The sequence below is a fragment of the Salinisphaera sp. C84B14 genome, assembly GCF_040361435.1.
In the GTDB taxonomy this organism is placed as follows: Bacteria; Pseudomonadota; Gammaproteobacteria; order Nevskiales; family Salinisphaeraceae; genus Salinisphaera.
In genome coordinates this window covers 230,686-273,949 of sequence record NZ_APNL01000003.1, presented here as the reverse complement: position 1 = coordinate 273,949, position 43,264 = coordinate 230,686, and the positions used below count along the sequence as shown (strand labels likewise).

Here is a 43,264-nt window from a genome sequence, read left to right as displayed (position 1 = left end):
TACCGGCAATGCCCCGGCGTGGTTCGCAAGCCAGGTCGGCTGACATGCCCACCACGCGGCGCTATCGGGTCTCATTACCCAGGCCCTATCCACCATCGGGTAGGGGACCGGCGGTTATAACTATCTCGTCTTCGCTGCCGCCCGCCGCAGCTGCGCGTTCAGCTGTCCACTACCGAATACGCGACCTCGCTCGCACTCGGTCATCTAAAACACCAGACCGAAACCCAGCGCGGCGCCGACCGCGGCCACCGCGCCGAGGCGACCATCCAGGCCTACGGCAGCGTCCGTGCCGGACAGGGCATGTTAATCACCACTGAAGGCGGCGCGAAATAGGTGTGCGGCGAGACAAGCGTCGACGGTCAAGGTATTGAATCGTCCGGTGTTCCGGCAGAACCTGCTCAAGGCTATTTTTATCGCGCCCATAAAAAAGCCCCCTAGGGTAAGGGGGCAAGGTGCGAGAAAGGCCGTTAGGCCTTTCGGAGGAGATTCGGTTTCAGCGTGTTTGCTGATGTTGCGTTGCAGTATACCCGCTCTACGACTTTAGTCAAGTATCCGTTCTGGAAAAAATCTGGTTCGGTTTCTATCGGTCCGATTGCTTTTCCTGATCGCTGTTATCGGCATCCGTGCCAGTTACTTGCGGCTGTTCGCCGTCCTTTTCCTTGCGCTTGAGGTTGGCCAGGAATTCGCGCCGTACGGTTCGCCAGATCGGGACCTGATACTGCGAGAGCTCGCGCAGGGCGGCGAGTGGATTGTTAACGTCCAGCAATCGTGCCACACGGTGTTTGAACTGCTGTTGCTGCTCGCTGAAGAACTCCAGCGACAGTTCCAGATAGGAACTCACGGTGCTCTGCATGGAGTCGCCGTAGAAGCGGATGATGTTGCGCAGCACTTCGGTCCGAAAAATCGGATCGCCGCCTTCTTCCTGCTCGCTGATGACCTGGAGGAGGATGCTGCGGGTGATGTCGTCGCCGCTGCGCTTGTCGATGACGGTGAAGTGTTCGCCCCGAATCACCAGCTGGCGAATATTCTCCAGAGTAATGTAGCGGCTGACTTCCGTATCGTAGAGTCGTCGGTTCGGATACTTCTTGATGATGCGCGTATTGTCACTCATCCCGTGCCCCGTCATACAAAGAAATAGCGCAGCGCGCAGCTTGCTGCATCGCGGCAATACGATTGTGCCAGATCGGCGCGTGCAAACGTAGGGCGTTGAGTCGGCGGCAATAAAAACGCCCGCACGGGGCGGGCGTTTCGGGCCGGTGCGACGGGTGTGTCAGCGGCCGAGCTGGCGCTCGCGGATTTCGTCGAGGCTCTTGCAGTCCACGCACAGGGTCGCGGTCGGCCGGGCTTCCAGGCGCCGGATACCGATTTCCGTACCGCAGGTATCGCAGAAACCGTATTCATCCCGATCGACGCGGGAGATGCCCTGGTCGATCTTGCGAATGAGCTTGCGCTCGCGGTCGCGGGTACGAAGTTCAAGGCTGAACTCCGATTCCTGGCTCGCACGATCGGTCGGGTCGGGGAAGTTCGCCGCCTCGTCCTTCATGTGATGCATGGTGCGATCGACTTCTTCCATGAGCTCCCGTTTCCAGTTCATCAGGATTCGGCGGAAGTGATCGCGCTGCGCCTCATTCATATACTCTTCACCCTCTTTCGGGGTGTAAGGCGTAAATTGCTGAGGCGCCTCGAGTTTCGATTCTTTCTGAGTTGCAGGCATGCGGCCCTCGGGTCAGATAACAGCGCGTACGTTTAGCATGCTGGAGTACGGCCGTGCAACGATTTTCTTGAGCGGCGTGCGATCCTGGCACGGTTCTGGCAGACTTGCGCCTCTTGCAAACTCCGGCCGTCTCCGGCTTTTTGTCCATGACGCTTGGCGCGCTGCTATTCGATGTCGACGGCACTCTGGCCGATACCGAACCCGAGGGCCATCTGCCGGCCTACAACCGGGCGTTCAAGGAACACGGTCTGGACTGGCGCTGGACCAAGAAGCTCTATCGCAAGCTGCTTCTGATTTCCGGCGGCCGCGAACGCATCAATCACTACCTCGACAGTTACGAGCCCGAACTGGGCCCGAACGACGAGCGCGTGCGCGAGGACCGCGACAACTGGGTCGCGGAGCTGCACCAGAGCAAGTCGCGCTATTTTCGCGACCGCTTGCGCAAGGGGCGGGTGCCGCTTCGGGCTGGCGTGGAACGCCTGATTCGCGAAGCGGGCGAATCGGGTCTGCGTATCGCGATCGTGACCAATGCCACCCGAGCGACACTCGAGCCGTTCCTGGCCTATGCGCTGGGCGACGAGCTGTTGGCGTATATCGAACTGACCGTATGCGGTGACGAGGTGGACAATAAAAAGCCCGCGCCCGACGTTTACCGTATGGCCTGTGAGCGCCTGGGTTGTGCGCCGGCCGAGTGTATTGCCATCGAGGACTCGAATGCGGGCGTAAGGGCGGCCCATGGCGCGCACGTGCCCGCGTTGGTCACCGTGAATGCCGATACCCGCGATCAGGTGTTCGACAGCGCCGCGGCGGTGCTGGATTCGCTGGGCGAACCGGATCTGCCGGTGACCATTCTCAAATCCCCCGGCTTTGATTTCGACTACGTCAATCTGGACGTGCTGCGGCGCATCAACGGCGAAGCGGCGCCGGCGTCTGCCGATTAATCGCCGCGTTTGACTGGGGCGGTACCGCTGCTCGGGTGACACTCCAGATACAGCAGCGTGGCGCCGACCACGGCGGCCGGCATCACCACGAGATTGGCCAGCGGCAGCGCGGTCATTAACGTCACCAGGCTGCCAAAGCCCAGGTGGCGCCAGCGCCGCGCGCGCATGCGCAGGATCTTGTCGTCGAAACGCAGCCCACGGTTGGCCATGGGCTGGTCGAGATACTCGAACGACAGCATGAAGGCACCGAACACGAACCACATCGGCGCGATGGCCAGATTCGCCCCCGGTATGAAGAACAGGGCAAGGCTCACGATGCCCAGCATCAGCGCGCGGCCCAGATAATAGCGTAGCCGCCGCAGCTCGCCGAACAGGCCGTCGGCCATTTCGCCGGCCAGGCTCATACCCGATTCGGGCGCCTGGCCAGTCACCAGCTTTTCCACCTGGGCCGATAGCAGGCCGTTGAAGGGGCTGGCAATCAGATTGGCGAGCAGGGTGAAGATATAGCAGAACGCCAGCGTTGCCAGCAGCACGCCGATCCACCACAGCAGGGTCTCCAGCCACGCGAGCCAGTCCGGCAGGCCGGATAGCCAGGCATGCAGCCAGCTGTCGAGCTGCCAGCCGAGCAACGAAACCAGGCCGGCGATGAGCACGATATTGATGAGGATAGGAATCACGACGTAGCGGCGCAGCGACGGCTCGCCCAGCATGCGAAACCCTCGCAGCAGATAGGACGGGCCGGCGCTGAATTCGGTAATCGGATTCATCGTACGTTCGGGTAGCTCGACTAGAATTTGGGCAATTCGACGCGCGCCGGCGTCCACTCGGACGGTCGCGCGGCTTCGAAGCATGAGTGTAGAACAACCCAGGGAAGAACCCATGAACAACCCGAGCTTGCGATGGTTTGCCGTGCTGCTGTGCTGTATGACGCTGGCGCTGAGCGCCTGCTCCCAGGACGACAGCGATCAGGCCCAGGCCCAGCTCGAACAGGCGAACGCCGAACTCGAGGCAGCCCAGGCGAAGGTCGACGCCGCCGAAAAGGCCCAGGCCGAAGCGAAGGCGCGCGAAGATAAAGCGGCGGCGGAAAAAGAGGTCGCCGAAGCCAAGACCGAAAAACGCGAAGCCGCAGAGCGCCAGACGCAGGCGGCCAAGAAGTCGGATAGCGCCACCCAGCAGGCCCGTGCCGAGGCCCGCGAAGAGGCCAAGAGCAACGAGCAGCCGGTCTGCGGTGATTGCGGCACGGTCAGCTCGATCACGCCGGTCACCACCAACGGCGACCCGAGCCTGATTGGCAGCGTCGCCGGTGGCGTGGCCGGCGCCGTGGTCGGCAGCCAGATCGGCAGCGGCTCGGGCAAGACCATTGCCCAGGTCGCGGGCACCCTCGGCGGCGTGTTCGCGGGTCGCGAAGTGGAAAAGCGCATCAAGCGCAAGACCATCTACCAGGTGGCCGTGGCCATGGACGCCGGCGGCTCACGCACCGTGAGCGTGGATACGGCGGATAGCATCAGCCCCGGAACCCGCGTACGCGTTCAGGGCAACAGCCTGATTTTGATGCGCTAGACCTGTCGCCTCTCCCGGTGCCGCGAGGTGTGGCACCGGCAGGGCGTCGATCGCTTCAGGGCAGATGCACCGGCGTGCCGGGGTGCCAGTTGTCGGCCCGGTGATCGACGATCACGCTGGTATCGATACCGCCACGCATCCAGAATTCGGCGTGCAGGCGCATGAATCGCGGCTGGGTCGCGGCTACCAGGTCTTCCAGAATCTGGTTGGTCACGGCCTCGTGAAAGGCGCCTTCGTCGCGGTAAGACCACACATAGAGCTTGAGCGATTTCAGCTCCACGCAGCTCGCCTCCGGCACATACTCCAGATACAGCGTCGCAAAGTCGGGCTGGCCGGTCTTAGGACACAGGCAGGTGAACTCCGGAATACGCATACGAATGGTGTAATCGCGCTCCGGGCTCGGGTTGGGAAAGGTTTCGAGATCGCGGCTCGGTTGGGTCGACATCGGTTCTCCGTCGTGCGCGCTTTGGTCGCTAACAAGTGGGCTAAGGAAGCTCTGTACAACCTGTCGCGGTCGCGCCGGCGTGCTTTGCGCGCGATTGGCAAGGAAGTGAGAGCGTAGCGTGCTTGGTGCACGGTAGCGAACACTGACGCCGATCAAGCGTGCGCAAAGCCGGCGGCCCGCAGAGGTTCGGCCTCACAGACGCCGCGGCTGCGTTGCCAGGCTTGACCTGCCAATCAGGCAGGCGCTGCGCCTGGACGCCTTGCCGCACCGTCTGTGAGGACTCGAACGCGACCCGCGAGAGGTTATGCAGCGCTTCCCTAGGTTACACTAGCGGGCTTTGCGTTCGCCCACCCAGCCGGAGGCAGATTTGCGCCGCCGTATTTCACAACGCGACGAGATCGTACGTCGACGCGACCGGTGCGCGAGCGGGGCAGTGCGCCCATGCGTCTGACCTCAATCCGGCTGGCGGGTTTCAAGTCGTTCGTCGACCCGGCAACGCTGGCGCTGACCTCCAACCTTACCGGCGTGGTCGGGCCCAACGGTTGCGGCAAGTCCAACGTTATCGATGCCGTGCGCTGGGTCACCGGCGAATCGAGCGCGCGCCAGCTGCGCGGCGAAGCGCTGGAAGACGTCATCTTCAACGGCTCCAAGGCGCGCAAGCCGGTCGGTCGGGCCTCGGTCGAGCTCAAGTTCGACAACAGCGACGCCACGCTGACCGGCCAGTACGGCGCCTTCAGTGAAATCTCGGTCAAGCGTGAGCTCACCCGCGACGGCGGCTCGCGCTACTACATCAACGGCACGAAGTCGCGGCGGCGCGACGTCATCGACCTGTTTCTGGGCACCGGCCTGGGCGGGCGCAGCAACTATGCGGTAATCGAGCAGGGCGCGGTCAATCGCCTGATCGAAGCCAAACCAGAAGACATGCGCCAGGTGCTCGAAGAAGCCGCCGGCATCTCAAAATACAAGGAACGCCGGCGCGAGACCGAAAACCGCATGCGCCACACGCGCGAAAACCTCGACCGGCTCAACGACCTCATCGGTGAAGTCACCCAGCGGCTGGGCGTGCTCAAACGCCAGGCCGCCAACGCCGAGAAATACAAGCAGTTCAAGGCCGAGGAACGCCAGCTGCGAGCCCAGCTGCTGGCGCTACGCTGGGCCGCCGAAAACGAAAAGGTCGAGGCTGCCGAAGCGCGCCTGCGCGAAAGCGAGAACGTCCTGCGCGATGCCATTTCCGCGCAGCGCAATGCCCAGCAGGCGCGTGAAGCCGAAGCCGCGGGCCAGCAGAAGGCCATGAGCGAGGTGCAGACCCAGCAGGCGGCCTTCTACGATGCGCAGGCTCGGGCATCACGTATTGCCCAGGCCCTGGCCCATGCCAAGGAAATGCGCGAACTGCGCCAGCGCGAGCGCGATGAACTGGTCGAACGCCGCGACGCGCTGGCCAAGCGGGTTGCCGACGACGAACACGCGGCCCAGCAGACGGCCGAGGCCGCCGAGGCCATCGCCCGCGAACGCACGGATGCGCAACAGGCGCTGGAAAACGCCGGCAAGACGCTGCAGAAAGACGAGCAGGCCGCGCGCGAGGCAGAGGCGGCCTGGGACGCCCATAACAGCGCCGAACATAATCCCGTTCAGCAACTGGATGCCGAACGCCGCCGGGCACGCTATGCCGAAGAGCGGGCCCAGCAGTTGGGCAACCGACGCGACAAACGCCGTGCCGAGCGCGAAAAACTCGATGAAGAACAGGTCGGCGATCTGCAGGCCGGCGCGCGGGATATCGAAGCCCGGGCCGCGCGCCTGGCCGAAGATGAATGCGCGGCCGCCGAACAGGCCGAAGCCGACGAAGCCCTGCGGGTGGCCATCAACGACGCCGAGCGCGATGTCGAGACCCGCCGCACCCAGCTCGGCGAAACGCGGGCCCGCCTGGCCTCGGAGCGCCAGCTCCAGCAGTCCGTGCTGCGCGAAGACGACACGGCGTTGGCCGAATGGCTGGCCGACCATGCCCAGACCCAGGCGGCGGGCGTTGCACGCCGCGTGAAGGTACGCAAGGCCTGGCAGACGGCCGCCGAAGCCGTGCTGGGCCCGTGGCTGCGCGGCTTCGTGGTCGAACAGCTGCCCCAGCTCAGCGGCGATTGGCCCAACGAATCGCTGACCCTGGTGGAAGCCGGCGCGGCGGCGACGGCCGGGCCAGTGGAAGGGCCCGCCGATACGCCCAGCCTGGCCGACGGTATTGAAGCGCCCGCAGTCATCGCGGCGCTGGCCGCCCGGGTATTCGTGGTCGAGGATCTTGCCAGCGCGCTCGCGCGGCGCACGGAGTTGGCCGAAGATCAGCGCTTCGTCACCCTCGACGGCTGCTGTATCGGGCCGAACAGTCTGGTGACCCCGGCCGCCGGCTCGGCCGAGCAGGGCGTGCTTGAGCGCGAACAGCGTATCGAAAGCCTCGCCGAGCAGATCGACAGCGAACAGGCCGAGCTGGCCAGCCGCCAGGCCACGCTCGATGAACAGCGCCAGCAGCGCGACCAGCGCCGCGAACAAAAACGGGCGCTCGATCAGCGCATCGCCCAGGCCCAGCGCGAACTCGAAGCCGCACGCGCCGAACAACAGGGCCGGGAAATTCGCGCCGAGCAGCTTACCCGCCGGCGCAACGAGCTGGACACGGAACTCGCCGACCTGGACAAGCAGATCGCCGAGGCCGAGGGCGAGGCCGAGCGGCTGAACGGCCAGGTCGCCGCGCTGGAGGAAAAGGCCGAAGCCTTCACCGAGGCGCGGCGCCAGGCGCAGTCGGAACTTGCCGAAAGCCGCAGCGCGCGCGACGCTGCCCGCAAGGCCCATGCCGAGGCCGAACGGGCGCTGCGCGAAATCGAAACGCGTAGCGAACAGAACCGCAGCCGGGCGCAGTCGATCGAACAGCGGCTGGCCGATACGCGTACCGCCCATGCCGACGTCGAGGCGCGTCTGGCCGGTTTCGATGACCAGGCCGCCGACGCCGTCGACGAGGCCGCGCCCGCAGCGGACGAGAGCGAACACGAGCAGGCGCTGGAGGCCCAACACCGCGCCGAGCGCGAGCTGCGCGCAGCGCGCGAAGCGCTCAAGGCGAGCGAAAAGGCGCTGCAAGACGTCTCGCAACAGCTCATGCAGGCCGAGCAGGGTGTGGATACGGCCCGCGAAGGCCTGCAACAGGCCAAGATCGATGTCGAAACCACCGGCGTGCGCCGTGCCGGCATCGCCGAACAGATCGAAGAACTCGGCGAAACGCCGACAGCGCTGGTGGCCGGCCTCGAAGAGGGCGCGACCATCGAAAGCTGCACGTCGGCCATCGACACGCTCGAACGCAAGATCCAGCGCCTGGGCGCGATCAACCTCGCCGCGATCGAGGAATACGACGCCGAGGCCGAGCGCGAGCGCTATCTGGGCGAGCAGCACGCCGATCTGGCCGAAGCGCTGGAAACCCTGGAAAGCGCGATCGCGCGTATCGACCGCGAAACCCGGGCGCGCTTCAAGGCCACCTACGAACAGGTCAACGCGCGGTTTGCGGACATGTTCCCGGAATTGTTCGGCGGCGGCGAAGCCGCGCTCGAGCTCACCGAGGACGACTGGCTTTCCACCGGCATCCGCGTGATGGCGCGTCCGCCGGGCAAACGTAACGCCTCGATTCAAATGTTGTCGGGCGGAGAGAAGGCGTTGACCGCGGTTGCGCTATTATTCGCCCTGTTCGAACTCAACCCGGCACCGTTTTGTATGCTGGATGAAATCGATGCACCGCTCGACGACGCCAACGTGTCGCGTTTTTGCGAACTCGTACGGCGGATGTCGGCCCAGGTTCAGTTCATCGTGATTACGCACAACAAGCTGACGATGTCGCTCGCCGAGCAACTGCACGGCGTGACCATGGCCGAGCCCGGGGTGTCCCGGCTGGTCAGCGTCGATATCGATCAAGCCCTCGACATGGCCGGCTGAGCCGGCGCCACGCAACTTATCGACTAAAGCGCCTATGTCTATCGTGCAATGGCTTCTTCTCATTCTCTTGATCGCCGTGGTCGGCGGTGCCTATTGGTACATGCGACGTCAGGCGGGCGACGATCCCTGGCGGGGTATGGACGACACGCCGCGGGGCGCCGGCGAAGACAGTCCGGACACAGGCGAGCATGGCGAATCCCTGGGCGGCGATTCCTACGTGGTGGGCGTGCGGACGCTGTCGAAAAACACCCCGGCCAGTCGGCGCGCCGCCGGCAAGGTAGACGCTCCGCTTGACGAGCATGAATACGAAACCGGCGGTGGGCAGGGCGTGGAAGCCTCCTGGACGGCCTACAAGAAACGCGGCGCCGAACCCAAGCCTCTGCCGGAAGAACAGGACGCCGTCGCAGCCGGGGCAGACAAGCAAGCCCAGGCCGCGCCCGGCGGCGGCGAGCGGGTCGAGAACATGCGCGCGCCGAGCGCGCCGCCCGGCGCCGAGCGTGAAGTGTTCCTGTTGCATGTGGCCGCGCCCGCAGGGCGCATGTTCGACGGTCCGGACGTGCATGTGGCCCTGCAGTCGCAGGATCTGAAGTTCGGCATCAACGATCAGTTCCATCGCGTGACCGAAACCCACGGCATTCCGGAATCGGTGTTCGCGGTGGCCAACATGGTCAAACCGGGCACGCTCGATCCGGTCGACCAGGATCATCTGCATACGCCCGGTCTGGTGTTGTACACGGTGGTGCCGGGGCCGATTCAAGGCGGCGCCGCCCTGCGCGACATGATGGAAACCGCCAACGGACTGGCCCAGGCCCTGGGCGGCGAAGTGCTCGACGACAAGCGCGCACTGCTCAAGGCCCAGACCGCCCAGTACATGCTGGATAAGGTCGCCGATCTCGACCGGCGCGCGAAGATCGCCAAGCGCCGGTAGTGGCGGCAAGCAGCGCGACAAGACAAAGGGCGGCGCAGCTCGCCGAACAGCTGCGCGAACACAGCCGGGCGTATTACGTAGACGACGATCCAACGATCTCGGACGCCGAATACGACCGGCTGTTTCGTGAGCTGCAGGATCTCGAGGCCGAGCACCCGGAACTGATCACCTCGGATTCGCCTACCCAGCGGGTAGGCGCGCCGCCGTCGGACAAGTTCGAGTCGGTCGATCACGCCACGCCCATGCTGTCGCTGGGCAACTGCTTCGACGACGACGAGCTGGCGGAATTCGATCGCCGCGCGCGCGAGGCCGTCGATGGCGGCGCGCTGGCCTACTGCGCCGAGCCCAAGTTCGACGGCACCGCGCTCAACCTGCGCTACGAAAACGGCGTACTGGTACGGGCGACCACGCGCGGTGACGGCATCACCGGCGAAGACATCACCCCCAACGCCCGTACCATTCGTAATCTGCCGCTGCGTCTTGCCGGTGAAGACGTGCCCGACTTCATCGAAATTCGCGGCGAAGTGGTGCTGGCGCGCTCGCGCTTTAATGCGCTCAACGAGCGGCTGGAAAGCGAAGGTCAGAAAGCCTTCGTCAACCCGCGCAATGCCGCCTCCGGCAGCCTGCGCCAGCTGGATTCGACGATTACCGCGCGCCGGCCGCTGGCGTTCATGGGCTATGGCATCGGCCGCGTCGATGGCATCACATTGCCCGCCAGCCTGTACGAACAGCTCCAACAGCTGCAGGCCTGGGGCTTTCAGATCAGCGAGCACGTCGACCGCGTACAGGGGTTGGACGGCTGCAAGGCTTACTACGAGGCGATGGCCGAGCGGCGCGCGAATCTGGATATCGAAATCGACGGCTGCGTATTCAAGGTCGATGATGCCGCCGTGCGCGACGAACTGGGCTTCGTCGCCCGCGCGCCGCGCTGGGCGATTGCGCGCAAGTTCCCGGCCGAAGAAACCACCACGCTTTTGAACGCGGTGGAGTTTCAGGTCGGGCGCACCGGCGCGCTCACGCCCGTGGCCAAGCTCGAACCGGTCTTCGTGGGCGGGGTGACCGTTTCCAACGCCACCCTGCACAACATGGACGAAATCGCCCGCAAGGACGTGCGCGTGGGCGATACCGTGGTCGTACGCCGGGCCGGGGACGTCATACCCGAGGTCAAGGAAGTCGCGCGCCGGGGCGAAAATTCGACGGCGATCGAATTACCGGCTGAATGCCCGGTATGCGGTTCGGCGGTCGAGCGTGTCGAAGGCGAGGCAGTGGCGCGCTGTACCGGCGGGCTGGTCTGTGCCGCGCAGCGCCGCGAAGCGCTCAAGCACTTTGCCTCGCGCCGCGCGCTGGATATCGAAGGCCTGGGCGATCGCCAGATCGAAGCCTTCGTGGACGAAGGCCTGCTCGAATCGCCGGCCGATATCTTTGCCCTGCACGAACATCGCGATGCGCTCGTCGAACGCGAAGGCTACGGCGCGAAGTCGGTCGCCAATCTCTTGGCCTCGATCGAGGCCAGCAAACAGACGACGCTGGAGCGCTTCGTCTTCGCGCTGGGCATTCGCGAAGTGGGCGAAACGATGGCCCGCGATCTGGCCCGGCATTTCGGCACGCTGGATGCGCTGCGCGACGAGGCCAAGGCCTATCTCGAACGGGTCGCGCACGCCGAACAGACGCATCCGGACAATCGCGCCGCGCGCGATCGCATGCTCAGCGCGGAAGGCCTGCAGGCGGTGCCCGGCGTGGGTGCGCGGGTGGCGCACTGTATTGCGGATTTTTTCAGCGAGCAGCGCAATCTCGACGTCATCGATGCGCTCATTGCCGCCGGCGTTGCCTGGGAAACGGTCGATACCGACGACACCCCGCAGCCGCTGGCCGGCCAGACCTTCGTGCTCACCGGCAGCATGGACAGCCTGACCCGCGACGAGGCCAAGGCGCGTATCGAAGCCCGCGGCGGGCGGGTCACCTCCAGCGTCTCCAAGAAAACGGATTATGTGGTGGCCGGCGACAGCCCCGGCAGCAAGCGCGACAAGGCCGAAAAACTCGGCGTCACCCTGCTCGACGAAGCCGGGTTTCTGGCGCTGCTCGACGAGGCCGGTTCGTAACAACCCGCGTCCGGGCGATTTTTACACCGTGCGCAAAAGGAATATCCCGATGGCGAAGTCAGTTCTGAAAGCTGCTGGCCCCGTGGCCATGATGGTCGCGTTGTCCGGCTGCACGACGTTGTTTGTAACCCCGAGCGACAGCCAGTGCGCAAGCGATCTGGCCGAAGTCGAGCGCGCTGCGGCGGCCGCGCGTAAGGCACTGGCCCAAGGCGTGGATGCCGAACAACGCCAGCCCATGCTCGATCTGTTGGTGGATGCTGCCGACCAGGCCCGCGCAAGCTGCGGCTACGAAAAGCCGGACACGCCGTCCTCAAGTCGGGCGCGCCAGCCGAAGGCCGGCTAGGGCCGGTCTATCTAACCGGGCGCGGTTCGCGTTCGAGTGCTCGAATTCGTTGTGACAAGGCGCGCGAGAGCGCAGCGCCTGCCGGCTTGGCAGGTCAGGGCCGGCAAGACGGCTCGTGCTGTATTCGAGGCCGAGGCTGTGACGAATCGCGGCTTGACGAACCGCGCATTGCGCGCCTGGCCGGCGCCGAGGCATCGCTTGCCTGCGACAGGCAGGCGACGCCTGTCGTTTCGTGCCCGCCATGCGTGACGCACGTCGGCACGACCACGGCGTCTTGTACAGAGGTTGCCCTCGTTGTCATCTGTAAACGCTTGTACACGAACACGCCAGCGCTTACGCTTGGCCGCCGTTTATTTGTTCACACAGGTAGAGTCTCGTGGCGCTTAGCTGGCTTGAAGTCACCACCGATGAAGTACAGTCCAAACTCGGCGCGAACGAGCGTCTGGCCGAACGTCGGGCCACGATCGAAAAGCAGGTGCGCGAGACGCTCGAGTCCCTGGTCGAACCCGCGTTTCGAAAAGCCGCCGAGGCCGACGGCTGGGAATACTTCGAACAGGCGCATACGGAATGGTCGGTCGTGCGTTGCGGTATTCATGGCCCCGGCGATGTCGAGCGCGACCCGACGGTGGCGTTTCGTATTGCCGAGTTCGATGCCTATCAGCCGCTGGTGATTCTGCGCCGCAAGCCTGAAGGCGCGGCTGCCCAACCCAGCTCCGAAATCGTCAAGCTCGACAAGCTCGACGCCGAGACGCTGCAGCGCTTTCTTGCCGACAGCTGATCTGCGCGCGGGCCGCACATCGGCGGCCCGCGTCTTGCTATAGCTCGTAGGCCAGTCCGGTATAGAAAGTACGATCCGGGGCGGGCTCGTAGTAACGCCCGCCGAAGGCATTGATACGAATGTTGTCGAAATAGACTTCGTCGAACAGGTTGTCGATGCCGAAGTAAACGGTCAGCTTGTCGTCGCCGGCCTCGATGGTCTTGCCGATACGGCCGTTGAAGATCCATGCGTGGTCGATCTTGGCGGTATTGGCGTTGTCGGCATAGAACGAGCCGGCATAGCGCATGTCGAGCGTGGCATAGCCCACATCCGCGTCGCGCCAGGCCAGCTCCGCGAACAGGCGTTCCTCCGGTAGGCCGGGCAGGGCGTTGCCGGCATAGTCGTTGCCGCTGTCGTCGACGAAGTCGCGATATTCGTAGTCGGCCAGGGTGTAGGCCGCCATGGCCGAGAGTTCGTCGTTGAAGGCGTACTCGAGCTTGGCCTCCAGCCCCTTGCGGCGCGACTTGCCGGAGTTTTCGTAGAAGTCGCGCCGGCCGTCGTCGTTGAACACTACCAGCTCGTCGCGTACGTCGATCCAGAAGGCGCTGATCTGATAACGGGCGCGGCTGCCGAACTCGCCCTTGGCGCCGATTTCGTACTGGGTGGCTTTCTGCGGATCCAGGTCGCTGTTGAAGCCGCCGTTGCCAGCCGGATCGGCGAATTCGGTAAAGGTGGGGGATTCGAAGGCATTGGCCACGTTGGCGTATACCCGCTGGCGCTCGGCCCAGGCATAGCTCAGGCCGGCGTTGGCGGAGACTTCGTGATAGGTGCGCGAGCCGGAGTCGTCGGGGTCGGTTGCGGTGATGAAGGCGTCGTCGATATCGAAATCGAGATAGTCGTAGCGCAGGCCGGTGGTCAGCTCCAGATCCCGGGTCAGCGAGAACACGTTCTGGGCAAACACGCCGATGCTGGTGGCCTGCTGATCTTCTTCCAGGCCGAGCGCGCCCTTGTTGCCGGCGATGTTGTCGTAGCGGGTCCGCGCATCCTGCTGAATCTGGGCATCGATGCCCGCCACGAGCTGGTTGTCGTGGCCGAATAGCGTGTCGAAGCGCGTGCTCTGCAGGCCACCGCCGAAGAAGTCGCGGTCGTAGGCCACCACGCCCGCATCCTCGAAGGGCAGATACTGGATGAAGTCGCGGTTGCTGTAGAACAGGTTCGCCGAATAGCTCTGGTTCTCGGCGAGCTGGTCTTCGTACACCAGGCCCACGGTCTGCTGCGAGGCCGACTGGCGGGCATCGAATGCGAGGTTGGCGTCGCGTGCCGCGCGCCGGTCGGCTCGGGCCTGTTCCAGGGTTACGCCGCCGGGGTCGAGCGTGTCCGGCGCATCGAGCACGCGCGTGACCAGCCGCAGCGTGCCGGTGGCGCCCACGCGGCGTTCGAGCTTGCCGGTGAGCTGCTGTTTCTTGACCTCGCTATGGGCGCGATAGCCGTCGATATCGAGCTGGGAGGCGGTCAGCGCATAGCCCCAGTCGCCGCGCTCGTGGGCGGTGGCGGCTTCGATCCGCCGATAGCCGTGGCCACCCACGGTCAGTTCGCCGCGATCGATTGGCCCGCTGGCCGGCGTGGTGGTGATATCGACCACGCCGCCGGTGGCGTTGCCGTAAAGCGCGGAAAACGGGCCGCGGATCACTTCAAGACGCTCCACCGCGCCGAGGTCGATGGTGTCGGTCTGGGCCTGGCCGTCGGCCAGCGTCTCCGGGATACCGTCCACGAGCACCTTGACCCCGCGCACGCCAAACGCCGAGCGCGCGCCAAAGCCGCGAATGGAAATCCGCAGGTTCTGGGCGAAGTTGCTGCCGTTGTTGGCGTAAACGCCCGGCGTGCGGTTGAGTGCGGAATCCAGCTGCGCCTTGGCCCGACCCTGCTGGATATCGCGGGCTTCGGTTACGTCGACCGCGGCCGGCGAGGTGAGCACCTCGGTGTTCAGCCGCAGGCTTTGCACTTCGATTGGCGCGAGCGATTCGAGGCGGTCGATGTCATCGTCGCCGGCCGGGGCGCCGACCCTGTCCTGGGCATGGGCCGGCAGCCCGAGAGTCAGGGCGACGGCAAGCGCCACCGTGCGGTGCCGGTACGGGCGATGGATCATGTTGTGTCCCCTCAAACGCGCTGGCGTTCGTTCTTGTTCTATGTCGAGCGGGCGAGTCGTTCAGCCAGCGCGGCGCGCCGGTTATTCCTCCGGCGCCAGCGCGCGAATCGATACCGCGTGTATATCGGTTTGCATCAACGTGCCGAGCGCTTCGTAGACGAGCTTGTGGCGCTCGATGGGCGACGTGCCGGTGAAGCGGGGCGAGCGGACGGTGACATGGAAATGGCCCAGGCCCGTCTTCGCCCCGGCATGGCCGGCATGCAGGTGGCTGTCGTCACGAATTGCGACTTCCTGCGTGTTCAGGCCCTGTTCGAGCGCTTCGCGAATACGCGGAATACGATCACTCATACGCTCAGTAAACCTTCTTGTACGGATAGACCGTGCTTTCCATGTACACGCCCTCGGCGTTGTACGGATCGACCTTGGCCCAGGCACGGGCATCGTCAAGGCTGTCGAACGCCGCGATGATGATGCTGCCCTGAAAGCCGTCGGTGACCTTGCCATAGGCATCCTCGCGTGGCAGCGGGCCGGCGGTGAGCAGGCGCCCGGCCTGGTCGAGTTCCTCGAGCCGTGCACGGTGTTCGTCGACGGCCTTCTTGCGGCCATCGCTGCTGTCCGCCACATCGAAAGACACGATCGCAAAATAATCCATGGGATTGTCCTGACCAGAGTTTGTAATACCGATAACGCGCAGTGTGCCGCATCTCGGACGCGATCGGCCAAGAACGACGAAAAAACCTGCCGCGCCATCGACGTAGCCGATATAATGCCCGCATGGCCGAAATCGTTCACGTACACGCCGAAACCCCACAGCCACGCCGTATCAGCCAGGTGGCCGATGCCTTGCGCGCAGGCCGGGTGATTGCCTATCCGACGGATTCGTCCTACGGCCTGGCGTGCGCGATGGGTGACAAGAACGCGATCGATCGTATCCGGCAGATGCGTGGCTTCGGGCGCGATCATTTCTTCACGCTCGTGTGTCGGGATCTGTCCGAAATCTCGACCTATGCCAAGGTCGAGAACACCAGCTTTCGCCTGCTCAAGGCGGCGACGCCCGGCGCCTATACCTTCGTTCTGCCCGCATCGAAGGTGGTGCCGAACTGGCTGGCCCATCCCAAGCGCAAGACCATCGGTATTCGCGTGCCCGGGCATCCGGTCGCGCGCGCGATTGCCGAGGCAATGGACGAACCGATCATGTCGGTCACCGCCCAGCGTCCTGACGACGAAATCCCGCTCTCGGAGGCCTTCGACGTACGCGAGGCCTTCGACAAGCAGCTCGATATCATCGTCGACGGCGGCGCGACGGGCGTGGAACCCACTACGGTGGTGGATCTGACCACCGCGGTGCCGCAGATTCTGCGCGCCGGCAAGGGCAGCGCCGAAGCGCTCGGGCTGGACCCGGTCGACGCGTGATCCCTTTGGAGGGGGGGCGGACTTTTTCTGGCCCGCCAATGCACGCGAATGAGCGCAACTAACGCGCTCTTTTAGGTTGGCTTAGGCCGCAGGCCGTAAGCCCACATGGCAATCGCCTCGTGGGCGGTTCGAGGCGCGTTGCCGGTTAACTCGCGGGTTTCGTTCTTCGTTGGATTACGCTTCGCTAATCCAACCTACGCGGCTGTAACGACGCGACATTGGCCGGCTTTGTGACCTGTCTTATTAGGCCCGGGCAACGCCCTGCAAAGCCAGCAAATGTATACTCGCGCCTTTGATTAGTCCGTGTCGACTGAACTGCCAAGAGGCCGCGTGTGAGTTCCGAGATTGCCAAACCCATCGTTCTGTCCGGTATCCAGCCTTCCGGCGAGCTGACGCTCGGTAACTATATCGGCGCACTCAAGCACTGGGTGGCCATGCAGGACAGCCACGACTGCCTGTTCGCGCTGGTCGACATGCATGCAATCACGGTGCGTCAGGACCCGGCCGCGCTGCGCGAGCGCTGCCACGAGTTCCTGTGCCTGTACCTGGCCGCCGGGATCGATCCGGAGCGGGCTACCATGTTCGTGCAGTCGCACGTGCCGGCCCATGCCCAGCTGGCCTGGCTGCTGAACTGTCATACGTCGATGGGCGAACTCAATCGCATGACCCAGTTCAAGGATAAGTCGGCCAAGAACGTCGACAACATCAACGCCGGGCTGTTCGACTACCCCGTGCTGATGGCCGCCGACATTCTGCTTTACCAGACCGATGCCGTGCCGGTGGGCAACGACCAGAAACAGCATCTCGAGCTGGCCCGTAATCTGGCCGAGCGCTTCAACGCGCGCGCCGGCGAAGACCTTTTCACCGTGCCCGAGCCGATCATCCCGGAAGTGGGTGCACGTATCATGAGCCTGGGCGACCCGACCGCGAAGATGTCCAAGTCGGACGATGTCGAGGCCAACGTCATCAAGCTGCTCGACGAACCCAAGCGGGTGATCAAGAAGATCAAGCGGGCGGTCACCGATTCCGACGGCGAGATTCGTTTCGACGAGGCCGAAAAGCCGGGCGTATCGAACCTGTTGTCGATCTATTCGGCTGTGACTGACGAGTCAATCGCCGATCTGGAAAACCGCTATGCGGGCCAGGGCTACGGCGCGCTCAAGGGCGATCTGGCCGATGCGGTGGTGGCCTTTCTGGAACCGCTGCAGCAACGCTATGCCGAATACCGCGACGATACGGCCGGCCTGGATGCGCTGCTTGCCCGGGGCGCCGCGGCGGCGCGCCAGCGTGCCGAGCCGACCCTGGAGCGCGCCTTCGCGCTGACCGGTTTTCTTTCCTCAGCCTAGGCGTATCGCGAGGCTCGAAAAACCGGGTTCGCAAATGCACGCGAATAGGGCGGAACACAGATCGCTCGAAGCACGGGTGATCTGATGTTCACGCCGCATGTTGCACACGGTAGATAATCAACAGCGGCGTGGCTGAATGACGCCACAGAATAGGTAACTGCGGTAAAACGGGCCCATCGCTCGTCGTCATCTGCTTTTTCATCGCGTTCATTCGCGGACGGTTTCTTCTTCCTGAACAACGCTTAAGACAGCCACTTTAAGAGCGAACCTTGACCGAATCGGCAACCGACGACCACCCGCAGCAAGCAGCCGACGCCAAGTCGGCCGCGGCCGTGCGTGTCGGCGGCGAGCCGCTCGAACATGTGCCGGAGGATCTCTATATCCCGCCGGATGCGCTGCGGGTGTTTCTGGAAACCTTCGAAGGCCCGCTCGATCTGCTGCTGTATCTGATCCGCAAGCAGAACCTGGATATCCTGGATATTCCGGTACATACCATCGCCCACCAGTACATGACCTATATCGAGGTCATGCAGGAAATGGCGATCGAGCTGGCCGGCGAGTATCTGCTCATGGCCGCCATGCTCGCCGAGATCAAATCGCGCATGCTCTTGCCCAAGCCCATCGAGGAAGAAGACGAGGGCGAAGACCCGCGTGCGGAACTGGTACGCCGCCTGCAGGAATACGAACAGTTCAAGCAGGCCGCGGAGCAGCTCGACGAGTGGCCGCGCAGCGGGCGCGATATCACCCCCGTACAGCACGGCCCGAAGCGTATTCATATCGAACGCCCGCAGCCGGAAACCGATCTCGGCGCGTTGCTGCATGCCCTGCACGACGTGCTCACCCGCGCCGAGCTGTTCACCGAACACAAGATCGAACGCGAGCCGCTATCGGTACGCGAACACATGAGCCGTATCCTCGAACGCCTGGGCAGCGGCCAGGCCTGTGCCTTCGTCGCCCTGGTGGAAACCAGCGAAGGTCGGCTGGGCGTGGTGGTATCGTTTCTGGCCATTCTCGAACTGGCCCGCGAAGCGCTGATCGCCATCGACCAGGCCGAACCCTATGCGCCGGTTGCGCTGCGCCTGGCCGGCCCGCGCCCCGAATGAACATCGACCAAGAAAAGCCCACGTGAGCCACGACGAACCCACGCCAATCGAAACCCAGCACGACAGCGAGGCGTCGGCGAACGAGCCGGTAATTGCCGATTCCGTGTTGCGCTGTATCGAAGCGCTGCTCATGGCCGCCGACGCGCCGCTGTCCATCGACCAGATCGTGCGTCTCCTGGATACCACGCACGCGCTCGAACGCGCGGATGTACGCGCCGGCATCGAGGCGTTGCAGGCACGCTATGCCGATAGCGCGATGGACCTGGTGGAGGTCGCCAGCGGCTGGCGTTTCCAGGTGGGCGCCGACTATTCGGCGCTGGTGTCGCGGCTCTGGGAAGAGCGCCCGCCGAAACTGTCGCGGGCCATGCTCGAAACGCTGGCGCTGATCTGCTATCGCCAGCCCATCGCCCGCTCGGATATCGAAGCCGTACGCGGGGTGTCGGTATCGTCGAACATCGTCAAGACGCTGCAGGAATTCGGCTGGATCAAGGTGGTGGGCTATCGCGACATGCCGGGCCGACCGGCGTTGTTCGGCACCACGCCGCAGTTTCTGGACGATTTCGGCGTGTCGCGTTTGGCCGATCTGCCCAGCCTGCCGGAGATTCAGGATCTGGATGCGCTCGATGCCGCGCTCGCGCGGCTGCAGGGAAACGAGAACACGTCGGACGAAGCCGGGGACGAGGAATCGTCAGAAGGCGAGGCGCAGGCCGTGGATGCGACCGCCACGCAGTACGACGAAACCGAACCGGATACGGCGGCCGATGATGCAGGTCAAAACGACGAAACGCCGCCTTCGCCACACTAGGGCCCTACACTGGCGTTATTGGCTTGGAATCGCGCGCGGCGCGCCCATTGTCTCGACAGCAACAGCTCGATGTCGCCGTAGCGCGTGCAATCGCCACGGCGGACTGATTCAAGTACGGAAACACTCAGATCATGGCTGCATTGAACTCCGAACGCGTACTCAGCGTGCATCACTGGAACGATTCGCTGTTCAGTTTTACCACCACCCGCGATCGTGCCCTGCGCTTCGAGAACGGCCAGTTCGTGATGATCGGTCTGCAGCAGGAGAAAAAGCCGCTGCTGCGTGCCTACAGCATTGTCTCGCCCAACTACGAAGACCATCTCGAGTTCTTCAGCATCAAGGTGCCGGACGGCCCGCTCACCTCGCAGCTGCAGCACCTGAAAGAGGGCGACGAACTGCTGGTCAGCCGCAAGCCGACGGGCACGCTGCTGATCAGCGATCTGCATCCGGGTCGCAATCTCTATCTGATGTCCACGGGCACGGGCCTGGCGCCGTTTCTGTCGATCGTGCGCGATCCGGCCACCTATGAACGCTTCGATCGCGTCATCGTGCTGCACGGTGTGCGTCACGAGAACGATCTGGCCTATCGGGAGCTGCTCTCCGAGACGTTGCCCAACGACGAGATGCTCGGCGAGATGATTGCCGCCCAGATGCGCTACTACCCGATCGTCAGCCGCGAGCCGTTTGTCCACCAGGGCCGTGTCACCACGCTGCTCGACAACGGCACGGTCAGCGCCGATCTCGGCCTCGAGCCGCTCGCCCCCGAACACGATCGCGTGATGATCTGCGGTAGCCCCGGCATGCTCGCCGACTCTGCCGCACTGCTCGACGCCCGCGGATTCGAAGTCTCTCCGCATATCGGCGCGCCGGGCGACTACGTCATCGAGCGCGCCTTCGTCGAAAAATAGCAGGCATCACGGCGTCGTGTTCTTCTGCAGATAAACGCGGGCGAACGAATTTGATGGAGCGGTGGCCACAGTGTGCGTCGCCGAATCCATCTCGTTTGGTCAAACGTGCCACGGCGCGCCGTATTTGCATTGTTGCCGGCGTCTATCTGCGCGCACCTTCTGAATTCGTGCCAAGTTGCAGTCGTATCGGTCGCAGGCTGTGCCGATCAATCGCCTGGCAACCCGCCAGAACTGCCGATAGCCGGATTGCCGTCGGCGATTACGCCGCAAAGCTTGAACCGGCCGGTTAAACTAGTTCACTCGTTACCGGCGCCTACAGGAAGCCTCATGTCCGAACGTCTACAGAAGCTGCTCGCGAGCGCCGGCTACGGGTCGCGTCGCCAGCTCGAACAGGTCATCGAGGCCGGGCGGATCCGCGTGAACAACAAGGTGGCCACGCTGGGCGACAAGGCCGACGCGCGCGACGAGATCCGCATGGACGGCAAACGCCTGAATCTCGACGAGCGCCTGAATACGCGCACCCGCGTGCTGGCCTACAAGAAACACGTCGATCAGGTGGTCACCCGCAAGGACCCGGAAGGCCGGCCCACCATCTTCAAGAGCCTGCCCAAGATCAAGGCGGGGCGCTGGCTCGCCATTGGCCGTCTCGACGTAAATACCTCCGGGCTGTTGCTGGTGACCACCGACGGCGAACTCAAGCGCCGTCTCGAACATCCCAGCTACGAGATCGTACGCACCTATGCCGTGCGCGTGCGCGGCCAGGTGGACGACGCCATGATCGAACGCCTGCTCGAAGGCGTGGAACTCGACGACGGTGTGGCCCGGTTCGACGCGATTCGCGTCGCCGACGATGCGCACAAGGCCAACCGCTGGTTCGAAGTCACCGTGCGCCAGGGACGTAATCGCGTGGTGCGCCGGCTGTGGGCCTCGCAGGGCGTGACCGTCTCCCGGCTCATGCGCGTGGGTTTCGGGCCCGTGGCCCTGCCCGGCGGCGTGAAAGCCGGAGGCTGGCGCGAGCTGGATCGCAAGGAAGTACGCGAACTCGCCGGGCTCGTCGACCTGCAACGCTAGGTGGCGGAAAAACAGCCGACGGCGTCGGCGCTACGCGCATTCCATGACGGTCTGGCTGCGGCCTACGGCCCGCAGCATTGGTGGCCGGTACAGGATGCCGACAATCCCCGTTTCGAAATTCTCGTCGGCGCGGTGCTCACCCAGCATACGGCCTGGACGAACGTGGAAATCGCGATCGCCGAACTGCGCGATGCCGGGCCGCTGACCGCCGAATCACTGCTGGCCCACGATGACCTGCCGGCGCTGATCCGCCGTGCCGGCCCGCACAATATCAAGGCCCGACGCCTGCGCTCGCTCTGTGAGTGGTTCGTGGCCCAGGGCGGGTTCGACGTGCTGCAAACGCGCGACAGCGCCACCCTGCGCCGTGAGCTGCTGGCGTTGCACGGAATCGGTCATGAGACCGCCGACGTGATTCTGCTCTATGCCTTCCAGCGGCCGGCGTTCGTGGCGGATGCCTACGCGTTTCGCATCATGGAGCGCTATGGCTGGACCAGCGGCGCGCGCAACTACGAGCGCCTGCGCCGGTCGATCGAAGCCGTCGGCCCCGATAACGATGCGGGATTTTACGACGAACTCCATGCCCTGATCGTTGCCCATGCGAAACAGCGCTGCCACAAGCGCAATCCGGACTGCGGGCACTGTGTGCTTCACGATCGTTGTGATCACGGGCAGGCCGCCATTTCTGAATCCGAGCGCGCCGTATAGCCGGGTAGGTTGGCGTGGGTTGGCTTAGGCCGCAGGCCGTAAGCCAACAGGTAACGACGCTCTCCCAGACGACACGAACCGCGCAGGTCGAATCGGCCCCGCGGGCTGTGTTCTTTGTTGGATTACGCTGCGCTAATCCAACCTACACACGACGTCGCCGCTATACCCAAGCGGCCGGAATCCCCCGCGTAGGTGGCTTAGGCCGCAGGCCGTAAGCCAACAGGCAACGACGCTCTCCCAGACGACACGAACCGCGCAGGTCCAATCGGACCCGCGGGGCTGCGTTCTCTGTTGGATTACGCTGCGCTAATCCAGCCTACAACAATCGTGACCTAACCGAATTACAGTCACCGCGCACGTCCGCGCGGCGACGGAAGCCGGTCGGCGTTATAACCGACTATGCCGTGGCGCCGCGTCGCTAAGGTCGTGGCAATTGGCGGTGATCGCCAATAGATCAAGCCGCGACGGGCTGCCCGTCCGCGCCCAGGATCTGGCCGGTGGTGCCGCGTGCGGCGGCCGACAGCAGATGTACATAGGTGTCGGCGATGCTTTCCGGCGGCTGCGCCGATGGGTCTTCGGTGGGAAATGCCTTGGCGCGTAGCGGTGTCTGTCGCGGGCCGGGGTCGATACCGTTGAAGCGCAGGCGATCGCTTTGTTCGTGCTCGACGGCAAACATCTTCACCAGCGAGCTCAGCCCGGCCTTGCTCACGCCATAGGCACCCCAGAAGGCTTTCGGCTTGGCGGCCGCATCGTCGAGGGTGAAAACCACCGAGGCGTCGTCCACGGCCTGCAGCAACGGCAGGCACAGCTGGGTAAGGGTGAAGGCGGCGGTGAGGTTGATATGCATGATCCGCTGCCAGCCGTCGATCGGGTGGGTGGCCAGCGGCATGAGGCCGTCGAAGCGGGCGGCCAGATGCACGACGCCGTCGAGATGGCCGCAGTCGGCGGCGATGCCGTCCACCAGGCGCTGGTAGTCGTCTTCACCGGCGCGGGTCACGTCCAGGGGAAACAGCGCGGGCTCAGGGCTGCCGTCGGCGACGATGGCATCGAACACCGGGGTCAGCGTGCGCTCGCGCCGGCCAAGCAGCACGCACTCGGCGCCGGCCGCCGCGATCGCGCGTGCCACGACGGCGCCCAGGCCGCCGCCCGCGCCGGTTATGAGAATCACGCGGTTGGCGAGCGGTTTGGAATCGGTAGATACGGTCATGGGACGGGCTTTTTCGGTTTCAGGTCGGGTGCGCGCCGGCAATCGCCTGCGCATCCAGCTGTTCGAGCGCGGCGGCGAGGCCGGCGACGGTATCGATGACCACGTCGGCCTGCCAGCCGTGGATATCGTCGCCGGGCGGAATATAGCCGTAGGCCACGCCGATGGTGGCCATGCCGGCGACGCGGCCGGCTTCGATATCGCGATCGGAATCGCCGATATAGACACAGCGGGCGGGGTCGACGCCGATACGCTCGCAGGCCATGTACATCGGCGCCGGGTCGGGTTTGGCCACACCCGCGCTGTCGCCGCCGATCACGCAGCCCGGCGGCGGGTCGAAGTCCATATGATCCATCAGCGGCAGCGCGAGCGCTTCCATCTTGTTGGTGACCACGCCCCAGGCCAGGCCGCTGTCGGCGAGCTGGCGCACGAATTCACGCATGCCGTCGAAGGGCCGGGTATCGCGGGTCATGCGCTGGCGGTAGGTTTCGATGAACAGATCGTAGCTGGCGCGATAGTCGGCATCCTCGGGGGTGAGATCGAGGCCCTTGCGGAGCATGCCGCGCCCGCCGAAGGAACACATGGGCGCCAGTTCGGCGAGCGGCAGGGCTTCGAGCCCACGTTCTACGCGCATGTCGTTGATCGCCCCGGCCAGATCCGGCGCGGTATCGAGCAGGGTGCCGTCGAGATCGAACAGCACCGCATCGAAGGCTTGTAACTTCATGCGCGGCTCGCGGCGGGTTTGCGGGCGTGCAGGAAGTAGTTCACGTCCGGGCGCTGGGTGAGCGCGGCGCGGCGGGGGAAGGGGTTGTAGTGCATGCCTGCGATCTCGGCGACCTCGAGATGCGCGCGCCGACACCAGGCGCCCAGCTCCGACGGACGAATGAGCTTGCTGTATTCGTGGGTGCCGCGCGGCAGCAGCCCGAGCACGTACTCCGCGCCACCGATTGCCAGCAGCCAGGCCTTGGCGCTGCGGTTGATGGTGGAGAAGAACAGATGGCCGCCAGGGGCGGTGAGCATGGCGCAGTCGTCGACGACATAAGCCGGCGTATCGACATGTTCCAGCATTTCGTAGCAGACGACGATATCGAAGGCGCCGGGCAGCTCACGCATCAGATCGCGGCTGGATACACAGCGATAGTCGATATCAAGATCGCTTTGTTCGGCATGGGCCTTGGCGGCTTCGATCAGTTCGGGCGCCAGGTCCAGGCCGGTCACCTGGGCGCCGCGTCGGGCCAGCGCTTCCGAGAGAATGCCGGCACCGCAGCCGACATCGAGCACGCGCTTGCCGGCAAGCGGCGCGCGTCGGTCGATGAAATCGGTTCGCAGCGGGTTGATATCGTGCAGCGGGCGCATTTCGCCCGCCGGGTCCCACCAGTGTTCGGCCATACGGCCGAATTTGGCCAGTTCGGCGTTCTGATCGCTTGTCATGAGGTGTCCTTTGCGTGGGCTGCGAGCTTGTGTTGCCAGTCGGCCGCGCGTGCGGCGATATCGGCTTCGTCCAGGGTGGTGAGCCGGCGATCGGCCAGCAGGCGTTGACCGGCCACCCAGGTGTCGCTGACCTGTTCTCGGCAGACGTTGTAGACCAGGGCGGCGATCGGGTCGAACACCGGTTTGGTTTCGAGCGCGTCGAGATCGATGGCGCACAGGTCGGCCATCTTGCCGGGCTCGATCGAACCGGTGGTTTCGGCGATGCCCAGTGCTTCGGCGCCGCCGATGGTGGCCATGCGCAGCACGGTATCGGCACTGACCGCGGCCGCGTCGTCGGCGGCGATCTTGCCGATGAACGCGGCCGTGCGCATTTCGCCGATCATGTCCAGATCGTTGTTGGAGGCCGCGCCGTCGGTGCCCAGCGCGACGTTGATGCCGGCATCGATGAGCTTTTGTACCGGGCACAGGCCGCTGGCCAGCTTGAGGTTGGACTCGGGCGAATGCAGCACGTGGACGCCGTTACGCGCGCACAGCGCGATCTCCTCGTCGCTGAGCTGGGTCATATGCACGGCGAGGAAGTTCGGCGTCAGCAGGCCCAGGTCGTGCAGGCGTGCAAGCGGGCGCTGGCCGTTCTTTTGCTCGGCATCGGTCACCTCGAAAGCCGTTTCGTGGACGTGCATATGCACGCGCAGATCCATTTCGTCGGCATAGGTGCGGATCTTTTTGAGCGGCGCATCGGAGACGGTATAGGGCGCATGCGGGGCAAACACCGTGGAAATGCGATCGTGACCGCGCCAGGCGTCGTGCAGGGCCAGGCCTTTTTCCAGGTATTCGTCGGCGTTGGCCGCCCACACCGTGGGGAAGTCGATCACGATCATGCCGACCGTGGCCCGCATGCCGGCCGCTTCCACGCGTTCGGCGACCACGTCCGGAAAGAAATACATGTCGTTGAAGCAGGTGGTGCCGCCGCGCAGCATCTCGGCCATGGCCAGATCGGTGCCGTCGGCGACGAACTCGGGCGACATGAATTCGCCTTCGGTGGGCCAGATGTAGTCGCTCAGCCAGGGCATGAGCGGCACATCGTCGGCGATGCCGCGCATGAGGTTCATCGCCGCATGGGTATGGGTATTGATCAGTCCCGGTATCAGCAGATGCGTGTCGCGGTCGATGACTTCTTTCGCATCGAAGCGCTCGCGGGCTTCGTCGCTGGGCAGTACGGCTTCGATCAGGCCGTGGTGAATGGCCACGGCATGGTTTTCGAGCAGCCGCGAATCGCCGCAGACAGGGGCGACCCAGCGGGCATGAACAAGGGTATCGATCTGGCGCATGGAAACAGGCGATCAGTGGGGAGCGCGAACGCCCGCCACTCTAGCGCAATCAAGCGCTTTTGGCACACGCGCTGTGCTAACATGACCGGCTTTACGCGACGGCGCTGAACCGCGTTGCACGACCGGCCATCGCCGCCGGCGAGTGCCGACTCCCAGCCCGTGGATACGCACCGAATGCGGCCTGCGTTGCAGGCGGCTAGAACGAATTAAAACTCTATGGCAGACGTCGCAAAAGAGATTCTTTCGATCAACCTCGAAGACGAGATGCGCCAGTCGTATCTCGACTATGCCATGAGCGTGATCGTCGGGCGTGCGTTGCCCGACGTGCGCGACGGCCTCAAGCCCGTGCATCGGCGCGTGCTCTACGCCATGCGCGAACTGGGCAACGACTGGAACAAGCCGTACAAGAAGTCGGCCCGTGTGGTCGGCGACGTGATTGGTAAGTACCACCCGCACGGCGATTCCGCGGTCTACGACACGATCGTACGCATGGCGCAGGATTTTTCCATGCGCTATGTGCTGGTCGACGGCCAGGGCAACTTCGGCTCCATCGACGGCGACGCGCCGGCGGCTATGCGTTATACCGAAGTGCGCATGGCGCGTCTGGCGCACGAAATTCTGGCCGATATCGAAAAGGATACGGTCGATTTCATTCCCAACTACGACGAATCCGAGTCCGAGCCGGCGGTGCTGCCCACCCGCCTGCCCAACCTGCTGGTCAACGGCGGTACCGGTATCGCGGTGGGCATGGCCACCAACATCCCGCCGCATAACCTCACGGAAGTCGTGAACGCGGTGCTGGCGGTCATGGACGACCCGCAGATCAGCATTGCCGGTCTGATGGAACACGTGCCCGGTCCGGATTTCCCGACCGCGGCCATGATCAACGGCGCCGACGGCATTCGCGAGGCCTACGAAACCGGGCGCGGTCGCATCTACATGCGGGCCCGGGCGCACTTCGAGGATGTCGACGAGCGCGGCAAGCAGTCGATCGTGGTCACCGAGCTGCCGTATCAGGTCAACAAGGCCCGGCTGCTGGAAAAGATCGCCGAGCTGGTCAAGGACAAGCGCATCGAGGGCATCACCGAGCTGCGCGACGAGTCCGACAAGGACGGCATGCGCATGGTCGTGGAGCTGCGCCGCGGCGAAACGCCGGAGGTCGTGCTCAACAATCTGTATCGCCATTCGCAGATGCAGACGGTGTTCGGCATCAACATGGTCGCGCTCGACGACGGCCAGCCGCGCACGCTGAACTTGAAGCAGCTGCTGGAAGCCTTCATTCGTCACCGGCGCGAGGTCGTGACCCGGCGTACCCAGTACGAGCTGGCCAAGGCTCGTGCCCGGGCCCACGTGCTGGAAGGCCTGACCATCGCGCTGGCCAACATCGACGAAGTGATCGCCCTGATCAAGGCCTCGAGCGGTCCCGCGGAAGCGCGCGAAGCACTGATCAACCGCGAATGGCCGCCGGGTCAGGTGGTGGACATGCTCGAGCGCGCGGGGGCGGAATCCTCGCGCCCGGCGGATCTGTCCAAGGCGTACGGGCTGCAGGACAACGGCAGCTATCGTCTGACCGAAACCCAGGCCCAGGCGATTCTGGACCTGCGTCTGCACCGGCTCACCGGCCTGGAGCAGAGCAAGATCATCGAAGAGTTCGAGCAGCTGCTCGAAAAGATCGCCGATTACATCGAGATTCTGTCCAACATGGCGCGGCTGTTCGAGGTCATCCGCGAGGAGCTGGAGGCGATCCGTCGCGACTACGGCGACGAACGCAAGACCGAGATTCTCGACAGCCATCTGGATCTGACCACCGCCGACCTGATCACCCCGGAAGACGTGGTGGTCACGCTCACCCACGAAGGCTATGTGAAGAGCCAGCCGCTGGATGCTTATCGCGCCCAGCGTCGCGGCGGGCGCGGCAAGTCGGCCACCCAGACCAAGGATGCCGACTTCATCGACAAGCTGTGGGTCGCGCATACCCACGACACGCTGCTGTGCTTCTCTTCGGCCGGCAAGGCGTACTGGCTCAAGGTCTACGAGCTGCCCAGCGCCGGTCGCGGCGCGCGCGGCAAGCCCATTGTGAACCTGCTGCCGCTGGAGGCCGACGAGCGCATCTCCCAGGTGCTGCCCATCAAGGACTTCAACACCAGCGAAAACGTGTTCTTCGCCACCCGCAACGGCACGGTCAAGAAGACCGCGCTGGAGCAGTTCTCCCGGCCGCGCTCCAACGGCATCATCGCCATCGATCTGCGCGACGATGACGCGCTGGTGGGCGTGGACCTGACCAGCGGCGACGACGAGCTGATGCTGTTCTCTTCGGGCGGCAAGGTGATTCGTTTTGCCGAACAGGACGTTCGTGAAATGGGCCGTACGGCCGCGGGCGTACGCGGTATCCGCCTGCCCGAGGACGAGGACGGCGCGGCCGTGATCGCGCTCATCGTGATCCGCGACGGCGATATCCTCACGGTGACCGCGCAGGGCTACGGCAAACGCACGCCGGTGGACGATTATCCGCTGCGCGGTCGTGGCGGCCAGGGCGTGCTCGCGCTCAAGCAGTCCGACAAGAGCGGTGCCGTCGTAGGCGCGACCCAGGTGCTCGAAGACGATGAAATCATGCTGATATCCAATATGGGTACGCTGATTCGCACGGCCGTGGCCGAAATATCGGTGCTCGGCCGTAATACCCAGGGTGTACGCATCATCCGGGTGGCCGACGACCAGCATCTGGTCGGCGTCGACCGTATCGTCACCGACGACGAGGAAGACGACGGCGAGGCGGACGGCGAAGACACGGGCGCGGAGAATGGCGCCGACGATTCCAGCGACGACCGCAGCGCGGATGACGCGCCGGCCGCCGACGATAACGATTCGGACCCTGCCGCGGACTGACCTTCGCGCAGCGTCGATTTTCAAAGGAGACTTTTATGGCACGCGTCTACAACTTCAGTGCAGGGCCGGCCACACTGCCGGTCGAAGTGCTCGAGAAAGCCCAGGCCGATCTGCTGGATTGGCAGGGCACCGGCATGTCGGTGATGGAAATGAGCCATCGCGGCGATGCCTTCGTCTCCATTGCCGAAAAAGCCACCCAGGATCTGCGCAAGCTGCTGAACGTGCCCGAGGGCTACAGCGTGCTGTTTCTGCAGGGCGGGGCCGCGGGCCAGTTCGCGGGCGTGCCGTTGAACCTCATGGGTACGTCGCAAAAGGCCGACTACGTGGTTAACGGCAGCTGGGGCAAGAAAGCGGTCAAGGAAGCCGGCAAGTACGGCGATGCCCAGGTCGCGGCCAATTCGGCTGTCGACGGCAGCTTCACCGACGTGCCCGCCCGGGCCGACTGGCAGCTGCGCGACGACGCGGCCTATGTGCATTACACCCCTAACGAAACCATCGAGGGCATCGAGTACCCGGACGTGCCGGATACGGGCAATGTGCCGCTGGTGGGTGACTGGTCGTCGGCGTTCCTTTCCAAGCCGATCGACGTGTCCAAATACGGCGTGATCTATGCCGGCGCGCAGAAGAACGCCGGCCCGGCGGGTGTCACCATGGTCATCGTGCGCGACGACCTCATGGGCAACCCGCAGCCGGGCGTGCCGATGGTGCTGGACTACAAGCAGCAGGCCGATGCCGATTCCATGCTCAACACGCCGCCGTGTTTCGCCTGGTACATGGCGGGCCTGACCTTCGAATGGATTCTCGACAATGGCGGCCTGGAAGGCATGGCCGAGCGCAACCAGCGCAAGGCCGACAAGCTGTACGGCTTTATCGACGGCTCGGACTTCTACAGCAACCCGGTAGCGCCGCATGCCCGTTCGACCATGAACGTGCCGTTCCTGCTGGCCAACGACGATCTCAACAAGACGTTCCTGGCCCAGGCCGAGGAGGCCGGGCTGTCCACGCTCAAGGGCCATCGTTCGGTCGGCGGCATGCGTGCCTCGATCTACAACGCCATGCCGGAAGCCGGCGTCGACGCGCTGGTGGACTTCATGCGCGGTTTCGAAAAGGCCAACGGTTAAGACATAGCAATCCGCAGATTGCCCAGATCGCCCAGATTCGAAGACCGGCTGTAACAGTTGTTTGTCGCCGCATTTCGATCTTCGCGATCCGTGAAATCTGCGGATCAGTTTTCAAAAGAATTCGCGGATAAAGGTTAGTTATGACGTTCAAGATCCAGACGCTGAACAATATCTCGGCCAAGGGGCTCGATCGCCTGCCGCGCGATCTCTACGAGATTGCCTCGGAGATGTCCAAGCCGGACGCCATCATCCTGCGCTCGCACAACATGCACGATATGGCGATCGCCGATTCCGTGCGTGCGATCGGGCGTGCCGGCGCCGGCGTGAACAACATTCCGGTCGCCGACATGAGCAAGCGTGGCGTGCCGGTGTTCAATGCGCCCGGCGCGAACGCCAACGCCGTGAAGGAGCTGGTACTGGCCGGCATGCTGCTCGCCTCGCGTAACCTGATGAGCGCCTGGAAGTACGTCGAGGAACTCACCTCCACCGGCGAAGAGCTCAAGAAGGAAGTCGAAGCCGGCAAGAAGCGCTTCAAGGGCGTGGAACTGCCGGGCCGCACGCTCGGCGTGGCCGGCCTCGGCGCCATCGGCGTGAACGTGGCCAACGCCGCCCAGGCGCTGGGCATGAGCGTGCAGGGTTTCGACCCGGGCATCACCGTCAACAACGCCTGGCGTCTTACCTCCAACGTTTCGCAGGCCTTGTCCATCGACGAACTGCTGTCGCGCTCCGACTATGTGTCGCTGCACGTGCCGCTGGTCGACGATACGCGCGGCCTGGTCGATGCCAAGCGCCTCAAGCTGATGCGCAAGGGCGCGGTGCTGCTCAACTTCTCGCGCGCCGAGATCGTCGATGAAGACGCCGTGCTCGCCGCGCTGGAAAACGGCCGCCTGAGCTACTACGTCTGCGATTTCCCCTCCGAGAAGCTGCGCGGACACGATCGCGTGATCACGCTGCCGCATCTGGGCGCCTCGACCGACGAAGCCGAAGACAACAGCGCGATGATGATCGCCGACCAGCTGCGCGACTATCTCGAAGTTGGCAACATCCGCAACTCGGTGAACTTCCCCGAGGCGATCATGCCGCCGACCGCGAGCGCCCATCGTCTGGCCGTGGTCAACCATAACGTGCCGAACATGGTCGGCCAGATCTCCTCGACGCTGGCCCGCCACGGGCACAACATCGCCGATCTGCTCAACAAGTCGAAGGGCGAGGTCGCCTACACGCTTGTGGATATCGATGCGCCGGTCGCCGATGAAGCCATCGAAGAGCTGCGCACCATCGAAGGCGTGCTGTGCGTGCGCTATCTGGGTGCCGTGGGTAGCGACGCGGCGTAAGCGATGAGTTCGTCGCAGGACAACTCGGACAACGAGGCGCTGGCCGGCGCACGCGAGCGTATCGATGCGCTGGATGCGCAAATCCAGGCGTTGATCGCCGAGCGTGCCGGTGTGGCGCTGGATGTTGCCCGCATCAAGGCCGAACGACAACGCACGGACTTCTATCGCCCCGAGCGCGAAGCCGACGTGCTGCGCCGGGTGGCCGAGCGCAACGACGGCCCGCTGGACGATGCCACCATCATGCGCCTCATGCGCGAAGTGATGTCGGCCTGTCTGGCGCTGGAATCGCCGTTGAAGGTGGCCTATCTGGGCCCCGAGGGCACCTATACCCAGGCCGCGGTCTACAAGCACTTCGGTCATTCGGTGCGAGCGATGCCGCTGCCGGCCATCGACGAAATCTTTCGCGAGGTCGAGGCCGGCAACGCCAATTTCGGCGTCGTGCCGGTCGAGAACTCGACCGAAGGCGTGGTCAGCCACACCCTCGACGAGCTGGTCGGCAGCTCGCTGCAGATCTGCGGCGAGGTCGCGCTGGCCGTCCATCATCATCTGCTGTCGAAGGCCGCGGATCTGACCGGGGTGAAGCGCGTGGTGGCCCATGCACAATCGCTGGCCCAGTGCCGCAAGTGGCTCGACCGGCAACTGCCGGGCGTGGTGCGCGAAGCGGTCTCCAGCAACGGCGAAGCGGCACGACGCGTGGCCGGCGAGAGCCAGGCCGCTGCCATCGCCGGGCGCGCCGCGTCCGAGTTCTACGAGTTGCCGATGCTGGCCTCGAACATCGAGGACGAGCCGAACAACACCACCCGTTTTCTCGTACTTGGCAAACAGCAGGTGCCGGCCACCGGCAACGACATGACCTCGATCCTGGTGGCCATCCGCAACCAGCCGGGCATGCTCCACCGCCTGCTCACGCCGGGCGCGGAGGCGGGCGTCGACCTCACCCGTATCGAATCGCGGCCGTCGCGGCGCCAGGCATGGGATTATAATTTCTTCATCGATCTGGAAGGCCATATCGACGAGCCGCGGGTACGTCAGGTGCTCGAGGCGATCGAATCCCAGGCCGCGATGCTCAAGGTGCTGGGCGCCTATCCGCGGGCGCCTATCCGCGGGCGGTCGACGTTTCGTCGACCTGATGTCGAGAATTAAATTCAAGCGTTAACCGATTGAAATAACATGGGTAAAAGCCTTAACGAACAGGCGCATGCCGGTATTCACGGCCTGCATGCCTATGTGCCCGGCAAACCGATCGATGACCTCAAGCGCGAGCTTGGGCTGACCTCGATCATCAAGCTGGCCTCCAACGAGAATCCGTTCGGCGTGGCGCCGGCGGTGACGCGGGCGTTCGCCGAGTTTCTGGAAAAAGGTGCATCGGATCTGCATCGCTACCCGGACGGGGGCGGCTATGCGCTCAAGCAGGACATCGCCGCCCGCCATGCGATCGAGCCGGAACGGGTCACGCTCGGCAACGGGTCCAACGACGTGCTGGAGCTCACGGCGCGGGTCTTTCTGGGCCCCGGCAAGAACGCGGTGTTTTCGCAGTACGCGTTCGCGGTCTATCCGATCGTCGCCCAGGCCGTGAACGCCGAGGTGCGCGAGGTGCCGGCGCTCGGGCCCGAGGCCGATATGCCCTATGGCCACGATCTCGACGCGTTTCTCGACCATATCGACGAAAACACCGGCGTCGTGTTCATTGCCAGCCCCAACAACCCTACCGGTACCTGGCTCGCACCGGACGCGATCGAAGCGTTCCTGCAGACGGTACCGCCCGGTGTGGTCGTGGTGCTCGACGAGGCCTATCTGGAATACCAGGCGGACAGCGAACGCCCCGATAGCCGCCAATGGCTGGAACGCTTCGAAAATCTTGTTGTTACGCGCACATTCTCGAAAATTTATGGGATGGCGGGGCTGCGCGTTGGCTATGCCCTGACCTCGGCCGCGGTCGCCGACTGGATCAACCGCATTCGCCAGCCGTTCAACGTCAACACGGTGGCGCTCCACTGTGCCCAGGCGGCGTTGGCGGATGAGGACTTCGTGGCTTATTCGATCCAGACCAACGCCGTGCAGCGTGCCTCGCTGGCCGACGAACTGGCGGCCCGGGGGCTGCGCTGCGTGCCGTCGCAGGCGAATTTCATCACCTTTGACTGCGGGCAGCCGTCGACGCCCGTGTATCGCGCGATGCTGCACGAAGGCGTGATCGTGCGACCGCTGGAAAGTTATGCAATGCCTGAGCATCTGCGCGTAACTGTCGGCAGCCAAAAAGAGAACCAGGTTTTTCTCGCGGCACTTGATAGCGTGCTCGAGCGCGCATGAGCCCGGATCGGCCAAGCCTGGATGAAGAACGAATCTGCGTAATCGGACTGGGTCTGATCGGCGGCTCGATCGTGCGCGCGCTTCAGGCCAAAGGTTTGGGCGATCGTATCGATGCGGTGGTGGCGGATGCCGACGAGGCGCGCCGGGCCCGCGAGCTCGGTTTGGCCGATGAGGCATCGACCGATATCGCGACGACCGTGGCCAAGGCGACGCTCGTGGTCGTGGCCGTGCCCATTGGCGCCATGGCCGGCGTGTTCGCGCGTCTGGCCACGGCGCTACCCGCGAATGCCGTGGTCACCGATACCGGGAGTACCAAGCTGAGCGTGATTCGCGAGGCACAGGCCGGTTTGGGTGAGAGCTTCGCCCGGTTCGTGCCGGGGCATCCTATCGCGGGCACCGAGCGTAGCGGCCTCGATGCGGGCTTCGCGGAATTGTTCGAGCAGCGCCGCGTGATTCTCACGCCGACGCTGGCGACCGAGCCGCAGGCGCTGGCCCGGGTTGAAGCACTGTGGCGGGCCGTGGGGGCACAGATCAGCGAAATGGACGGCGCGCACCACGATGAGGTGCTGGCCGCGACCAGTCATCTGCCGCATCTGCTGGCCTATACCCTGGTCGATACGCTGGCGCGGATGGCCGAACGTACCGAAATATTCGCGTACGCAGCCGGCGGTTTTGCCGACTTCACCCGGATCGCATCCAGTAGCCCCGACCTTTGGGCGGATATCGTGACCGCCAATCACGACGCGGTACTGCCGGTACTGGATCGCTATATCGGCGATCTGGCGGCGGTGCGCGCGGCGATTGCCGACGACGACCGCGACACGTTGGCGGCTACTTTCCTGCGCGCGAAGACCGCGCGCGACGGTTTTGCCATGAGGCGTTCCTGACATGCGTCGTTTTCATTTGCAGCCGGGCGGCGCCCTGCGTGGCGAGCTGCGCGTGCCGGGCGATAAGTCCATTTCGCACCGGGCGGTCATGCTCTCGGCCATCGCCGACGGGCGCTCGCGTATTACCGGCTTTCTGGAAAGTGCGGACTGTCTGGCGACCCTGCATGCCTTCCAGGCGATGGGCGTCATGTTCGAGCGTGACGGCGATGCGCTGATCGTCGACGGCCTGGGTCGCGACGGGCTGCAGGCGCCGCGGGCGCCGCTCGATCTGGGCAATTCGGGCACCTCCATGCGTTTGATGTCCGGCCTGATGGCCGGTCAGCGTTTCGATAGCCGTCTGGTCGGCGACGCCAGTCTTTCACGCCGGCCCATGGCGCGTGTGATCGAGCCGCTGACGCTCATGGGCGCGCGTATCGATGGCCAGGAAGGCGGGCGCGCGCCGCTCGAAATACACGGCGGGCAGGTGCTTAACGGCATCGACTACACGCCGCCGGTCGCCAGCGCCCAGATCAAATCCTGTGTACTGCTGGCCGGGCTGTATGTCCAGGGCACGACGCGGGTCACCGAGCCGGGCATCAGCCGCGACCATACCGAGCGCATGCTCTCCGCCTTTGGCGTGCGTATCGAACGCCAGGCGCACACGCTGTCCATTACCGGCGGCCAGGCGCTGCAGGCAGGCGATGTGGCGGTGCCGGCCGATCTGTCCTCGGCCGCGTTCTTCATGGTCGGCGCCAGTATTGCCGAATCCAGCGCGATCATGATGCCCGGCGTGGGCATCAACCCGACCCGACGCGGGGTAATCGACATCCTCAGCCGCATGGGCGCGGACATACGCCTGCACGACGAGCGTATCCAGGCCGGCGAGCCGGTGGCCGATATCGAAGTACGCAGTGCGTCGCTCAAGGGCATCGATATCGGCGGTGACGAAGTGGAGTTGGCCATCGACGAGTTCCCGGCGATATTCATTGCCGCCGCCTGTGCCGAGGGAACGACCCGTTTGACCGGCGCCGCGGAGCTGCGGGTCAAGGAATCGGATCGGATCGCGGTAATGGCCGACGGCCTGAGCCAGCTCGGCGTCGAGGTAAGCGTGGCCGACGACGGCCTTACGATCGTTGGCCGGGGCGCGGGCGCCGTATTCGGCGGCGGCCGTATCGCCAGCCACGACGACCATCGCATTGCCATGGCGTTTGCCATGGCCGCTCTGCGCGCGCATGCGCCTATCGAAATAGACGACTGTGATTTCGTGGATACCTCGTTTCCGGGGTTTCTGGCGCTGGCCGCCGGGGCCGGGCTGCAGATCGAAGCTAGCGAGGTATCGTCATGAACCATGCGCCGGTGATGACGCTGGACGGGCCGGGCGGTGCCGGCAAGGGCACGCTGGCCTCCGCGCTGGCGCGCGAGCTCGGCTGGTGGCTGCTCGACAGCGGTGCGCTGTATCGGCTGGTTGGCCTGGTCGCGCTGCGCGACGGGCTCGACGCTGGGCAGCCAGCCGACTGTGCCACGGCCGTGGCCGCGGCGCGCTCGCTGGACATGGTTTTCGAGCCGGATCGGGGCGCCGGCCAACGCGTGCTGCTGGCCGGTGAAGACGTCACCGACATCATTCGTACCGACGCGGTGTCGGATGCCGCCTCGAAATGGGCCGTGCAGCCGGACATCCGGGCCGCGCTGCTGGCGCGCCAGCGCGATTTCGCCGGCATGCCCGGACTCATCGCGGACGGCCGTGATATGGGCACGGTGATCTTCCCCGAAGCCGATCTGAAACTCTATATCACCGCCTCGGCCGAAGAGCGCGCCAATCGCCGGTTCGCGCAGTTGTCGGGCGCTAACGTTGATGCTAATCTTGACCGGATATATCGAGAGATATTGGAGCGGGACGCGCGCGATGCTTCGCGTGAAGTCGCGCCCCTGAAGCCGGCGGCCGATGCCCATGTCATCGATACGACCGGCGAAAGCGTGGCGACGTCACTGGAAAAAGTGCGTTGCCTTGTACGCGAAAAAGGCTGGATTTAAGCTGAATCCGGCTGTTTTGACTGGACCGGTCACGGCGCAATGTCGTTGACCGGATTGTTTTATCAACCACGGATGGCGCTCGCTTTTCTCAAGCGCCGTAGGATCTTTTCCCCTCATGTCTGAAAGTTTCGCCGAACTATTCGAGCAAAGTCTGCAGGGTCGCACCATGCAGCCCGGTTCCCTCATCAACGCCGAGGTGCTGGAAATCAAGAACGACGTGATCATCGTCGATGCCGGCCTCAAGTCGGAAGGCGTGATCCCGATCGACGAGTTCTACGACGATAACGGCGAAATCTCCGTTGCGGAAGGGGACAAGGTCGAAGTCGCACTGGAAGCCGTGGAAGACGGCTTCGGCGCCACGCGCCTGTCGAAGGAAAAAGCCCAGCGCATCCGTACCTGGGACTTCCTTACCGACGCCTACGAAAACAGCGAGTCCGTGGTCGGCCACATCAGTGGCAAGGTCAAGGGCGGTTACACCGTCGATGTCGGCAACATCCGTGCGTTCCTGCCGGGTTCGCTGGTCGACGTGCGTCCGGTTCGCGATACCACCTATCTCGAAGGCAAGCCGCTCGAGTTCCGCGTCATCAAGCTCGACCGCCTGCGCAACAACGTGGTCGTGTCGCGTCGTGACGTGCTCAAGGAAGAGTACAGCGAAGAGCGCAAGCAGCTGCTGGACACGCTCCAGGAAGGCATCGTGCTCAAGGGCATCGTCAAGAACCTGGTCGACTACGGCGCGTTCGTGGACCTGGGCGGTATCGACGGCCTGCTGCATATCACCGACATGTCGTGGAAGCGCATCAAGGATCCGACCGACGTCGTCAACGTGGGCGAGGAAGTCGAGGTCAAGGTGCTCAAGTTCGACCGTGAGCGCACCCGTGTATCGCTGGGCCTGAAGCAGCTCGGCGACGATCCGTGGGTCGATATCGCGCGTCGCTACCCGGAAAGCACCCGCCTGTTCGGTAACGTCACCAACATCACCGACTACGGTGCCTTCGTCGAGATCGAAGAAGGCGTCGAGGGCCTGGTGCACGTGTCCGAAATGGACTGGACCAACAAGAACGTCAATCCGGGCCAGATTGTCGACGTCGGCGACGAGGTCGAAGTCATGGTGCTGGAGATCGACGAAGAGCGTCGTCGTATCTCGCTGGGCATGAAGCAGTGCAAGTCCAACCCCTGGGAAGACTTTGCCGCCAACCATCAGCGCAACGACACCGTGCGCGGCCAGATCAAGTCGATCACCGACTTCGGTATCTTCGTGGGTCTGCCGGGCAACATCGACGGCCTGGTGCATCTTTCGGATCTGTCGTGGAACGACGCCGGTGAAGAAGTGGTGCGCGAATACTCGAAGGGCGACGAGGTCGAGGCCGTGGTGCTTTCGATCGACGCCGACCGCGAGCGCATCTCGCTGGGCATCAAGCAGCTGGCGCAGGATCCGATCGGTTCCTTCGTCGCGGACAATCCGAAGGGCAGCGTCGTTTCCGGCAAGATCGACACTGTCGATGCTCGCGGTGCGACCGTGGACCTGGGCAACGATGTCGTCGGTTACATCCGGGCGTCCGACATCTCCCGCGATCGCGTGGAAGATGCGCGTAGCGCGCTGTCGGAAGGCCAGGAAGTCGAAGCCCGCTTCGTCGGCGTCGACCGCCGTAACCGCACCATCAGCCTGTCGATTCGGGCCAAGGACGAAAAGGACGAGCAGCAGGCTATGCGCGACTACGCGGATACCGATGCTTCGACCGGCACCACCAGCCTTGGCGAGCTGCTCAAAGAGCAGATCGACGCCAGCGACCGCAACAACTAAAAATATCGCGGTCGAAAATAACGCGGGGCGCTTGCACGCGCCCCGCGTTTTAACTACCTTCTCATCAGGGGCGTGCCAAGGGGCATGATTCGGGGGCGGCGTTTCCAGGGAGAGGACGCTGGATGACTAAATCGGAGCTGATCGAACGGCTGGTCCAGCGTCAGGCGCATATGTCGCACCGTGACGTGGAACTGGCGGTAAAACTTCTACTCGACGACGTGATCGCCGAGCTGGCGGAAGGCGGCCGCGTGGAGATTCGTGGATTTGGCAGTTTTTCGGTTCACCATCGTCCTGCGCGGCGTGGTCGTAACCCGAAAACCGGCGAATCCGTCGACATTCCGCGCAAGTACGTGCCGCATTTCAAACCCGGCAAGGAATTGCGCGAACGGGTCAACACAAACCATTCATAGCTGGCTATAACCGCCTGTGTCGAAGGGCGGCGTCGCCCGCACAAGCAACGGGAATTAAATGCTACGCCTGATTCGTAATCTGATCGTGGTCGTGGGGCTCGTCTTGGGCGTGGCGTTCGGGTTCTTCAACTACGATCTGGTTTCGATCGATCTGCTCTGGACCACGACCGAAGCACCGCTGGTGGTTCTGCTCGTCGTGGCATTCGTTCTGGGCCTCGCCATCGCTGCCATCGTTTGTGTTGGCAAGATCACTCGGCTACGTGCTCAGCTCACGAGCGCGCGGCGTCGTCTCAAGGACGCCCAGACCGAGATATCCAATCTGCGGAGCATGCCCATTCACGATGCTTGATGGCATCTGGTTGGTTCTATTGGCTCTGCTGCCGCTGGCAGCGGCGTCCGGCTGGTATGTGCGGGGGCGCGCTGACGGCCGAGAGGAATCCACGCCACCGGTCAACGCCGACTATCTGCGCGGTATCAGCCAGCTCGTCAACGAAGACGCAGATCAGGCGATCGCCACCTTCGTACGCGTACTCGAGGTCGATAACGACACCGCGGAGACGCATCTGGCCCTGGGTAATCTGTTTCGTCGCCAGGGCGAGGTGGACCGCGCTCTGCGCATGCACCAGAACCTGGTCGCCCGGCCCAACCTGAAGGCCATCCATCGTAACCAGGCCCGCTACGAACTGGCCCAGGATTACCTGCGCGCCGGCGTGCTGGATCGTGCCGAAGGGCTGTTTCGCGAGCTGGCCGATCAGAATCTGTTCCTCGAACGCTCACTCTCGGGCCTGATCGCGATCTATGAACAGGAGCGCGACTGGGATCAATCCATCAGCACGACGCGGCGGCTGGAGACGGTACGCGGCACGTCGCTACGCCCGGTCATTGCCCAGTATTTCTGCGAGCTGGCGGAGCAGGCACGCAACGCCGGCCAGCGCGACGAAGCGCGCAACCATCTCAAGTCCGCGCGGCAATCCTTTCGCGACTGTGCGCGTGCGAGCCTGATCGGCGGGCTCATGGCAGAACAGGCCGAGGATTTTCGCGGCGCTATCCGCATCTATCGGCAGGTGATGCGCCAGGACGTCGACTTCATCAGTGAAATCATTGAACCGATGCGGCGTTGTTTCGACGCGCTCGACGATCCGTCCGGCTATGCCCAGTTCCTGCGCGAGCTGATGCCGCTCTACGACGGCGCGCACCCGCATGTGGCCTATGCGCGCTTTCTGCATCGACAACAGAAAACGGACGAGGCGATCGCGCATATCTCGCAGTATCTGCAGACCGAGCCGAACTGGATCGGTTTCTACCATCTGCTCGACCTGACCTGGTCGCAGACGCGCAGCACCCTCACCGGGCCGCTGGATAGCCTGCGCCAGTCGCTGGGCCAGATCATCGAGCGCCAGCCCACCTATCACTGCGGCCAGTGCGGCTTTTCCGGGCGCTATCTGCATTGGCAGTGCCCGAGCTGTCGACAGTGGAATACGATCGTGCCGACCCGCGACGTACGCCCGGTGGAGTCCGGGCCGGGTCGATCCGCACGCTAGCGACGCCGGCCACTACGGCGATACGGCGCGCTGCGCGCGGGTGTCGAACCGCGGGACCCGGCAAGCCGGCAAGGGCTGCGGTCCCCAACAAGGGCTCAGTAGCGGGCGTCTGCGGCCACCTGTTCGCGGCATTCGCGTTCCGACCAGGCGCGATGACAGGACTTCACCATTTGGTCCAGCAGCGCCCGCAGGCGTGCCTTGTCGAAGGCGTTCAGCTCGGTTGTTTGAAGCGCGGTGCGCAGCTGGTTGATGGCCGGGCCATAGGCGCCGCGCAACTCGTAGTATTTGGCCTGTCGATAGTAGGCCTCGCCGAGATTGCCCTGGTCGCCGGCCACGCGCGCGAGCATCTGTTGTGCGTCGGCGGATTGCTCGAGCAGGGCGCGGTCCTGCAATAGAAACGACCGTACGGCCTGCGCATCGCCGGTATCCATCAGGAACTCGGCATAGTCGAGCTTGACCGCGGCACTGTCGGGAAAGGCGGTCCGGGCCTGTTCGAGCAGCTCGCGTGCTTTTTGGGTCTGTCCGGACTGGCGACGGGCCTGGGCCAGGGCCAGGGTATAGGCGGCATGCGACGGCCCCTGGGTCGCCAGCGGCTCGAGCAGGGCAATGGCGTCATCGCTGCGGCCGAGCTGCAGCAGTGTGAGCGCATAGCCGTAGTCCAGGGCCGGCTTGGGGCCTTCGTCGCGGCGGCGCTGCTCGTAGTAGCGCAGCAGCTCACCGTACTGTTTGCTCACGAGCACGCGCGCGCGTTCCTTCATGAGCGCGTAGGTATCGCTCTCCTGCACCCGGGTATTGGCATAGTCGCGCGCGCGGACTTCGGCTTCGGCCATGCGTGTGTTGCTCACCGGATGCGACAGCAGGATATCGGGTAGCTGGTTGCCGTACAGGCGCGAGCGCCGCTGCATTTTCTCGAAGAAGCTTGCCATGGCGTCCGGGTCGAAACCCGATTCGGCCATGGTTCGTATGCCGATACGGTCGGCCTCGAACTCGTGGGCGCGGGTGAAGTTGGTCTGCTGCTGGTTGAGATTGGACACGCCGGCGGTCACCGCCGCGGTGAGGGCGTCCGGATCGCCGCCGCCGGCGATCGCGGCGACCAGAATGGCGGCTGCCGTCGCCCAGCCCATGCCGGAGGTTGCTTCGATCTGGCGGGCGATATGACGCTGGGTGACATGGGCCATTTCGTGGCCCATCACGCCGGCCAGCTCGCTTTCGTTGTCGGTTTCGGTAATCAGACCGGCGTTGATCCCGATATAGCCGCCCGGCAGCGCAAAGGCGTTGATTTGACCGCTATTGATCGGGTAGAACCGAAACGCGCTGGCATCGGCGTCGGTATGCTTGGCCAGGCGCGTTCCCACACGGGTGAGGTATTCGCGCAGCTGAACGTCCTCGATGATCAGATGGCGCGCCAGCAGCTGAGCCACAACCTGCAGCCCGACCTTCTGCTCTTCGGCTGGCGACATGTAGTTGTCCGCCGGCTGTCCGATGCTGGGCAGCTGGTAATCGCGCGCGCTCACGAGCGTGCTGACAGTCAACAGACAGGCCATCAGCAGGACCGAAAAACGGGTCGAGCGGTGCGAACCAAAAATCACGAGTGGGCCATGTTGGCAGCGGTTGGGCGCATGAACTTCAGACCCCAGATTAGCGTGTTTCGTTCATTCGATTAAACTGGCGCGATCAGAGAACTTCTGACTGAGCCATATACGTTTGTGCCCGTGTTTTGCAGACCAACGCATGTCCGTAACGTAAGTCGGCTTGGTGCCACTGGTAGTGCCACGTCTTGGCAGGGATGGGGCCGGCCCTGGCATGTCTGCCACCCGACGTACGACGCCTTTTCGAGGGGCAGCGCGATTGCTGTCATACAGCAGCGGTTCGCGCATGTTATTAATCCGGCATGAAAATAGAAGTTGTTTCGGGTTGATGACGTGCGTGTGCGAACGCATGAGCGCCGCGACCAGCGCCCGCGCAGCCATCGAAAGAAGCGACGCACAGGTGCCGGCATCTACTTTTCAATGACGTTGAAAAAAACAGACCGAGTCGCCTGCTTTATGGCCGGACTAATATTCAGCATGCGGGTTCGCAAACCGCGCGCCAGCACACAGGAGCCGACGTGCCGAAGCTATTGTTTTCTCCATTCGTCTTGACGCAAGGCGCGATGCCAGTCGGTACGCGGGGGCAGCGATGAACGTCGTGCGCGAATGGTTCAGCCGCCACTTCTCGGATCCGCAGGTGGTTGCACTCGCGTTGATTCTTGTCAGTGCGCTGGTGTTGGTGATGGTGTTCGGCACGCTGCTCACGCCGGTACTGGCTGCCGTCGTAGTGGCCTATCTGCTGGATTCACCGGTGCTCTGGCTCGAACGCGTCAACGTGCCCCGCTGGCTGGGCGCGGCCCTGTTGTCCACCGCGTTGTTGATCGGCGTGGTATGGGTGAGTTTCGCGCTGCTGCCGCTACTGACCCGTCAGGCCGGCCAGGTGCTCACCGAGGTCCCCAGTCTGATCAGTCGGGCGCAGGAATGGATTGCCGCTTTACCCGAGCGTTACCCGGCGCTGATCACCGACGACCAGATCAACGCCATGATCAACAGCATGACGTTCGATGTGGGCTCGCTACGCCAGACTGTGGTCAGCCGCTCGCTGGTGGTCGGCATGAGCCTGCTGTATCTGTCGGTCTACCTGTTGCTCGTGCCGCTCATGGTCTTCTTCATGCTGCGCGACAAGGCACTGATTCTGCGCTGGTTCGCGAATTTCGGCCCGCGCAACGGACGCCTG

Annotated in this window: 40 protein-coding genes (1 of these 40 cut by a window edge); 28 read left to right on the top strand and 12 right to left on the bottom strand. The window is 64.1% G+C overall.

Features of this window, described 5'->3' with window-relative positions; genetic code table 11:
- The first annotated feature begins 150 nt into the window (after nt 1-150).
- Nucleotides 151-333 carry a type VI secretion system Vgr family protein gene (locus C84B14_RS04100; protein WP_353222062.1) on the top strand — a complete coding sequence of 61 codons (183 nt, stop codon included), beginning with the start codon at nt 151-153 and terminating at the stop codon, nt 331-333.
- A gap of 247 nt (nt 334-580) precedes the next feature.
- Here C84B14_RS04100 and phaR read toward each other — a convergent pair whose 3' ends face one another.
- Together phaR and dksA are read right to left on the bottom strand one after the other, a co-directional pair.
- Nucleotides 581-1,111 carry a polyhydroxyalkanoate synthesis repressor PhaR gene (gene phaR / locus C84B14_RS04095; protein ID WP_353222045.1) on the bottom strand — a complete coding sequence of 177 codons (531 nt, stop codon included), beginning with the start codon at nt 1,109-1,111 and terminating at the stop codon, nt 581-583.
- 159 nt (nt 1,112-1,270) lie between these two features.
- Nucleotides 1,271-1,714: an RNA polymerase-binding protein DksA gene (gene dksA, locus C84B14_RS04090; protein WP_293626570.1), complete on the bottom strand. Its 444-nt coding sequence runs from the start codon at nt 1,712-1,714 to the stop codon at nt 1,271-1,273.
- Between the two features lie 113 nt (nt 1,715-1,827).
- On the opposite strand from dksA, the gene C84B14_RS04085 reads away from it, so the two are divergent.
- Complete coding sequence (locus C84B14_RS04085; protein WP_353222043.1) at nt 1,828-2,655, top strand: HAD-IA family hydrolase; 828 nt, start codon at nt 1,828-1,830, stop codon at nt 2,653-2,655.
- Here C84B14_RS04085 and cysZ read toward each other — a convergent pair.
- On the bottom strand, nt 2,652-3,422 hold the full coding sequence (cysZ, locus tag C84B14_RS04080) for a sulfate transporter CysZ (protein WP_353222041.1): 771 nt from the start codon (nt 3,420-3,422) through the stop codon (nt 2,652-2,654). The genes C84B14_RS04085 and cysZ overlap by 4 nt on opposite strands.
- Nucleotides 3,423-3,534: 112 nt before the next feature.
- On the opposite strand from cysZ, the gene C84B14_RS04075 reads away from it, so the two are divergent.
- On the top strand, nt 3,535-4,215 hold the full coding sequence (locus C84B14_RS04075; RefSeq protein ID WP_348766491.1) for a glycine zipper 2TM domain-containing protein: 681 nt from the start codon (nt 3,535-3,537) through the stop codon (nt 4,213-4,215).
- Between the two features lie 55 nt (nt 4,216-4,270).
- Here C84B14_RS04075 and queF read toward each other — a convergent pair whose 3' ends face one another.
- Nucleotides 4,271-4,660 carry a preQ(1) synthase gene (queF, locus tag C84B14_RS04070; RefSeq protein WP_348766490.1) on the bottom strand — a complete coding sequence of 130 codons (390 nt, stop codon included), beginning with the start codon at nt 4,658-4,660 and terminating at the stop codon, nt 4,271-4,273.
- 441 nt (nt 4,661-5,101) lie between these two features.
- Here queF and smc point away from each other — a divergent pair, with 441 nt between their 5' ends.
- From smc to C84B14_RS04045, 5 genes are all read left to right on the top strand, one after another.
- Nucleotides 5,102-8,614 (top strand): chromosome segregation protein SMC, encoded by a 3,513-nt coding sequence (smc, locus tag C84B14_RS04065; RefSeq protein WP_353222039.1) that lies wholly within the window; start codon nt 5,102-5,104, stop codon nt 8,612-8,614.
- A gap of 34 nt (nt 8,615-8,648) precedes the next feature.
- Nucleotides 8,649-9,542: a cell division protein ZipA gene (locus C84B14_RS04060; protein ID WP_353222037.1), complete on the top strand. Its 894-nt coding sequence runs from the start codon at nt 8,649-8,651 to the stop codon at nt 9,540-9,542.
- Nucleotides 9,542-11,641 (top strand): NAD-dependent DNA ligase LigA, encoded by a 2,100-nt coding sequence (gene ligA / locus C84B14_RS04055; RefSeq protein ID WP_353222035.1) that lies wholly within the window; start codon nt 9,542-9,544, stop codon nt 11,639-11,641. The genes C84B14_RS04060 and ligA overlap by 1 nt, the downstream gene beginning before the upstream one ends.
- Nucleotides 11,642-11,690: 49 nt before the next feature.
- The gene (locus C84B14_RS04050; protein ID WP_353222033.1) at nt 11,691-11,984 is read left to right on the top strand and encodes a hypothetical protein; all 294 of its coding nucleotides are present in this window, start codon (nt 11,691-11,693) and stop codon (nt 11,982-11,984) included.
- 376 nt (nt 11,985-12,360) lie between these two features.
- Nucleotides 12,361-12,762, top strand: a complete 402-nt coding sequence (locus C84B14_RS04045; RefSeq protein ID WP_353222031.1) for a hypothetical protein — start codon at nt 12,361-12,363, stop codon at nt 12,760-12,762.
- 37 nt (nt 12,763-12,799) lie between these two features.
- Here the strand turns inward: C84B14_RS04045 and C84B14_RS04040 are convergent, their stop codons facing one another.
- The 3 genes from C84B14_RS04040 to C84B14_RS04030 form a co-directional block, all read right to left on the bottom strand.
- Nucleotides 12,800-14,887, bottom strand: a complete 2,088-nt coding sequence (locus tag C84B14_RS04040) for a TonB-dependent receptor family protein (RefSeq protein ID WP_353222029.1) — start codon at nt 14,885-14,887, stop codon at nt 12,800-12,802.
- A gap of 81 nt (nt 14,888-14,968) precedes the next feature.
- Nucleotides 14,969-15,235 carry a BolA family protein gene (locus C84B14_RS04035; RefSeq protein WP_348767907.1) on the bottom strand — a complete coding sequence of 89 codons (267 nt, stop codon included), beginning with the start codon at nt 15,233-15,235 and terminating at the stop codon, nt 14,969-14,971.
- 4 nt (nt 15,236-15,239) lie between these two features.
- Nucleotides 15,240-15,539: a YciI family protein gene (locus C84B14_RS04030; protein ID WP_348767908.1), complete on the bottom strand. Its 300-nt coding sequence runs from the start codon at nt 15,537-15,539 to the stop codon at nt 15,240-15,242.
- 122 nt (nt 15,540-15,661) lie between these two features.
- Here C84B14_RS04030 and C84B14_RS04025 point away from each other — a divergent pair, with 122 nt between their 5' ends.
- The 7 genes from C84B14_RS04025 (at nt 15,662) to C84B14_RS03995 (ending at nt 22,238) form a co-directional block, all read left to right on the top strand.
- Entirely contained in the window at nt 15,662-16,300 is a 639-nt protein-coding gene (locus C84B14_RS04025) for an L-threonylcarbamoyladenylate synthase (protein WP_353222027.1), read from the top strand.
- 344 nt (nt 16,301-16,644) lie between these two features.
- Nucleotides 16,645-17,646 carry a tryptophan--tRNA ligase gene (gene trpS, locus C84B14_RS04020; RefSeq protein ID WP_502949887.1) on the top strand — a complete coding sequence of 334 codons (1,002 nt, stop codon included), beginning with the start codon at nt 16,645-16,647 and terminating at the stop codon, nt 17,644-17,646.
- Between the two features lie 269 nt (nt 17,647-17,915).
- Nucleotides 17,916-18,749: a segregation and condensation protein A gene (locus tag C84B14_RS04015; protein ID WP_502949886.1), complete on the top strand. Its 834-nt coding sequence runs from the start codon at nt 17,916-17,918 to the stop codon at nt 18,747-18,749.
- A 22-nt stretch (nt 18,750-18,771) separates the two neighbouring features.
- On the top strand, nt 18,772-19,554 hold the full coding sequence (gene scpB / locus C84B14_RS04010; RefSeq protein ID WP_353222023.1) for an SMC-Scp complex subunit ScpB: 783 nt from the start codon (nt 18,772-18,774) through the stop codon (nt 19,552-19,554).
- Between the two features lie 131 nt (nt 19,555-19,685).
- Complete coding sequence (locus C84B14_RS04005; RefSeq protein WP_353222021.1) at nt 19,686-20,462, top strand: ferredoxin--NADP reductase; 777 nt, start codon at nt 19,686-19,688, stop codon at nt 20,460-20,462.
- Between the two features lie 327 nt (nt 20,463-20,789).
- Nucleotides 20,790-21,533, top strand: coding sequence for a pseudouridine synthase (locus C84B14_RS04000; protein WP_348766141.1), 744 nt, complete (start codon nt 20,790-20,792; stop codon nt 21,531-21,533).
- Nucleotides 21,534-22,238, top strand: a complete 705-nt coding sequence (locus C84B14_RS03995) for an endonuclease III domain-containing protein (RefSeq protein WP_353222020.1) — start codon at nt 21,534-21,536, stop codon at nt 22,236-22,238.
- Between the two features lie 454 nt (nt 22,239-22,692).
- On the opposite strand, the gene C84B14_RS03990 is transcribed toward C84B14_RS03995, so the two are convergent.
- Genes C84B14_RS03990 through C84B14_RS03975 form a run of 4 tightly spaced genes read right to left on the bottom strand, consistent with a single transcriptional unit; the run spans nt 22,693 to nt 26,201 of the window.
- The gene (locus tag C84B14_RS03990; protein WP_353222018.1) at nt 22,693-23,445 is read right to left on the bottom strand and encodes an SDR family oxidoreductase; all 753 of its coding nucleotides are present in this window, start codon (nt 23,443-23,445) and stop codon (nt 22,693-22,695) included.
- Nucleotides 23,446-23,464: 19 nt separating this feature from the next.
- Nucleotides 23,465-24,166, bottom strand: a complete 702-nt coding sequence (locus C84B14_RS03985; RefSeq protein WP_353222016.1) for an HAD family hydrolase — start codon at nt 24,164-24,166, stop codon at nt 23,465-23,467.
- Nucleotides 24,163-24,873, bottom strand: a complete 711-nt coding sequence (gene ubiG, locus C84B14_RS03980; protein ID WP_353222014.1) for a bifunctional 2-polyprenyl-6-hydroxyphenol methylase/3-demethylubiquinol 3-O-methyltransferase UbiG — start codon at nt 24,871-24,873, stop codon at nt 24,163-24,165. Before ubiG ends, C84B14_RS03985 begins: the two co-directional genes overlap by 4 nt.
- On the bottom strand, nt 24,870-26,201 hold the full coding sequence (locus C84B14_RS03975) for a TRZ/ATZ family hydrolase (RefSeq protein WP_353222012.1): 1,332 nt from the start codon (nt 26,199-26,201) through the stop codon (nt 24,870-24,872). The genes ubiG and C84B14_RS03975 overlap by 4 nt, the downstream gene beginning before the upstream one ends.
- Before the next feature lie 216 nt (nt 26,202-26,417).
- On the opposite strand from C84B14_RS03975, the gene gyrA reads away from it, so the two are divergent.
- From gyrA to lapB, 12 genes are all read left to right on the top strand, one after another.
- Nucleotides 26,418-29,087, top strand: a complete 2,670-nt coding sequence (gyrA, locus tag C84B14_RS03970; protein ID WP_353222010.1) for a DNA gyrase subunit A — start codon at nt 26,418-26,420, stop codon at nt 29,085-29,087.
- Between the two features lie 35 nt (nt 29,088-29,122).
- On the top strand, nt 29,123-30,208 hold the full coding sequence (serC, locus tag C84B14_RS03965) for a 3-phosphoserine/phosphohydroxythreonine transaminase (protein WP_353222008.1): 1,086 nt from the start codon (nt 29,123-29,125) through the stop codon (nt 30,206-30,208).
- 140 nt (nt 30,209-30,348) lie between these two features.
- Complete coding sequence (locus C84B14_RS03960) at nt 30,349-31,542, top strand: phosphoglycerate dehydrogenase (RefSeq protein WP_353222006.1); 1,194 nt, start codon at nt 30,349-30,351, stop codon at nt 31,540-31,542.
- A 3-nt stretch (nt 31,543-31,545) separates the two neighbouring features.
- On the top strand, nt 31,546-32,685 hold the full coding sequence (pheA, locus tag C84B14_RS03955; RefSeq protein ID WP_353222004.1) for a prephenate dehydratase: 1,140 nt from the start codon (nt 31,546-31,548) through the stop codon (nt 32,683-32,685).
- Between the two features lie 27 nt (nt 32,686-32,712).
- The gene (gene hisC, locus C84B14_RS03950; protein WP_353222002.1) at nt 32,713-33,849 is read left to right on the top strand and encodes a histidinol-phosphate transaminase; all 1,137 of its coding nucleotides are present in this window, start codon (nt 32,713-32,715) and stop codon (nt 33,847-33,849) included.
- The gene (locus C84B14_RS03945; protein WP_353222000.1) at nt 33,846-34,736 is read left to right on the top strand and encodes a prephenate dehydrogenase; all 891 of its coding nucleotides are present in this window, start codon (nt 33,846-33,848) and stop codon (nt 34,734-34,736) included. The genes hisC and C84B14_RS03945 overlap by 4 nt, the downstream gene beginning before the upstream one ends.
- 1 nt (nt 34,737) lies before the next feature.
- A complete protein-coding gene (aroA, locus tag C84B14_RS03940; protein ID WP_353221998.1) occupies nt 34,738-36,060 on the top strand; it encodes a 3-phosphoshikimate 1-carboxyvinyltransferase in 1,323 nt (440 codons plus the stop codon).
- Nucleotides 36,057-36,746, top strand: a complete 690-nt coding sequence (gene cmk, locus C84B14_RS03935; RefSeq protein ID WP_353221997.1) for a (d)CMP kinase — start codon at nt 36,057-36,059, stop codon at nt 36,744-36,746. The genes aroA and cmk overlap by 4 nt, the downstream gene beginning before the upstream one ends.
- Nucleotides 36,747-36,861: 115 nt before the next feature.
- Nucleotides 36,862-38,547, top strand: a complete 1,686-nt coding sequence (gene rpsA, locus C84B14_RS03930) for a 30S ribosomal protein S1 (protein ID WP_348766127.1) — start codon at nt 36,862-36,864, stop codon at nt 38,545-38,547.
- A 122-nt stretch (nt 38,548-38,669) separates the two neighbouring features.
- Entirely contained in the window at nt 38,670-38,957 is a 288-nt protein-coding gene (locus C84B14_RS03925) for an integration host factor subunit beta (RefSeq protein ID WP_006913502.1), read from the top strand.
- Between the two features lie 58 nt (nt 38,958-39,015).
- On the top strand, nt 39,016-39,306 hold the full coding sequence (locus C84B14_RS03920; RefSeq protein WP_348766126.1) for a lipopolysaccharide assembly protein LapA domain-containing protein: 291 nt from the start codon (nt 39,016-39,018) through the stop codon (nt 39,304-39,306).
- Nucleotides 39,299-40,498: a lipopolysaccharide assembly protein LapB gene (gene lapB / locus C84B14_RS03915; RefSeq protein ID WP_353221994.1), complete on the top strand. Its 1,200-nt coding sequence runs from the start codon at nt 39,299-39,301 to the stop codon at nt 40,496-40,498. Before C84B14_RS03920 ends, lapB begins: the two co-directional genes overlap by 8 nt.
- A gap of 95 nt (nt 40,499-40,593) precedes the next feature.
- Here the strand turns inward: lapB and C84B14_RS03910 are convergent, their stop codons facing one another.
- Complete coding sequence (locus C84B14_RS03910; protein ID WP_353221992.1) at nt 40,594-42,087, bottom strand: M48 family metalloprotease; 1,494 nt, start codon at nt 42,085-42,087, stop codon at nt 40,594-40,596.
- 589 nt (nt 42,088-42,676) lie between these two features.
- Here C84B14_RS03910 and C84B14_RS03905 point away from each other — a divergent pair.
- On the top strand, nt 42,677-43,264 hold the 5' portion of the coding sequence (locus C84B14_RS03905; RefSeq protein ID WP_353221990.1) for an AI-2E family transporter. 507 nt of this gene lie beyond the right edge of the window; the window shows 588 of its 1,095 coding nt (coding positions 1-588); the start codon lies at nt 42,677-42,679; its stop codon lies beyond the right edge, outside the window.

Bases quoted from the DNA above. Each gene is read 5' to 3' on its own strand.
- phaR (WP_353222045.1), bottom strand. From the start codon at position 1,111: ATGAGTGACAATACGCGCATCATCAAGAAGTATCCGAACCGACGACTC.
- dksA (WP_293626570.1), bottom strand. From the start codon at position 1,714: ATGCCTGCAACTCAGAAAGAATCGAAACTCGAGGCGCCTCAGCAATTT.
- cysZ (WP_353222041.1), bottom strand. From the start codon at position 3,422: ATGAATCCGATTACCGAATTCAGCGCCGGCCCGTCCTATCTGCTGCGA.
- C84B14_RS04075 (WP_348766491.1), top strand. From the start codon at position 3,535: ATGAACAACCCGAGCTTGCGATGGTTTGCCGTGCTGCTGTGCTGTATG.
- queF (WP_348766490.1), bottom strand. From the start codon at position 4,660: ATGTCGACCCAACCGAGCCGCGATCTCGAAACCTTTCCCAACCCGAGC.
- smc (WP_353222039.1), top strand. From the start codon at position 5,102: ATGCGTCTGACCTCAATCCGGCTGGCGGGTTTCAAGTCGTTCGTCGAC.
- C84B14_RS04060 (WP_353222037.1), top strand. From the start codon at position 8,649: ATGTCTATCGTGCAATGGCTTCTTCTCATTCTCTTGATCGCCGTGGTC.
- C84B14_RS04050 (WP_353222033.1), top strand. From the start codon at position 11,691: ATGGCGAAGTCAGTTCTGAAAGCTGCTGGCCCCGTGGCCATGATGGTC.
- C84B14_RS04040 (WP_353222029.1), bottom strand. From the start codon at position 14,887: ATGATCCATCGCCCGTACCGGCACCGCACGGTGGCGCTTGCCGTCGCC.
- C84B14_RS04035 (WP_348767907.1), bottom strand. From the start codon at position 15,235: ATGAGTGATCGTATTCCGCGTATTCGCGAAGCGCTCGAACAGGGCCTG.
- C84B14_RS04030 (WP_348767908.1), bottom strand. From the start codon at position 15,539: ATGGATTATTTTGCGATCGTGTCTTTCGATGTGGCGGACAGCAGCGAT.
- C84B14_RS04025 (WP_353222027.1), top strand. From the start codon at position 15,662: ATGGCCGAAATCGTTCACGTACACGCCGAAACCCCACAGCCACGCCGT.
- C84B14_RS04005 (WP_353222021.1), top strand. From the start codon at position 19,686: ATGGCTGCATTGAACTCCGAACGCGTACTCAGCGTGCATCACTGGAAC.
- C84B14_RS04000 (WP_348766141.1), top strand. From the start codon at position 20,790: ATGTCCGAACGTCTACAGAAGCTGCTCGCGAGCGCCGGCTACGGGTCG.
- C84B14_RS03990 (WP_353222018.1), bottom strand. From the start codon at position 23,445: ATGACCGTATCTACCGATTCCAAACCGCTCGCCAACCGCGTGATTCTC.
- C84B14_RS03985 (WP_353222016.1), bottom strand. From the start codon at position 24,166: ATGAAGTTACAAGCCTTCGATGCGGTGCTGTTCGATCTCGACGGCACC.
- ubiG (WP_353222014.1), bottom strand. From the start codon at position 24,873: ATGACAAGCGATCAGAACGCCGAACTGGCCAAATTCGGCCGTATGGCC.
- C84B14_RS03975 (WP_353222012.1), bottom strand. From the start codon at position 26,201: ATGCGCCAGATCGATACCCTTGTTCATGCCCGCTGGGTCGCCCCTGTC.
- gyrA (WP_353222010.1), top strand. From the start codon at position 26,418: ATGGCAGACGTCGCAAAAGAGATTCTTTCGATCAACCTCGAAGACGAG.
- serC (WP_353222008.1), top strand. From the start codon at position 29,123: ATGGCACGCGTCTACAACTTCAGTGCAGGGCCGGCCACACTGCCGGTC.
- C84B14_RS03960 (WP_353222006.1), top strand. From the start codon at position 30,349: ATGACGTTCAAGATCCAGACGCTGAACAATATCTCGGCCAAGGGGCTC.
- pheA (WP_353222004.1), top strand. From the start codon at position 31,546: ATGAGTTCGTCGCAGGACAACTCGGACAACGAGGCGCTGGCCGGCGCA.
- hisC (WP_353222002.1), top strand. From the start codon at position 32,713: ATGGGTAAAAGCCTTAACGAACAGGCGCATGCCGGTATTCACGGCCTG.
- C84B14_RS03945 (WP_353222000.1), top strand. From the start codon at position 33,846: ATGAGCCCGGATCGGCCAAGCCTGGATGAAGAACGAATCTGCGTAATC.
- aroA (WP_353221998.1), top strand. From the start codon at position 34,738: ATGCGTCGTTTTCATTTGCAGCCGGGCGGCGCCCTGCGTGGCGAGCTG.
- cmk (WP_353221997.1), top strand. From the start codon at position 36,057: ATGAACCATGCGCCGGTGATGACGCTGGACGGGCCGGGCGGTGCCGGC.
- rpsA (WP_348766127.1), top strand. From the start codon at position 36,862: ATGTCTGAAAGTTTCGCCGAACTATTCGAGCAAAGTCTGCAGGGTCGC.
- C84B14_RS03925 (WP_006913502.1), top strand. From the start codon at position 38,670: ATGACTAAATCGGAGCTGATCGAACGGCTGGTCCAGCGTCAGGCGCAT.
- C84B14_RS03920 (WP_348766126.1), top strand. From the start codon at position 39,016: ATGCTACGCCTGATTCGTAATCTGATCGTGGTCGTGGGGCTCGTCTTG.
- lapB (WP_353221994.1), top strand. From the start codon at position 39,299: ATGCTTGATGGCATCTGGTTGGTTCTATTGGCTCTGCTGCCGCTGGCA.